The sequence below is a fragment of the Prauserella salsuginis genome, from assembly GCF_024648885.1.
Taxonomy (GTDB): domain Bacteria; phylum Actinomycetota; class Actinomycetes; order Mycobacteriales; family Pseudonocardiaceae; genus Prauserella; species Prauserella salsuginis.
In genome coordinates this window covers 344,616-402,286 of the sequence record NZ_JANBBF010000013.1, presented here as the reverse complement: position 1 = coordinate 402,286, position 57,671 = coordinate 344,616, and the positions used below count along the sequence as shown (strand labels likewise).

The 57,671-nt window shown below is 70.3% G+C and carries 51 protein-coding genes (2 of these 51 cut by a window edge); 17 read left to right on the top strand and 34 right to left on the bottom strand.

The window, feature by feature from the left end; genetic code table 11:
• The 6 genes from LY40_RS22245 to LY40_RS22220 all read right to left on the bottom strand — a co-directional run.
• Positions 1–1,640: the 5' portion of a cell division protein PerM gene (locus LY40_RS22245; protein ID WP_258938029.1), read on the bottom strand. The gene continues 238 nt to the left of window position 1, outside the view; the window shows 1,640 of its 1,878 coding nt (coding positions 1–1,640); the start codon lies at positions 1,638–1,640; its stop codon lies off the left edge, out of view.
• Positions 1,641–1,790: 150 nt separating this feature from the next.
• Complete coding sequence (locus tag LY40_RS22240; RefSeq protein WP_258938028.1) at positions 1,791–2,612, bottom strand: DUF5336 domain-containing protein; 822 nt, start codon at positions 2,610–2,612, stop codon at positions 1,791–1,793.
• A gap of 410 nt (positions 2,613–3,022) precedes the next feature.
• Complete coding sequence (sucD, locus tag LY40_RS22235; protein WP_183779483.1) at positions 3,023–3,910, bottom strand: succinate--CoA ligase subunit alpha; 888 nt, start codon at positions 3,908–3,910, stop codon at positions 3,023–3,025.
• 5 nt (positions 3,911–3,915) lie between these two features.
• Positions 3,916–5,082, bottom strand: a complete 1,167-nt coding sequence (sucC, locus tag LY40_RS22230; RefSeq protein ID WP_258938027.1) for an ADP-forming succinate--CoA ligase subunit beta — start codon at positions 5,080–5,082, stop codon at positions 3,916–3,918.
• A gap of 256 nt (positions 5,083–5,338) precedes the next feature.
• Positions 5,339–7,144 (bottom strand): hypothetical protein, encoded by a 1,806-nt coding sequence (locus LY40_RS22225; protein WP_258938026.1) that lies wholly within the window; start codon positions 7,142–7,144, stop codon positions 5,339–5,341.
• Positions 7,141–7,335: a hypothetical protein gene (locus LY40_RS22220; RefSeq protein WP_258938025.1), complete on the bottom strand. Its 195-nt coding sequence runs from the start codon at positions 7,333–7,335 to the stop codon at positions 7,141–7,143. Before LY40_RS22220 ends, LY40_RS22225 begins: the two co-directional genes overlap by 4 nt.
• Positions 7,336–8,453: 1,118 nt before the next feature.
• Between LY40_RS22220 and LY40_RS22215 the strand changes: the two genes are divergently transcribed.
• Positions 8,454–9,176 (top strand): M23 family metallopeptidase, encoded by a 723-nt coding sequence (locus LY40_RS22215; RefSeq protein ID WP_183784987.1) that lies wholly within the window; start codon positions 8,454–8,456, stop codon positions 9,174–9,176.
• Between the two features lie 924 nt (positions 9,177–10,100).
• On the opposite strand, the gene pcrA is transcribed toward LY40_RS22215, so the two are convergent.
• Entirely contained in the window at positions 10,101–12,527 is a 2,427-nt protein-coding gene (gene pcrA / locus LY40_RS22210; RefSeq protein WP_258938024.1) for a DNA helicase PcrA, read from the bottom strand.
• A 220-nt stretch (positions 12,528–12,747) separates the two neighbouring features.
• On the opposite strand from pcrA, the gene LY40_RS22205 reads away from it, so the two are divergent.
• The 6 genes from LY40_RS22205 (at position 12,748) to LY40_RS22180 (ending at position 18,818) form a co-directional block, all read left to right on the top strand.
• Positions 12,748–13,062 (top strand): chorismate mutase, encoded by a 315-nt coding sequence (locus LY40_RS22205; protein ID WP_183779494.1) that lies wholly within the window; start codon positions 12,748–12,750, stop codon positions 13,060–13,062.
• Positions 13,063–13,217: 155 nt separating this feature from the next.
• Positions 13,218–13,532: a hypothetical protein gene (locus tag LY40_RS22200; RefSeq protein ID WP_183779496.1), complete on the top strand. Its 315-nt coding sequence runs from the start codon at positions 13,218–13,220 to the stop codon at positions 13,530–13,532.
• A gap of 379 nt (positions 13,533–13,911) precedes the next feature.
• Positions 13,912–15,303 carry a hypothetical protein gene (locus LY40_RS22195; protein WP_258938023.1) on the top strand — a complete coding sequence of 464 codons (1,392 nt, stop codon included), beginning with the start codon at positions 13,912–13,914 and terminating at the stop codon, positions 15,301–15,303.
• A 239-nt stretch (positions 15,304–15,542) separates the two neighbouring features.
• Positions 15,543–15,926, top strand: a complete 384-nt coding sequence (locus tag LY40_RS22190; RefSeq protein ID WP_183779500.1) for a hypothetical protein — start codon at positions 15,543–15,545, stop codon at positions 15,924–15,926.
• A gap of 198 nt (positions 15,927–16,124) precedes the next feature.
• The gene (locus tag LY40_RS22185) at positions 16,125–17,822 is read left to right on the top strand and encodes a serine/threonine-protein kinase (protein ID WP_258938022.1); all 1,698 of its coding nucleotides are present in this window, start codon (positions 16,125–16,127) and stop codon (positions 17,820–17,822) included.
• An 18-nt stretch (positions 17,823–17,840) separates the two neighbouring features.
• On the top strand, positions 17,841–18,818 hold the full coding sequence (locus LY40_RS22180; RefSeq protein WP_258938021.1) for a serine/threonine-protein kinase: 978 nt from the start codon (positions 17,841–17,843) through the stop codon (positions 18,816–18,818).
• 148 nt (positions 18,819–18,966) lie between these two features.
• Here LY40_RS22180 and LY40_RS22175 read toward each other — a convergent pair whose 3' ends face one another.
• The 3 genes from LY40_RS22175 to LY40_RS22165 all read right to left on the bottom strand — a co-directional run bounded on the left by LY40_RS22175 (position 18,967) and on the right by LY40_RS22165 (position 22,422).
• Positions 18,967–19,905 carry a DMT family transporter gene (locus LY40_RS22175; protein ID WP_258938020.1) on the bottom strand — a complete coding sequence of 313 codons (939 nt, stop codon included), beginning with the start codon at positions 19,903–19,905 and terminating at the stop codon, positions 18,967–18,969.
• Positions 19,906–20,071: 166 nt separating this feature from the next.
• On the bottom strand, positions 20,072–20,809 hold the full coding sequence (locus LY40_RS22170; protein WP_372497712.1) for a response regulator: 738 nt from the start codon (positions 20,807–20,809) through the stop codon (positions 20,072–20,074).
• Positions 20,806–22,422 (bottom strand): ATP-binding protein, encoded by a 1,617-nt coding sequence (locus LY40_RS22165; protein WP_258938019.1) that lies wholly within the window; start codon positions 22,420–22,422, stop codon positions 20,806–20,808. The genes LY40_RS22170 and LY40_RS22165 overlap by 4 nt, the downstream gene beginning before the upstream one ends.
• Positions 22,423–22,604: 182 nt before the next feature.
• On the opposite strand from LY40_RS22165, the gene LY40_RS22160 reads away from it, so the two are divergent.
• Together LY40_RS22160 and LY40_RS22155 are read left to right on the top strand one after the other, a co-directional pair.
• Positions 22,605–23,876, top strand: coding sequence for a PspC domain-containing protein (locus LY40_RS22160; protein WP_258938018.1), 1,272 nt, complete (start codon positions 22,605–22,607; stop codon positions 23,874–23,876).
• Positions 23,869–24,108: a hypothetical protein gene (locus LY40_RS22155; RefSeq protein WP_183779511.1), complete on the top strand. Its 240-nt coding sequence runs from the start codon at positions 23,869–23,871 to the stop codon at positions 24,106–24,108. The genes LY40_RS22160 and LY40_RS22155 overlap by 8 nt, the downstream gene beginning before the upstream one ends.
• Before the next feature lie 40 nt (positions 24,109–24,148).
• Here LY40_RS22155 and LY40_RS22150 read toward each other — a convergent pair whose 3' ends face one another.
• From LY40_RS22150 to guaA, 3 genes are all read right to left on the bottom strand, one after another.
• Entirely contained in the window at positions 24,149–25,786 is a 1,638-nt protein-coding gene (locus LY40_RS22150; protein ID WP_258938017.1) for an FAD-dependent monooxygenase, read from the bottom strand.
• A 487-nt stretch (positions 25,787–26,273) separates the two neighbouring features.
• Positions 26,274–27,053: an E3 ubiquitin ligase family protein gene (locus LY40_RS22145; protein ID WP_258938016.1), complete on the bottom strand. Its 780-nt coding sequence runs from the start codon at positions 27,051–27,053 to the stop codon at positions 26,274–26,276.
• 28 nt (positions 27,054–27,081) lie between these two features.
• Entirely contained in the window at positions 27,082–28,662 is a 1,581-nt protein-coding gene (gene guaA, locus LY40_RS22140; RefSeq protein ID WP_258938015.1) for a glutamine-hydrolyzing GMP synthase, read from the bottom strand.
• A gap of 143 nt (positions 28,663–28,805) precedes the next feature.
• On the opposite strand from guaA, the gene LY40_RS22135 reads away from it, so the two are divergent.
• A complete protein-coding gene (locus tag LY40_RS22135; RefSeq protein ID WP_258938014.1) occupies positions 28,806–30,119 on the top strand; it encodes an aldehyde dehydrogenase family protein in 1,314 nt (437 codons plus the stop codon).
• Between the two features lie 150 nt (positions 30,120–30,269).
• On the opposite strand, the gene LY40_RS22130 is transcribed toward LY40_RS22135, so the two are convergent.
• From LY40_RS22130 to guaB, 3 genes are all read right to left on the bottom strand, one after another.
• On the bottom strand, positions 30,270–32,039 hold the full coding sequence (locus LY40_RS22130) for a GMC oxidoreductase (protein WP_183779520.1): 1,770 nt from the start codon (positions 32,037–32,039) through the stop codon (positions 30,270–30,272).
• 381 nt (positions 32,040–32,420) lie between these two features.
• Positions 32,421–33,578 (bottom strand): GuaB3 family IMP dehydrogenase-related protein, encoded by a 1,158-nt coding sequence (locus LY40_RS22125; protein WP_183779522.1) that lies wholly within the window; start codon positions 33,576–33,578, stop codon positions 32,421–32,423.
• A 105-nt stretch (positions 33,579–33,683) separates the two neighbouring features.
• On the bottom strand, positions 33,684–35,168 hold the full coding sequence (gene guaB, locus LY40_RS22120) for an IMP dehydrogenase (RefSeq protein WP_258938058.1): 1,485 nt from the start codon (positions 35,166–35,168) through the stop codon (positions 33,684–33,686).
• Between the two features lie 175 nt (positions 35,169–35,343).
• On the opposite strand from guaB, the gene LY40_RS22115 reads away from it, so the two are divergent.
• Positions 35,344–35,739 (top strand): DUF5319 domain-containing protein, encoded by a 396-nt coding sequence (locus LY40_RS22115; RefSeq protein WP_183779526.1) that lies wholly within the window; start codon positions 35,344–35,346, stop codon positions 35,737–35,739.
• Between the two features lie 450 nt (positions 35,740–36,189).
• On the opposite strand, the gene LY40_RS26440 is transcribed toward LY40_RS22115, so the two are convergent.
• From LY40_RS26440 to LY40_RS22095, 4 genes are all read right to left on the bottom strand, one after another.
• Positions 36,190–37,683: an anti-sigma-D factor RsdA gene (locus LY40_RS26440; RefSeq protein WP_258938013.1), complete on the bottom strand. Its 1,494-nt coding sequence runs from the start codon at positions 37,681–37,683 to the stop codon at positions 36,190–36,192.
• On the bottom strand, positions 37,684–38,256 hold the full coding sequence (locus LY40_RS22105) for a sigma-70 family RNA polymerase sigma factor (protein ID WP_183779528.1): 573 nt from the start codon (positions 38,254–38,256) through the stop codon (positions 37,684–37,686).
• Positions 38,257–38,649: 393 nt separating this feature from the next.
• Positions 38,650–39,246: a response regulator transcription factor gene (locus tag LY40_RS22100; RefSeq protein ID WP_030532824.1), complete on the bottom strand. Its 597-nt coding sequence runs from the start codon at positions 39,244–39,246 to the stop codon at positions 38,650–38,652.
• Positions 39,247–39,375: 129 nt separating this feature from the next.
• A complete protein-coding gene (locus LY40_RS22095; protein WP_258938012.1) occupies positions 39,376–40,464 on the bottom strand; it encodes a hypothetical protein in 1,089 nt (362 codons plus the stop codon).
• A gap of 249 nt (positions 40,465–40,713) precedes the next feature.
• Between LY40_RS22095 and LY40_RS22090 the strand changes: the two genes are divergently transcribed.
• The gene (locus tag LY40_RS22090) at positions 40,714–41,013 is read left to right on the top strand and encodes a WhiB family transcriptional regulator (RefSeq protein ID WP_183779530.1); all 300 of its coding nucleotides are present in this window, start codon (positions 40,714–40,716) and stop codon (positions 41,011–41,013) included.
• 92 nt (positions 41,014–41,105) lie between these two features.
• Here LY40_RS22090 and LY40_RS22085 read toward each other — a convergent pair whose 3' ends face one another.
• Positions 41,106–41,723 (bottom strand): TetR/AcrR family transcriptional regulator, encoded by a 618-nt coding sequence (locus LY40_RS22085; RefSeq protein WP_183779532.1) that lies wholly within the window; start codon positions 41,721–41,723, stop codon positions 41,106–41,108.
• A gap of 96 nt (positions 41,724–41,819) precedes the next feature.
• On the opposite strand from LY40_RS22085, the gene LY40_RS22080 reads away from it, so the two are divergent.
• Positions 41,820–42,557, top strand: a complete 738-nt coding sequence (locus tag LY40_RS22080; protein WP_183779534.1) for an SDR family NAD(P)-dependent oxidoreductase — start codon at positions 41,820–41,822, stop codon at positions 42,555–42,557.
• A 316-nt stretch (positions 42,558–42,873) separates the two neighbouring features.
• On the opposite strand, the gene groL is transcribed toward LY40_RS22080, so the two are convergent.
• Together groL and groES are read right to left on the bottom strand one after the other, a co-directional pair.
• Positions 42,874–44,493 (bottom strand): chaperonin GroEL, encoded by a 1,620-nt coding sequence (gene groL, locus LY40_RS22075; RefSeq protein WP_183779536.1) that lies wholly within the window; start codon positions 44,491–44,493, stop codon positions 42,874–42,876.
• Positions 44,494–44,574: 81 nt separating this feature from the next.
• On the bottom strand, positions 44,575–44,868 hold the full coding sequence (gene groES / locus LY40_RS22070; protein ID WP_030532828.1) for a co-chaperone GroES: 294 nt from the start codon (positions 44,866–44,868) through the stop codon (positions 44,575–44,577).
• Between the two features lie 564 nt (positions 44,869–45,432).
• On the opposite strand from groES, the gene LY40_RS26640 reads away from it, so the two are divergent.
• Together LY40_RS26640 and LY40_RS22060 are read left to right on the top strand one after the other, a co-directional pair.
• A complete protein-coding gene (locus LY40_RS26640) occupies positions 45,433–46,125 on the top strand; it encodes a hypothetical protein (protein ID WP_258938011.1) in 693 nt (230 codons plus the stop codon).
• A complete protein-coding gene (locus tag LY40_RS22060; RefSeq protein WP_258938010.1) occupies positions 46,101–47,396 on the top strand; it encodes an N-acetylmuramoyl-L-alanine amidase in 1,296 nt (431 codons plus the stop codon). The genes LY40_RS26640 and LY40_RS22060 overlap by 25 nt, the downstream gene beginning before the upstream one ends.
• A 108-nt stretch (positions 47,397–47,504) precedes the next feature.
• Here the strand turns inward: LY40_RS22060 and LY40_RS22055 are convergent, their stop codons facing one another.
• The 11 genes from LY40_RS22055 to LY40_RS22005 all read right to left on the bottom strand — a co-directional run bounded on the left by LY40_RS22055 (position 47,505) and on the right by LY40_RS22005 (position 55,313).
• On the bottom strand, positions 47,505–48,128 hold the full coding sequence (locus LY40_RS22055; RefSeq protein ID WP_258938009.1) for a LysE family translocator: 624 nt from the start codon (positions 48,126–48,128) through the stop codon (positions 47,505–47,507).
• A gap of 77 nt (positions 48,129–48,205) precedes the next feature.
• A complete protein-coding gene (locus LY40_RS22050; protein ID WP_183779542.1) occupies positions 48,206–48,994 on the bottom strand; it encodes a helix-turn-helix transcriptional regulator in 789 nt (262 codons plus the stop codon).
• Between the two features lie 136 nt (positions 48,995–49,130).
• Positions 49,131–49,775, bottom strand: coding sequence for a hypothetical protein (locus tag LY40_RS22045; protein ID WP_183779544.1), 645 nt, complete (start codon positions 49,773–49,775; stop codon positions 49,131–49,133).
• 3 nt (positions 49,776–49,778) lie between these two features.
• Positions 49,779–50,291: a DUF3558 family protein gene (locus tag LY40_RS22040; protein ID WP_183779546.1), complete on the bottom strand. Its 513-nt coding sequence runs from the start codon at positions 50,289–50,291 to the stop codon at positions 49,779–49,781.
• A 46-nt stretch (positions 50,292–50,337) separates the two neighbouring features.
• A complete protein-coding gene (locus LY40_RS22035; RefSeq protein WP_258938008.1) occupies positions 50,338–50,793 on the bottom strand; it encodes a hypothetical protein in 456 nt (151 codons plus the stop codon).
• Between the two features lie 17 nt (positions 50,794–50,810).
• Positions 50,811–51,701, bottom strand: a complete 891-nt coding sequence (locus LY40_RS22030) for a WXG100 family type VII secretion target (RefSeq protein WP_183779550.1) — start codon at positions 51,699–51,701, stop codon at positions 50,811–50,813.
• Positions 51,691–52,020 carry a hypothetical protein gene (locus LY40_RS22025; RefSeq protein ID WP_258938007.1) on the bottom strand — a complete coding sequence of 110 codons (330 nt, stop codon included), beginning with the start codon at positions 52,018–52,020 and terminating at the stop codon, positions 51,691–51,693. The genes LY40_RS22030 and LY40_RS22025 overlap by 11 nt, the downstream gene beginning before the upstream one ends.
• 148 nt (positions 52,021–52,168) lie before the next feature.
• Entirely contained in the window at positions 52,169–53,215 is a 1,047-nt protein-coding gene (gene tsaD, locus LY40_RS22020; protein ID WP_183779552.1) for a tRNA (adenosine(37)-N6)-threonylcarbamoyltransferase complex transferase subunit TsaD, read from the bottom strand.
• Positions 53,215–53,694, bottom strand: a complete 480-nt coding sequence (gene rimI, locus LY40_RS22015) for a ribosomal protein S18-alanine N-acetyltransferase (protein ID WP_183784995.1) — start codon at positions 53,692–53,694, stop codon at positions 53,215–53,217. Before rimI ends, tsaD begins: the two co-directional genes overlap by 1 nt.
• Positions 53,695–53,843: 149 nt before the next feature.
• A complete protein-coding gene (tsaB, locus tag LY40_RS22010; RefSeq protein WP_258938006.1) occupies positions 53,844–54,548 on the bottom strand; it encodes a tRNA (adenosine(37)-N6)-threonylcarbamoyltransferase complex dimerization subunit type 1 TsaB in 705 nt (234 codons plus the stop codon).
• A 27-nt stretch (positions 54,549–54,575) separates the two neighbouring features.
• Complete coding sequence (locus tag LY40_RS22005; protein WP_258938005.1) at positions 54,576–55,313, bottom strand: FadR/GntR family transcriptional regulator; 738 nt, start codon at positions 55,311–55,313, stop codon at positions 54,576–54,578.
• Between the two features lie 294 nt (positions 55,314–55,607).
• On the opposite strand from LY40_RS22005, the gene LY40_RS22000 reads away from it, so the two are divergent.
• Both LY40_RS22000 and LY40_RS21995 read left to right on the top strand, forming a co-directional pair.
• The gene (locus tag LY40_RS22000) at positions 55,608–56,978 is read left to right on the top strand and encodes an SLC13 family permease (protein WP_258938004.1); all 1,371 of its coding nucleotides are present in this window, start codon (positions 55,608–55,610) and stop codon (positions 56,976–56,978) included.
• Between the two features lie 94 nt (positions 56,979–57,072).
• Positions 57,073–57,671 carry the start of an acyl-CoA synthetase gene (locus tag LY40_RS21995; protein WP_183784998.1) on the top strand. It continues 832 nt past the right edge of the window, so 599 of the gene's 1,431 nt are visible here — the first part of the coding sequence; the start codon lies at positions 57,073–57,075; its stop codon lies beyond the right edge, outside the window.

Genomic DNA, 57,671 nt, shown 5'->3' with positions numbered 1-57,671 from the left:
CCGGAGTCGTCCAGATCAGCAGAGTCGTCCAGATCAGCGGAGTCGTCCAGATCACCGGGGTCGTCGGCACTGTCGGCGCTGTCGGCGCTGTCGAGGTCTCCGGTCTCGTCGTGATCGTCGTCCGGTTCCCCGGCGTCGTCGTCCGCAGTGTCGTCGTGGGCGGTGTCGTCGTCGGCGGTGTCGTCGTCTGCGGCGGTGTCGTCGTCTGCGGCGGTGTCGTCGTCTGCGCCGTCTTCCCCGGCGTCGGCGTCGTCCTTCTCGTCCCGTTCCTCGGCATCCTCGCCGTCGGGGTTCTCGGCCTCGTCGGCATCACCCGGCTCGGCGCCCTCGGCGTCTTCGTCATCGGCGGCATCGTCATCGGCGGCGTCGGCATCCGCGTCGTCGACGTTGTCGGCGTCAGCGTCGGCATCGTCATCGGTGTCCGCCTCATCCGCGTCGCCCTCGGCGTCATCGTCGGCGGCCACGGGGCGCGGACCCGCGAACCAGGCGACGAGGCCACCGGGGACGGCGATCCACAGGAACGCCGCGATCGACACGAACCCCAGCGGGATCCCCACCGGATCGAACGGCCCCGCCGCGAGACGACCGCCCGCGAGGAAACCCGCGACGACGGTGCCGAAACCGACCAGCGCACCAGCGACGCCGACGGTCCGCAACCGGGCCACCGGATCGTCGTGGCACTTACGCAGCCACCAACCGACGCCCGCACCGACCGCGGCGGGCAGCAGCATCAGCACCGGCCACCACAACGCCTGCTCGTCCGGCAAAGCGCCGAGCAGCGGGAACGGAGGCACCCCGCCCCCGCTGAACGACATCGGCCCGATCTCGACACTGCCGAGCTGCAGGCCGGGCCCGGTCACGAAGCCCATCGACATGATCACCGCGTTCGGCACGTAGCCGAGCGTCACCAGCCACAGCCCGGTCGCGCTGCCCGCACCCGGCGCCACCTCGGCGAACAGGTCCGCCACCGTCGACGCCGACAGCGCCGTGGCCAGCAGCAGCGTCACCGCACCCGCGGCGACGAGCCCTGCCAGGCCCAGCGCGCCCGCTCGCAGACCTGCCACGGCGAGCGGATCGAGGTAGCGGCACGCAGCGGTCGTCAGACCACACGGCTTCGCAACACCCACGGCCACCGCGAGCCCCGACACCAGCGCGGGCACGAACCCGGCCGTCAGCACGTCGACGGTGATGAAGGCGTCCCCGGCCAGGATGCCGACCACGGCGCCCACCACGGCGTGCGTACCGGCCACGACACCGATCAGCAGCGGCGCACGGTCCGGCGTCGAACAGCCCAGCCGCCCCGCCGCGCCGGACGCCGCGCGTGCGATCAGCACGCACACCAGCAGCGTCGGCAGCAGCGGCAGCACCCCGAGTGGCGACCCGTCGATCTCCAGCGGCACCTGGTACGCGGCGAGCCAGACCGGCCCTGTCGCCGACAGCACCGCGCCGGTGGAGAAATTCGACGACGTGGCGATCGCGAGGATCAGCGTCAGCAACGCGGCCGTCGCCAGCAGACCCGTCACGATCGGGGCCAACGCGGCCATCGCCAGCGCCCGTACCCAGGTGGAACGGGATACCGGCTCGCCGTCCGCATACGCGGAACGGAAGGTCGAGGCGAGCAGGCTCATGCCCTCGACCATCGCAAACGACCCTGGGCCGCAAGGAACGCCACGCCGCGCGAGGGGATCTGACGAGAATCACGTTCGCCCGACCGGGTCTCACCCAGAAGGCGAACGCCCACGGCCGATATCCGGCCGTGGGCGTTCGTCGTGGAAAGAAATGTCGTGGGGTCAGCTCCCCTGCTGCGGACCCTGCTGACCGGGCTGGCCCTGCTGGCCGCCCTGCGGCTGCTGGCCGCTCTCCTGCGGCTGGAAGAACTGGCCCTGCTGCGAGGCGTAAGCCGTCGGCTGCTGGTGCGGGTTCACCGGCTGCGGCGGCTGACTCGGCTGACCCGGCTGGCCCGGCTGGCCCGGCTGACCGGGCTGGCCCGGCTGCTGGAACGCACCGGACTGCGGGGCCTGCTGACCGAACCCGCCCTGGCCCTGCTGGCCGAACTGACCGGGCTGCCCCATGGGCTGCGGCGACGGCTGCGGCGGCTTGATGATGTTCTCGTCGAACAGGTACGCCGCGATCGCCACCAGCGTCTGGATGATGCCGAAGATCAGGATCATGATCGCGCCGGCACCGTACGAACCCTCGCTGGCGAAGGTGATGAACAGGAACGGAAGCAGCACACCCAACGAGAACAGCGCGGGCCACGGGCCGGGCTTGTGCTCACCCGGCAGGATCGTCAGCAGTGCGGCGAGACCGCTGAGGAAGAACATCATCGGCAGCCACGCCGCATGACTCTCGTAGAAGCCGACACCCGGGCCCGGGTCGTACCCCTCCGGAGCTCCTTCCGGGACCTCGGACACCTGGAAGTTCGCGAAGCCGAGGAACAGGTTCAGCAGGCCGAGGCCCGCCGTCGCGAGGAAGAGAATCTGCGGCAGGCTGATCTTCATGCCCCCACCGCCGGGCGGCGGTGCAGACGGACCCGGGAACTGTTGTTGCGGCTGCTGCGGGCCCTGGCCGGGGAATCCACCCGTGCCGGGGCCGCCGCTCGGGAAGCTCATCCGTTGTTCTCCTGTCGTGATTCTGCTCGCGAGCACGGCCGATCGGTCTCACCTGCCGTGCCTGACCCGGGATACGCGGCCGCGCCGTGCCGACGGCCACAGCACGGACGTTAGCGCACCGACCTGAGACGTTTGCCGTTAGACGGATGATTCGCCCGACCGGTTTCACGCCCAGGCCGGCTGATCGACTCGGCCGCATCGACAACGGCGTCGCCGCTCATGCTCCGCCCGACCGGACGCCGCGCGTCCGGTCCCCGACACACAACGAGGGACCGAGCACGAAAGTGCCCGGTCCCTCGTGGAGTCTCCGGAATACCCCGGCTCCGCACCGCCGTGTGGCCGGATCGGCCTCACGGCCTCACCGGCGCTCCGGCCGGCCGCGCAGCCGTGGAGTGCGGAGCCGCGTGCGCTCACAGAGCCTTGTACAGCTCCCGCGCCAGGTCGGCAGTCTCGGTCGGCGTCTTGCCGACCTTCACGCCTGCGGCCTCGAGCGCTTCCTTCTTGGCCTGCGCCGTGCCCGCGGAGCCCGACACGATGGCGCCGGCGTGGCCCATCGTCTTGCCCTCGGGCGCGGTGAAACCGGCGACGTAGCCGACGACCGGCTTCGTGACGTTGGCCTTGATGTAATCGGCCGCGCGCTCCTCGGCGTCGCCACCGATCTCACCGATCATCACGATGACGTCGGTCTCCGGGTCGGCCTGGAACGCCTCGAGCGCGTCGATGTGCGTGGTGCCGATGATCGGGTCACCGCCGATGCCGACGCAGGTGGAGAAGCCGATGTCACGCAGCTCGTACATCATCTGGTACGTCAGCGTGCCCGACTTCGACACCAGGCCGATCTTGCCGGGGCCGGTGATGTTCGCCGGGATGATGCCCGCGTTGGACTGCGACGGCGAGATGATGCCCGGGCAGTTCGGCCCGATGATGCGGGTCTTGTTGCCCTTCGACTTGGCGTGCGCCCAGAAGTAGGCCGCGTCGTGCACCGGGATGCCCTCGGTGATGACGACGGCCAGGCCGATCTCGGCGTCGATGGCCTCGATGACCGCGTCCTTGGCGAACTTCGGCGGCACGAAGATGACGCTGACGTCGGCGCCCGTCTCCTTCATGGCCTCGCCGACGGAGCCGAACACGGTCAGCTCCTGCTCGGCGATGGTGACGGTCTGACCGGCCTTGCGAGCGTTGACACCGCCGACGATGTTCGTGCCCGCGGCGATCATCTTGGTCGCGTGCTTGGTGCCCTCGGACCCGGTGATGCCCTGGACGATGACCTTGCTGCTGGAATCGAGGAAGATCGACATGTCTCTTACGCTCCTGCCGCCAGCTCGGCGGCCTTGTCCGCCGCGTTGTCCATGGTGTCCACCTGCGTGACCAGCGGGTGGTTGGCGTCGTTGAGGATGCGGCGGCCTTCCTCGACGTTGTTGCCGTCCAGGCGCACGACGAGAGGCTTGGTCGCGTCGTCGCCCAGGATCTTCAGCGCCTCGACGATGCCGCTGGCGACCGCGTCGCAGGCGGTGATGCCGCCGAAGACGTTGACGAACACGCTCTTGACGTCCGGGTCGCCGAGGATGACGTCCAGGCCGGCGGCCATGACCTCGGCCGACGCGCCGCCGCCGATGTCGAGGAAGTTCGCCGGCTTCACGTTGCCGTGGTTCTCGCCCGCGTAGGCGACGACGTCGAGGGTCGACATGACGAGACCGGCACCGTTACCGATGATGCCGACCTGACCGTCGAGCTTGACGTAGTTGAGGTCCTTCGCCTTGGCCTTCGCCTCGAGCGGGTCCTCGGCCTCCTTGTCGACGAGCTCCTCGTGGGCCGGGTGCCGGAAGTCGGCGTTCCCGTCGAGAGTCACCTTGCCGTCGAGGGCGACGATCTTGTCCTGCGGGTCGCGCACCAGCGGGTTGATCTCGACCAGCGTGGCGTCCTCGGCCACGAAGGTCTCCCACAGCTTGACGACGACGTCCGCGGCCTCGTCCTTGACCGCCTCGGGGAACTTGCCCTGCGTGAGGATGTCGAGGGCCTTCGCCTTGTCGACACCTTCGAGCGGGTCGATCGCCACTCGCGCGAGCGCGTCGGGACGCTCCACGGCGAGCTGTTCGATCTCCACGCCGCCTTCGGCCGAGGCCATCGCGAGGAAGGTGCGGTTCGCGCGGTCGAGCAGGAACGAGAAGTAGTACTCCTCGGAGATGTCCGACGCCTCGGTCACCAACACCCGCCGCGTGATGTGACCCTTGATGTCCAGACCGAGGATGGCCTCGGCCTTCTCCTTCGCCTCCGCGGAGTTCTCGGCCAGCTTGACGCCGCCCGCCTTACCGCGGCCGCCGGTCTTCACCTGCGACTTGACGACGACCTGCCCGCCGATCTTCTCGGCCGCGGCCTGTGCTTCTTCCGGGGTGCTCGCCACGGCGCCGGGCAGTACCGGCACGCCGTGGGCGGCGAAGAGATCCTTCGCCTGATATTCGTAGAGGTCCACTACTTCAGTCTCCTGACGACACACGCCACTCTGGTTTGCAAGACATGATGGTTTTACAAACCGTGCTGCCGGACGTGAACGACCCTATCGAGCCACCCGCGACACGCCGCGGCCACCTCCGGTGAACTCGGTCACCGGACCGCCTCTGAGCTGGGGAATGTGGCGCAGATCGCCTTCGGCTGAAACCATTCAGCGCACACGTCCGCGCGGTTACCGAAGAGTAGGTCGACGTGGTGCGTCCGGCGATGCCGCGGCATTATCGTTTCCGCCTTCCGCCCTGGGCGTCCGCGTCCTCTCGCACGGGCCGTACGAGCGCCGCCGCCATGGCGGCCACCAGCACCGCAATCACCGTCGCGAACGCGAACCAAAACCCCGGTCCCGCACTCACCCCCGCGATCTCCCCGCGGCTCAGCGGGAACGACGCCGCGTGCAGTGCGAGAACCGCGCCGACGCCGCACAGCAGGCCGACCGCCGGGGCCTGCCTGCTCCGGGCCGCCAGGACGAGCGCTCCGACCGTGACGGCCGCCCCGGCGAGCAGCCCCCACGACGGCGTGCCGAAACGAGCCCACAGGCCTGCCGGGACGTAGTCGGGCGCGGTGAACACGGGCATGCCGAACCCCACGACCGTCAGGACTCCGGCGACGGCCAGCGCAGCGAGCAGTACGGCCGACATCCGCCCACCCCCGGAACCGGCGCCGTCGTCGGCGCTGCCGTCGTCGGCATCATCGAGGCCGGCGTCATCGAGGTCGTCCCGTTCCACGGCACCTGCGACCACGGACGAACACGCAGCCACGGCAGCAGCGACCATCGCCACCCACGTCCAGACCACGCCGGGACCGGAGGATGCGACACCGCCGGCCGAGCCGGTCGCGATCACCGCGGTGTCCAGGACGGCGGTGCCGGCGACGAGCACGGCGACCCACGCCACGGACAACACGGGCCGGACGAGTACCGCGATCCGCGGCACGAACATCGCCGCACCCAGCACCCCGACGACGACGCCTGCCGCCAGCAGCGACCACCGGGCCGGACTCTCCGGCGCCGCGATCGGCCCCTGCGTCTCCAGCTGCGGGGTCACGGCGCCGATCACCGCGCACGCGCCCGCGGCGAGGGCGGCGGCACCCGCTCCCGCCCGCAGCCGCACGCTGCCCGGCAACCGCATCTCCGCCTCGCCGGTGTCGGGGACGTCGGCCGCGGGAATGCGCACTAGTGCTGCGACGACGAGCACCGCCAGCCCGACGAGCGCCACCACCGGCCCCGCGGCCAAGCCCACCGTGCCGATGCCGAGCGCCGCGACCACCGCGGGCACGGCCACCGCCGCTCCGCCCGCGGCCGCACCGAGGAGACCCCCGCGCATCAGGTCCGAGTCTCCCGACGACACCGCGATCGCCGCGGTCACCGGGAGCGCCGCGGCGACCAGCAGGTACCCGGCCATCGCGACGACCGGCCCTTCGAACGCGTTCTGCGCCAGCAGATACACCTCTGTCGATGTGAACGGCTGCATCACCAGGCCGATCCCGGCCACCACGGCCGCGGACACGGCGACGGCGAGCCGCCTTCCCGGATCGCCCGCGTCACCGGCGGCCACCTCGCCCGCGGCACCCGCACGGGACCGCAGGGCCAGCACGCCGGCCACCACGGTCAGCACGTGTCCCGCGACGAGCAGCCACAGCCCCGGCGCCGCGGAATGGGCGTACAGATCCGACGGCAAGTACAGCTCGGGACGTGAGGCCCGCGACGGGTCGGCGGCGAGTTGCAGGTCCAGCACCGCCCTGCCCGGAGCCAGCGCGGCAGCGCCGGCAAGCACCCCGGCGGCCGAGACCGTGCCGCCCCGCAGGGCGAACGCCGCGGCCAGCGCGAGCGGCAGCACCGCGAGCACCACCAGGACCACCGGACCGGTGGCCAGGCCGCGTTCGCCGCCGTCGACGACGGGCACCAGGGCGCCCGCGGTCAGCGACAGAAAGGCCAGCACCGACGCCGCCAACGCCGCGGGCAGGGCCGGCGCCGCACCGCTCGCACGAAGGTCCCGCAGAACGCCCTCGTCACGCGCTTCCGGGGTCACCGCCGTACCGCCCGCCGACGCGACACCCGCCGAGACATGGCCTCGCCGCACAGGGCCTTTCCGTACAGGTCCTCGCCGTACAGGTCCTCGCCGTACGGCACGCGCCGCCACGAGGCCGACGGCCACACAGCGAGGACGGCATCGCCGGCGGCCACGGCACCACCGGAGGTGACAGCATCACCAGAGGTCACATCCCCGGAGGCGACAGCACCGGTAGCCGCATCACCGGCTACCACCGGACCGCCGGGGACGGTGGCACCGCCTGAGGTCGTGGCACCACCGGGAACGGCATCACCGGGGACGGCCACGCCAGGGGCAGCGGCATCACTGAAGCAGCGACGCCGCGCGAAGAAGGACCGGGAAACCGTCATCGACGTCGACGCTAGCAACGGAGCGACCCGGCGGCCGATCCGACCGACGTCCCCGGCGCGCGTCCCCACTCCATCACCCTTCCGCTCGCCTTTCGTCCGCCCTCCTTGTGACGTCCTTACTACTGCGCCTCCTCGGTGGCGCAGTCCTCGGTAGTGCCCTACCTGGTGGCGCACCAGGAGGCGCCGTCCATCACGCCGCCGCAACGGCGGCCCGGAAGTGCGCCGGCCCCGAACAGGATCAGCCCAGAACGGCATCGACCCGGAAGGACGGACCCCGAAAGACACCGACCCGGAACAACACCGGATCCCACGTCCGCACTCGCCCCACAACACCGGGTCCACAAACACCGGGGCCGACAACACCGGGGCCGACAGCACCGGGGCCGACAGCACCGGGGCCGACAGCACCGGGGCGCAGCACCGGCCCGTGGCGTCCCGCGGCCACCCTGCGCGAGCGCCGTGGGCCCCGATGTCCAGACCACGGTTGCCCGGATGTAACCCAACTCACACGAGTAGACCAATTGCCGCCGTACCTTGCGTGATCGCACCCGGCGGACACCGCGCCGATCGTCCCCGTCCGGTCGATAGACACGGCGAGGCCTTGCCCCTTGCGGCGGCACTTCGTTACTGTCCCGCAGTCCCCATTACGGTCAGATCACGGACATTGCGTGGTGGTCCGCCTCCCCGAGAGGCCGGTACCGCTGCCAGGGCGATCACCCCCGAGGTCGTCCACCGGGTTCCCCCGCCCGGCGTTCGCGAACTGACTCCCCCGAGTAACGGAAGAGGCCCCTGCCTTGGCTCGACACCGCTCTCATAGCGGCCAAGCCACCTCGCCTGCGCTTGAAGACGCGCTGGACGGAATGGATGACGACTCGTTCGTCCGCACGCGTGGCGCCCACCGGCTGCCCGCGCCGTCCTCGGCGCTGCGCGGTCGTGTGATGGTCGCGGCCGTCGCCGCTGGCGCGTTCGCCGCTGCCGCGGCGGGTCAGACCCTCCAAAACACCTCCTCCAACGAAGCTCAGTCCGGTTCCGTGGACACCAGCACGGATGTGACGCCGCTGGCGAACTCCCATGACGCGAGTGCGGCCATGGGAATGGGTGGCGACGCCCCGGTCGCCACTCCCCAGCTGCTCCAGGTGCGGGACACGGCCGACAAGGCCGCCGCCACGACCGAGGCTCAGAAGCTGAACCGGAGCGCCAAGGTCACCGACAAGCGCCTGGCCGCCGAGGCCGAGGCCCGTCGACTCGCCGAGATCGAGGCTTCCCGCCCGAAGGTGGTCAAGCCCGCCGAGGGTGTTTTCACCTCCGGCTTCGGCGCCCGGTGGGGAACGACCCACTACGGCATCGACCTCGCCAACTCCATCGGCACCCCGATCGTCTCCGCCGTCGACGGCACGGTCATCGAGGCAGGTCCGGCCAGCGGTTTCGGCCAGTGGGTGAAGGTGCAGCGCGACGACGGCATCGTCACGGTCTACGGCCACGTCTCCAGCTTCTCGGTCCACGAGGGACAGCGGGTGAAGGCCGGCGACGAGATCGCCCTGATGGGCAACGAGGGCCAGTCGACCGGTCCGCACCTGCACTTCGAGGTCTGGAACTCCGACGACGGCGAGAAGATCGACCCGTCGACATGGCTCGCCGAGAACGGCATCCACGTCGGCTGACCGACTCCCCTCGCAACCGGCACACCCCGCCACACTCCCGAACCGGGTGACCGCGACACGCCCCGCCGCCGCGGCACACGGTGTCGCTGCAGCGCAGTCTGCCGATCCCGCACGTTCCACCGGTTCCGCACGCGCCGCCGATCCCACGGACTCGGCCGGTGCTACGTGTCCTGATGACCCCACGGGCGCTGCCGACATACCGCGCCGCCCCGACTCGGTGGCTGCTCTCGGTTCAACCCGCGCGGCGTCGCTCGACCGGCGACTCGTTCGGCAACCGGCGCAGAAAGTATCCGACGGCGACCTGCCAGACGGTGCAGAGCCTGCGGTCCTGACGGGGCCCGCACACGCGGCACCCGCCGTCCCCGGTGCGCTCGTGCAGCCGCAGGAGCAGCTGCCACGCGGCGACCAGTCGTTCGACCTCCGGAACCTGCCGGCCACACCGCGCGGACGCCCTGGCGGGTAATCCGCCGAGCACCTCGACGACCCCCGCGCGGACCGCCAGAAACCACCGCTCGGGCCCGATGTCGCCCCGCCGCGCCCGACGACCCCGATGCCGCGGGCGACCGCGGTCACGCAGTCTCCGCCGCGCGAACGCACCGCGGACATCCGCGCACACACGCGACCGAACACTTCTCGCCAGCGTCTCACCGTTCCTCGCGCGGTCCACACCTGTCATCCCCCATCGCCGACCTGCTACGAACTCCTGTTCGAGATAGAGGTTATCGCGAGGGGGCGACAGAATCGGAACTCGACGTCAGTCATCACCCGAACAGACGATCGAATGTCGCCTTCAACAGTGGACCAGCAACGGGAAGCGGCCCCCACGGGAACCACCGCGAACCACCCGGCACCCACCAGCACGTCGAACACCCCGGCCAGCGCGCCTCACCGGCCGTATTCCGGGCCACAGCCCCGAAATACGGCCTACAGCTTCACCATCGGCACGCTGCCGATCAGCATCAACCGCACCGTGCCCGCCGTGCCGAAATCGATCGTCGCCGTCGCGCGCGGGCCCGAACCGTCGGTCGACACGACCGTGCCGAGCCCGTACTTGTCGTGATTCACGCGGTCACCGGCATCGAGTTTCAGCGCGACCGTGTCCTTCCAGTCATTCCCCGCACCCTTGAACCCGGTCGTGCGCATACCGCCGGAGGCGATCCGCGACTGGGCCGAGTCCGAACCGGTTCCCGGCCTGCCGCCCCAGGTCGTCGCGGCTCGCGGCGAACCACCACCGCCCGACGAGGGGGCCTCACGGCGCCAGTCGATCAACTCGGCGGGAATCTCGTCGAGGAACCGCGACGCGGGATTGGCCGCGGGCTGACCCCACTGCGTCCGCACGAGCGCCCGCGAGACGTACAGCCGCTCACGCGCCCGCGTGATCGCGACGTACGCAAGCCTGCGTTCCTCGGCCAGTTCCTTCGGTTCGCCGAGCGCGCGCAGATGCGGGAAGACGCCGTCCTCCCAGCCGGTGCCGAACACGACCGGGTACTCGAGGCCTTTCGCGGTGTGCACCGTCATCAGCGTGACCACGCCCGCGTCGTCGGCCTCCTCGTCGTCGTCAGCGTCACCGCCGTCCGACTCGGGGATCGAATCCGCGTCGGCCACGAGCGACACCCGTTCGAGGAACGCGGGCAGCGAGCCCGGCTCCGGGACCCCCCCGTCGGGCTCCTCGTCGGCGTCCGGCTCCGGGGCGAGCGCGGCGGCCTCGGCGGCCGACTCGGTGAACTCGCGCGCGACCGTGACGAGCTCGTCGAGGTTCTCCAGCCGCGAGGCGTCCTGCGGATCGTCGGAGGCGTCCAGCTCGGCGCGGTATCCCGTGCGGTCGAGCACCGCCTCCAGGATGTCGGCGACCTCGACGCCGGAGTCGACCAGCTCGTACAGGCCGTCCAACAGCTCCACGAACGCCGTGATCGCCTTCCGCGAACGCGGGTTGAGCATCGGCACCTTGTCGGCGACCGCGTCCCGCAGCGCCGAGACGAACGAGATCCGCTCCCGCTCGGCGTGCGTGGCCACACACGCCTCGGCCCGGTCACCGATGCCGCGCTTGGGCACGTTCAGGATGCGCCGCAGGCTGACGGTGTCGTCCGGGTTCGCCAGCACCCGCAGGTACGCGAGCGCGTCGCGGACCTCCTTGCGCTCGTAGAACCGGACGCCGCCGACCACGCGGTACGGCAACCCGAGGCGGATGAAGATCTCCTCGAACACCCGAGACTGGTTGTTGGTGCGGTAGAACACGGCGACGTCGGAGTACTTCGCCACGCCCTGGTCGACCAGCTCGTCGATCTCACCCGCGACGAACGCCGCCTCGTCGTGTTCGTTGTCGGCGACGTAACCGACGACCTTCTCGCCGTCGCCCTCGGACGTCCACAGGCGCTTGTCCCTGCGGTTCGGGTTCCGCGAGATGACGGCGTTGGCCGCCGACAGGATCGTCTGCGTGGACCGGTAGTTCTGCTCGAGCAGGATGGTGCGGGCGTCCGGGAAGTCCCGTTCGAACTCCTCGATGTTGCGGATCGTCGCGCCGCGGAACGCGTAGATCGACTGGTCGGCGTCACCGACGACACACAGCTCCGCGGGTTCGACCCCGGACTCCGTCGGCTCCCTGCCGACCAGCTCACGCACCAACGTGTACTGCGCGTGGTTGGTGTCCTGGTACTCGTCGACCAGCACGTGCCGGAACCGGCGGCGGTAGTACTCGGCGACGTCGGGGAACACCTGGAACAGTTCGACCGTGCGCATGATCAGGTCGTCGAAGTCCATCGCGTTGGCCTGCGAGAGCCTGCGCTGGTACTCGACGTAGACCTCGGCGGCTCTGCGTTCGAAGTCGTTCGTCGCGTGCGAACCCGCCGACTCGGAGTCGATCAGCTCGTTCTTCAGGTTCGAGATGTGGGCGGCCAGCGCCCGCGGCTGGTACCGCTTCGAGTCGAGATCCAGGTCACGGGCCACGAGCGTGAGCAGCCTGCGCGCGTCGTCGGCGTCGTAGATGGAGAAGTTCGACGACATCTCGAGGGTCTTCGCCTCGCGCCGCAGCACCCGCACGCACATCGAGTGGAACGTCGACACCCACATCGCGCCGGACCGGCGGCCGACCAGTTCGCCGACCCGCTCCCGCATCTCGGCGGCGGCCTTGTTGGTGAACGTGATCGCCATGATCTGCCCGGGGTGCGCACTCCGGGCGGCCAGCAGGTACGCGATCCTGCGGGTGAGCACCCTGGTCTTGCCGGAGCCGGCACCGGCGACCACCAGCAAGGGCACGCCCGCGTGCTCGACGGCGGCGCGTTGCGCCGGGTTCAGGTCGCCGGTCAGATCGGCGTGGGAGCCCTGGTCCGGGGGAAGATCGAAGAGGGTGCTCATTGTGACTTCACGCTACCTCGCACCCCTGACACGGCCGGAATGTGCCATACTCGCGCCGTGGTCAACGCTACGTGCCGATTTTTCTACGGGACCCGGACTCCGGCTCCCGTGATCGCGTGCTGACCCAGCCATCACCTCAAGCCCCGGAGTCCTCGGACCCGGGGCTTTCGTCGGCTCGGGGTCCGGGTCCGGAGCCACGCCGACACGACCGGAGGGTCACATGAACGCCCAGACTCACAATGATTCGCAGGCCGCCGACGCGCAGTCGGCCGATGCGCCGGCCGCCGAGAGCGAGTCGACGATCGACGACCTGCGCCAGGAGATCGACTGGCTCGACGCCGAGATCCTGCGCCTGATCAAACGCCGTGCCGAGGTCTCCCGGACGATCGGGGCCGCGCGGATGGCCGCGGGCGGCCCGCGCATCGTCTACAACCGTGAGATGGACGTGCTCGCCCGCTATCGCGAGCTCGGCCCGGAGGGCAGGCAGCTCGCGCTCGCCCTGCTGAACCTCGGCCGCGGCAGGCTCGGGCACTGACACCGGGCCCGGCCGGGCGTCAACGCGCGGCCGGTGATCCGCCGGTGCGGTGCGGCCCGCCGACCGGCCACCCCGACCCGGTTCCGACCTACCCGCGGTAGAGGCCACACACTTCCGCCCACCGGCACGTCACCGCATTCGGGCACACTGGACACATGGAAACGATCATCAACCTGATCGCCGTCGTGGCCGCTCTCGCCAGCGTCCTCGCGGCGCTCGGTCACACGGGTTATCTGGCGCTGCTCAACAGTGCGGCGACCAAGCGAGCGGGCGGCGGGCCGATCGCCGACTACGTGCGCAGCCGCTGGCCGGTCGCGGGCGGCACGACGGTCGCGTCCCTGCTGGCGCTGCTGTTCACCGCGGGCGGCCCTTTCCTCGACGTGGTGGCGATCCTCGTCGCCGTGGGCAGCGGGGCCGTCGCGACGAAGGCGTTGCAGTCCACCCGGACCAAGTACCGCTCCGGCAACTGACGCAGTCGCTTACACAGTGAAACCAGGGTGCGCCCGGTGGAGTGATATCGGTGCACTAACGGTTCCAAGCTCCACGAACGGCGGCTGAAGCTCCTACCCTGGTTCGAGTGAGGGTTTCGAGGGGCACCGTGCGCGCTGCAAGTTGCCGCGCACGTGCATACGGCCGTGCAGTTGCGCGTGCCCCGAGCCCCGAATCCGGCGTGGCCACCCGCACCCCCGGCCGCCGCCGGCCTGTGCGCAGCGAAAACCGCGGCACGACCGGCCCGGATCACGACACGATAGACCCGGGCCGGCGCACAACCACCCCGGGCGCTGCTCCGTTCGGACGAAACGGGGCGTCCCCGGCGTCAGGAGGCACGCGGGAAGGGGTCCGCACCACATGACCGCCGGCTCGCGCGACGCATTCGACTTCTTCGACCCGACCCGGACCACAACCGATCACGCCTCGGGCGGAGGCCGTTCACGCGGTCGCCACGCCCGGAACGACGACCCCACCCCACCCGGCGACGACCGGGCCGAGGGGTCGATGTCGGGCACCCTGCCGTCGATCCCGGCGCAGGGAACTCCGCCCGCCGAGCCGGCCCACCCCACCGAGACCACCGCGCCGATCTCGGCCGTGCCGGCGCCGCAGGCGGGCACCGCCGAGAGCGCAGGCCCGCAAGCGGCCACGGCCGCGCACCGGTACGCACCACCGCCGAAGAGCAGCGGGTCGTACGCAGGGGCCGCGAGCGAAGGGACGCCGCACGTCGGCTCGCCCGCGCGCAGCGGGCACGCTGGCGGGCAGGTGCCCGTGCGCCGACAGCGTGTCGCGCTGTCGGAGACCCCGGCACAGGCCGCCTCCGGCACCGCATCCCGTCCCGAGCCATCCACACCCGCCACGCCCGGACCGAAACCCGGCGGGACCGACGTCAACGAAGCCGACGACGGCGCGAGCGTGCACCCCGTCGACGGGCTGGGCACGTTCGACCTGGGATCGGTGCCCGCCTCGGTCACCCCGCCGTCGACGTGGCGGAAGGCGGCGTGGTTCGCGAGCCTGTCCTCCGGTGCGGTCGTCGTGGCGCTGCTCGTGGCGGGCACGCTGCTGGTCGGCCCGGACGAGCAGTCCGCGGCGGTCGACGGCTGGCCCGACCGCAACGGCGCCGTCGCACCACTGCTGCCCGAGGAACGCGACGACCGCGGCGGCAGGCACGAACAGGGCCCGCCCGGGACGTCGTCCACCTCCGAGTCCTCGTCCACCTCGGCCGGCCCGTCCGACACCCGCCACGGCACGGAGTCGCCGGCTCCCGTGCGCGACGGCAGGCCCCAGGGCGGCGCTCCTCGACCCACGGAGTCCGCCCCGCCGGGGTCCAACCCGCCGGGGTCGAACCCGCCGAGCGGCCCACCGTCCGGGTCCGCCCCGCCGTCGGCGTCGCCGACGAAGCCGTCACCCACTCCTGCGTCCACGTCGACGTCCAACCGGGTGTACTTCGGCAGGGCGCACGACACCGAGGCCATGGCCCAGCGGTCGCAGGCGTTCTTCGATCGGGTGACCGAGGATCCGCGGGCCGCACACGAGTTGACCAGCGGTGAACTGCGCGAGCAGGGTGCCGAGGGGCTCGAGCGCACATACGCCGGCATCGCATACTTCGAGGTCGAGCACATCGCGATCGACCAGTACGAGGGCGTCTCGGACAACACCCTGCGGGTGACGTACGAGGACGGCAGCACGGCCCGGCAGACTCGCCGGCTGACGTTCGACGACTCCGAGAAGATTTCCGCCGACGGGACGTGATCACGGGAGATTCCCCACGTCGGGGCCACTTTCCTGCACATTCCGTCGCACATCCGGATGCACGTGCATGCGTTGAGCGGTCGCAAATTGCTCTAACCGAGTGATCTCGATGACCGCTCGTCGTACGGCCTCAACCCTCCACCGACACGGCCTGGTGATCGACGACGACAGCCGGTTACCTGGTTGGCAGGGGTCCGCACGAAACCGAACCACGAGACGGAGCAGACAGGGCCGAAACAGTGCACGAGCGCCGACACGCGAGCGAGGACTGCGTCGCAGTCGAGGACGTCATCGACCGGGAGATCCTGGACGACGACCTCGTCGACGACGCCTACCTTCGCGAGGCCCTCGCCGAGCCCGGCCGGTACCTGCCCCCGCCCAGCGTGCAGGCCAACCGCGAGCCCGAGCCGGTGACGGCGGACCCCGAACCGGAACACCCCGTCGCGCGCCGCGCGAAGCTGATCGCACTCATCGTGGCGACGCTGATGGTCGTCGCATCCATCATCGCCGCCGCAGTCGTCACCGGTGAGGATGACAACACCGCCGCAGGTGCCGCCGCATCGCTACCCAGAGCAGCCGCGACAGAGCCGGTATCATTCGTCTCGGTGGCACAACCTTTCTAAACGCCGCGCGTCCTTCTGGGCGGAGCGAACTACCGTGCGCGCCAGTGCCGCCTTCGTGTGCACAGCGTGAGCGGCCTAACCTGTGCTGAGTGGTCGAGACGCTCGACGGCTGCGTCTCCGGACCACACCCAGCCAGCTCGGTCGGATCGGTGTGCCTACGCTCCACCACCGGAGACACCAGCCCCCGAAGGAGGTCGCGTGAGCGACGAAGGTCGCCTGATCGCGGGCCGCTACCGTGTCTTGAGCCGGATCGGTTCCGGCGCCATGGGCGCCGTGTGGATGGCGCAGGACGAACTGCTGCACCGCACGGTCGCCATCAAGCAGCTCCTGCTCCAGTCCGGACTCGAAGAGCACGAGATCGACGACGCGCGCGCCCGCACGATGCGCGAGGCACGGATCGCGGCGCGACTCCACCACCCGAACGCCATCAGCGTCTTCGACGTCGTCACCGACGACAGCGGCCAGCCGTGCCTGGTGATGGAGTACCTCGAGTCGACGAGCCTCGCCCAGGAGCTCCAGGGCGGCCGGACCCTGGCGCCGACCGACGTCGCCCAGATCGGCGCCCAGGTGTCCGCGGCACTGAAGGCCGCGCACGCGGTCGGCATCGTCCACCGCGACATCAAGCCGGGCAACATCCTGCTCGCGCCGAACGGCATGGTGAAGCTCACCGACTTCGGCATCTCACGTGCCAAGGACGACGTCACGGTCACCAAGACCGGCATGATCGCCGGCACCCCCGCCTACCTGGCCCCCGAGGTGGCCATCGGCGGCGACCCCGGACCCGAGTCCGACATCTTCTCGCTCGGGTCGACGCTGTACGCCGCGACCGAGGGCCAGCCGCCGTTCGGCCTGTCCGAGAACACGCTCAGCCTGCTGCACGCCGTCGCGGCGGGGCAGATCAACCCGCCGCGCCAGTCCGGCCCGCTGACCAGCGTGCTCGCCGTCATGCTGCACCCCGAGACGCAGCACCGGCCCACCGCAGAGGAATGTGAGGAGCTGCTCGAAGCCGTCTCCCACGGTGAGACGCCTCTCGGCGGCCCTGCCGACGAGCAGGACGATGCCGACCGCACGTCGGTGCTCGGCACCGCAGGTGCCGCGGCCGCCGGTGGCGCGATCGGCGGCGCCCTGGGTGCCGGGGTCGCAGGTGCCGCGGGCGCCGGGGAGGACCTGCCCGCGGGGCACTCCGGCACACTCGGCTCCGGCGCGGGTGGTCACTACGACGACCACGGCGGTTACGACGACTACGCCGCGGCCGGCGGTTATCCCGTGCACGACTACCCCGAGCACGACTACGACGATCCGGCGTACCCGGCGACCGCCTACGACAGCTACGGCGACTACGACGAACGCACCCGCGTCGCGGCCGCTGCTGGCTACGGCGCTTACCCGGACGATCCGTACGACCACGATCCCTACGACGACCCGGACGGCACGCGCGTGGCAGCCGCCGGAGGCGGTGCCGGTGTCGCAGGCGCCGGGGCGGTCGACGAGGACGACGAGAAGCCCAAGTGGAAGGTGCCCGCCCTGGTCGGCGGTCTCGTCGTGGTCGGCCTGGCCGCGTTCGCGGTGTGGCTGTTCAGCGGCCCGAGCGGCGACGACCCGGAACCCGCGGGCAACCCCGCACCGGCCACGACGTCGACGTCGCAGCCCACGAGCTCGTCGGAACCGACGACGAGTTCGCCGGAGCCGACGACGGAGGAGCCGACGTACGTCGAGCCGGAGCCGACCTACGAGGAGCCGGAGCCGACGTACGAGGAACCGACGTCCAGCTACGTCGAGCCCGAACCGACGACGGAGCCGTCGCCGGAGCCGCCGCCCTCCTCCGAGGAACCGCCGCCGACGTCGTCGGACACGCCGGGACCGTCCGACACCAACACCACGACAATGGTTCCCTGACCAGGCCCGAGGCACTGTGTGAACTACGCGGAAGGCACTGTCGTCGGTAAGCGGTACCGGCTCGACCAGCCGATCGGACGCGGTCGGGCCGGCATCGTGTGGCTGGCGTTCGACACGATGCTGCACCGGACGGTTGCGGCGAAACAGCTCTACATCGACCCGTCGCTGACCGGCGAGGCGGCCGACCACGCCCGCCGGACGGCGCTGCACGAGGCGCGCCAGGCCACGCGGGTCGTGCACGCGGGAGCGGTCGCCGTGTACGACGCCGTGCGGTACGAGAGCGACGTGTGGGCGATCATGGAGTACGTGCCGTGCCGCAACATGGCCGACTTCCTCGCCGAACACGGGGAGCTGACCCCGCAACAGGCGGCGTACCTCGGTCACCGGCTGGGTGCGGCGCTGGCCACGGCCCACGCGATCGGCGTGACGCACCGGGCCGTCGAACCCGGGAACGTCCTGCTGTGCGACGACGGCGGAGTCAAACTCACCGACATCGGCCTGTCCCAGCCGCCCGCCGATCCGGCCTACCGCGCACCCGAACTGGCCAAGGGCGTCGAACCGTCACCCGCGTCGGACGGCTTCTCGCTCGGCGCGATGCTGTTCGCCGCGGTCGAGGGAGTGCCACCGTTCGGCGAGGACGGCACGGGAACACCGGTCGTGCCGCGCCGCTGCGGCGCACTGACCGGAGCGCTGTTGAAACTGCTGCGCGACGACCCCGAGCTGCGGCCCACGATGCAGGACACCGTGCAGGCGCTGCGCGCGATCACGAAGGGCCGCGAACAGGGTCTCGTACCGCCGACGGCTCCGGCGATGCCGACGGTGCCGGTGCTGCCGCAGGTCGTCAGCGTGCCGGCACCGCCTCCACCACCCGCACCCCAGCGCACGGGTTCGATGGGCGCAGGTTCGATGAGCGCAGGGGCGATGCGCACGTGGCTGCTCGTCGGCGCGGCCGCCGTGCTGTTGGTGATCGTCGTCGTCCTCGTGCTCGTCCTCTGAACGTCGGCGTCACACTCGTCCGCCGAGCCGGCCGGTCCAGTCCGCTGAGCCCGCAGGCCCACCCGTTGACGCCGGCCAGTCGTCGCGGAGGACCCCGCCGCCAGTACCGATCGCGCCGCGGCGAACAACACCTCCACCTGCGAGCCGGTCAGCGCGTGAGGGACGGCTCGGGTTCGAGCACCGGCTCGGGCCTGCGCAGCGCGGCGCGGATGTGCGGCACGATCGAGAAACCCGCACCGGTCAGGCACAGCGCCCCGCCGACGACGGCCAGCAACGGCGGCACCTCCGCCAGCGCGATCCACGACAGCAGGACCACGAGCGCAGGCACGACCAACGACGACGAGCTGAGTACGCCCGCCGGGATGTTCTTCAGCGCGTAACCCCAGAAGTTGAACGCCAGCGCGGTCGGGAACAGGCCCAGGTAGACGACGGCCAGCACCGACCCGGGCGGCGCGGCCGGCAGGTCGTCGGCGAGGTCCCCGGAGAACGGGGTGCACGCCACCATCGCGCCGACGATGCCGATCAGCGTGACCGCGTACGAATCGCCGCCGGTCAGTCGCCATTTCTGCAGCAGCACGCTCCCGGCGTACAGCACCGCGGCGATCAACGACAGCACCACGCCCGCCATCGTCAGCTGGCCGGTCGTGGTGGCGAGGGTGATGACGACGATGCCGGTCATCGACACACCGATGCCGACGAACAACCGCGCGGGCAACCCCTCGCCGAGCAGCACTCCCGACGCCAGCGCGACCAGCAGCGGCGCGACGTTGACGAGCATGGCCGTGGTTCCCGCATCGATGTGGTGTTCGGCGAGGTTGAGCACGACCGTGTACACGCCGAACCAGGACACGCCCCACAGCAGGATCCAACCCCACGCCGCGGCCGTACGGGGCCACCGTGGCCGGTAGATCACCGCACCGATCGCCAACGCGACCGACGCGACGACCAGCCGCAGCAGCGCCATCGAACCGGCCGAGAAGTGCACGCCGACGCCGCGAATGACCACGAACGACGACGCCCACAACACCATGACGGCCAGCGCGGCGACCCACGGCAGTACGGCAGCTTTCCGGGACCCGAGGTGCATACCTTCAAGCTTCGCCCACCACAACTAATGAGGACAAGCGAACAGTTCTGAACCCTGTTTAAGTTAAACTACATTTTCAGGGTCCCCGAGGGCACCTTCGGGCGCTCAACGCCCCAAAGCTGCCCTTGGGGACATTCAGACGAGGACAGTGGTCCGTGGGGGGCGTTCAGACGAGGCGGCGGTCCGTGGCCCAGCGGGAGAGTTCGTAGCGGTTCGACAGCTGCGTCTTCCGCAGCACGCTCGACACGTGGGTCTCGACCGTCTTCACCGAGATGAACAGCTCCGACGCGATCTCCTTGTACGCGTAGCCACGCGCAAGGAGCCGCAGCACGTCCCGTTCCCGGGGCGTGAGCTGGTCCAGCTCGGGATCACTGATCGGTTCGGCACCCGGCCGCTCGGCGAACGCATCCAGCACGAATCCGGCCAACCGCGGCGAGAAGACCGCGTCACCGCCGGACACTCGCACGATCGCCTTCACCAGTTCCGCCGACGAGATCGTCTTCGTGACGTATCCGCGCGCACCGGCCCGGATGACCGCGATGACGTCCTCGGCCGCGTCGGACACCGACAGGGCGAGGAACACCACGTCCGGCAGCTCGCCGCGCAGCCGCCGCAGCACCTCCGCACCGCCACCGTCGGGCATGTGCACGTCGAGCAGCACCACCTGCGGCCGCATCCGCGTGATACCGGCGACGGCCTCGCCGACCGAACCCGCCTCGCCCACGACGCGGATCTCGTCGCTGATCGACTGCAGCTCCGCCTTCGCACCGGCGCGGAACAGGGCGTGGTCGTCGACGAGGAACACCGTCACGGGCCCGGGCGACTGCTGGCCCGCCAGCTCCGTGTCGCCACCGGTCTCGGCGGGGCCGTCGGTGCTGGTGTGGCCCGTGTCGTCGGTCGTCATGAGGCTGCCCCCTGTGCTGCTCGGTCGGATGCGTGCGCGGCGTGGCGGTCGTGCGCGGCGGCGGTTCCCGTGTCGCCGCCCGCGCCGCCGCTGCCGGTGTCGGTGCTGCCCGCGCCGGACGCGCGCGGCATTTCGAGCTGAATCTCGGTGCCCTCGCCGGGACTCGTGCGCACCCGGCAGGTGCCGCCGCCACGTTCCATCCTGCCCCGGATCGAGTCGGAAAGCCCGTGGCGGTCGTCGGGCACGGCGTCGGGGTCGAACCCGGAGCCGCGGTCGCGGACGAACGCCGTCACCGACGTGGGTTCCACCTCGGCGTAGACACTGACCTCGTCGACCCCGGCGTGTTTGGCAGCGTTGACGATGGCCTCGCGCGCGGCCTGCACGAGAGCGGTGAGGCCGTCGTCGAGTTCGACGTCGCCGACGACGACCTGCTGCACCGAGATGGCGAACGTGTCCTCGATCTCGCCGCACGCCGCTGCGACGGCCTGCGCGAGCGTGGCCGGCGCCGACTCCGTATCGCCCACGGCGCCGTCGGCGGGCGCAGTGCCGTCGCGGTTCCCGGAGCCGTCGCGGTTCCCGGAGCCGTCGCGGTTCCCGGAGCTGTCGCGGGTCGGGGTGCCGTAGCCGTTCGGACCGTAGAGCCACGCGCGCAGCTGACGTTCCTGGCCACGGGCCAGCCGGGTGACCTCGCGCGGATGGTCGGAGCGCTTCTGAATGAGCGCAAGCGTTTGCAGCACGGAATCGTGCAGGTGGGCTGCGATCTCGGCACGCTCCTCGGTGCGGATGCGCGCGCGGCGTTCATCACCGAGGTCGCGCACCAGCCGCAGCCAGAACGGCACCGTCAGCAGGGCCACGCCGATGAGAGTCGCGAGCACGGAGACGAACGCGAACTGCACCTGGGCGAGGCCGCTTCCCCGCAGCATGATCATGCCGATGCCCGCGATGACCAGCACCACGCCCGCCAGCACGCGGATCGTCGCCGACACGCCCCCGCCGCCGAACACCACGCCGGCCACGCCGGACTTCGCGCCCTTGCGCCAGCGCCGCCGCTGCGTCTCGTCGGCCTCCCGCCACACGACGGCGACACCGACGAGCACCACCGCGACGGGCAGCCCCGCCCAACCGGTGAGCACGCCGCTGAGCACCCCGCCGACGACGGACAGCCCGACGCCGAGTGCGATCAGCCCGTAGGCCTGCTGGCGCTGGCGGCCGGTCAGCTCCTCGCGGGCGGTGTCGCGCCGTTCCTGCGGCACGAACGCCCACAACAGGCCGTAGGACATCAGCCCAAGGCCGCCGAGGCCCGCGAGCACGGCGAACGCGGCCCGCACCCACAGGACCTTGACGCCGAGGTGGTCGGCCAGGCCGCCCGCGACGCCGGCGAGCGCGCGCCCGCCACGCCTGCGGTACATCTTCGGGGGTGTCTGCCACGCGTCTCCGGCGCCGCCGTCGCCGCCGGTCACCGGGCCGGTGGGCAGTGCACCCGTGGCCTGCGCGCCCGTGGCCTGCGGGCCGTCGGCGGACACGCGGGTGCCGGCGTCCGGCGCGTCGGCCCCACCTGTCGGCCGTGACCTCGCCGGCCGCCCGTCCGCGGCTTGTTCCTGCACGTCATCCATGGTCGCTGTCCATCGTCACAGACTTCGGGGCCGGAATCATCAGGGAAACCCCTGAAGCGCTGCCCGGAGACGGGTACCGGTCCGCGCCGAGCACGCGGGGCCTGCGGCCGTGCCGACCTCGGGGACGGTTTCAGGGTGCTCCCCGATGTGCCGGAGCCGCCGCGAAGCGCATGCTCGTTGTCATGAACAGCACGAGCGGTGCGACCCGGCACCTCGACGGGTTCGAGGCGACGGTCAAGGACTTCTGGGCGAGCAGACCCCGCCGCCCCGCGCAGGGGCGCAAGATCGCGGGTGTCGCCGCGGGGATCGGACTGCGGTACGGCATCGACCCGATCGTCATCCGCGTGGCACTGGTGGTGCTGACGTTCTTCGGCGGCGTCGGGCCTGCGGTGTACCTGCTGGGCTGGCTGTTCCTGCCCGGCGCCGACGACGAGGTGTCGCCGTTCGAGGCGCTCCTCGGCCACGGCGGTAGCGCGACGTCGAAGGTCCTGACGTTGCTGTTGTGCGCGGCGTGCTTCCCGGCGTTCGGATTGGCGTTCGGCGGCACGTGGCTGGACGGCGGCGGCCTCATCGGCCTGGCACTCGTGGTCACGGCGCTGTACCTGATGCACCGCGGCCGCGGGCACCTCAACCGGCCCGTCGCGGCTCGTGCGGGGACGTTCGCCGACCCGACGGCCCCTGAACCCGGCACCCGCGTCGACACGGCCACGGCCGACTGGGACGCCCTGGGTGCGAACCCGATGGGCTGGCATCTCGCCGACCCGTCGACACCCGTTCCCTCACCGCCGCCCGAGGAACCGGAGCGCCCACCGCAGCAACGGCCGCGGCGCCGGCGCTGCGTCTCCAAGGTCACGCTCGTGACGCTGGCGCTGGCGGTGATCACCGCGGGTGTGACGGCGAACGTCCTCGACGCGGCGTGGGGCCCCGCCGAGGTGGCCGCGGCGACGCTGGCCGTGCTCGCAGGAGGGCTGCTGGTCGGCGCGTTCACCGGAGGCGCACGCGGGCTGATCTGGTTCGCCGTGCCGACGGCAGCCGTGGCCGTGCTGACGAGCGCGTGGCCCGCGGGCGGATATCCCGGCGGCGTGGGCGAGATCATCGAGACGCCACGGACCGCGGCGCAGCTCGATCACACTTACGAACGCACCGCGGGTGCGATCGACATCGACCTGACCGAACTCGAGATGGACGAGCGGGCCACTCCTTCCGGCACGGTCCCCGTCGAGGCGCGGGTCGGCACGGGTGACATCACGTTCACCGTGCCGCGCGACGCGGACGTGACCTACGACTGCACGGCCCACACCGGGTCGGCGATGTGTCTGGGAAAGTCGCAGAGCGGCGTGAGCAATCAGAGTCTGGTCGGACGCGACAACGGTGACGACGGTACCGGCGGACCACGGTTCCACCTGGTGCTCGAGACCGGTGTCGGCAACGTGGAGGTGCGGCGCCATGGCTGAGCAGAACCCGTTCGAGCACCCGACCGACTCGGCTGCCACCGGCACGTCCCCCAGGCGGCGGTTCGATCCGCTGTCCCTCGTCGCCGGATTGGCGGCACTCGGCGGCACGGGGTACGTGTTCCTCGACGGACCGGCGTGGATCGGGCACGTCGACCCGCGCTGGCTCATCGCCGGTATCGCGGTGCTCATCGGCGTGGGCATGCTGGCGGCATCACTGCGCAAGGACCGCTGACGCCTCCCGTCCGGCTGTCTCCCGTCCGGCGCGGAGCCGCTCACGCGGCGGCGCCGAACCAGCGCGTGAGCCGCTCCCGCAGGGCGGCGGGACTGCCGCCCGCCCACACGATGTGCCCGTCCGGGCGCAACAGCACCGCAGGCGGAACGCCACACGCATCGCCGTCGGCTGCTGCGTCGCCGTCGGCTGCTGTGTCGGCTGCGGCTCCGTCGGCTGCGGCATCTCGGAGCACGGCATCTCGGAGCACGGTGTCGCCTGCCCGATCGCGTCCGGCGGCGCCCACCCCGGCGGGCTCGGCTCCCCCTGGCTCGACTCCTGGCACACCCGCTCCTGCCGCCCCCGCTCCTGCCGCATCGACCGCGGCGAGCTCGGCGACGTGGTCGACCCGGTCGGCCCACCCTTCGATCGACAACTCTCTCCGCGGGTCGAGCAGCAGTCCCCGCCCCGCGCGGGTGCGCTCGTAGAGCCTGGCGCCGGCCAACGGCACGTCCCGCATCCGCAGGCCCAGCAGGTCGGCGCGTTCCCCGTCGCCCGCGTCGCCGACGTCGTAGCGCACCGCGGTGGCGACGATCTTCTCGGTCAACCGCCGGTTCACCTCGTCGATCTCAATCAACTCGGCGACGAGCCTGCGCACCGCCTGCGACCGCGCGTCGGTCGCCATCAACACCGTCTGGGCTCGCGTGTTGTCGAGCACGTCGGCTGCCACCGGGCGCCGCTCCGACTCGTAGCTGTCGAGCAACCCCTCCGGCGCCCACCCCGCCACCTCGGCGGCGAGTTTCCAGCCGAGGTTGAACGCGTCCTGGATGCCGAGGTTGAGCCCCTGCCCGCCGAGTGGCGGGTGGACGTGCGCCGCGTCGCCCGCCAGCAGGACACGGCCGACGCGGTAGCGCTCCGCGAGCCGCGTGGCGTCGCCGAACCGCGACAGCCACCGCGGTGAATGCACCCCGAAGTCGGTACCCGCGACGGCGACGAGGCGGCTGGCGAGCTCGTCGAGAGTCGGCGGTGTGCGACCGGCTGAGACACCGGCCGCGGGCACGGTGACGCGGTGGACGCCGTCGCCGATCGGGCCGATTCCGAACCGCAGCTGTGTCCTGCGCACCTCGGTCACCACGACCGCCAGCTCCTCGGGCGGGGCCGTCACTTCGACCTCCCCCAGCAGGTTCTCCGTCCGCGTCGGTTCACCGGGGAAGCCGACGCCGAGCAGTTTCCGCACGGTGCTGCGGCCCCCGTCGCAGCCGACGGCGTAGCGGCCGCGCTCGGTCGTCCCGTCGGCCAGCTCCACCGTCACGCCGCCCGCATCCTGCGCGAGGCCGGTCACCTCGTGGCCGCGGCGGATCTCCGCACCCGCCGCTGCGGCGTGCCGTTCGAGCAGCAGGTCGACGACGGGTTGCGGCACTCCGAGGATGTAGGGATGCGTCGTGTCGATGTCGGGCACCGGCCCGGGGATCGCCGCGAACTGACCACCCAGCGGACTCCGCCTGCCACGCTCGAGCAACGGCTCCAAGAGCCCGCGCTGATCCAGCACCTCGATGCTGCGCACATGGAGCCCGAGTGATCGCACCACCGGCGACGGCTCCGGGGCCCGTTCCAACACCAGCACCGACACCTCGTGCAGGCGCAGTTCGGCGGCCAGCATCGCCGCGGTCGGCCCACCGCCGACGACGATCACGTCGTACATGGAAGTCCCCCTGAACAATTGCCGGAAATCGGATTCCCGGCCGGATTCGACGAGACGCAAGTCTGCGCCGCACACCGGGGATTGCCGCAAGCCCAGGGATGCGCTATACCGTGAACATGGCGGGGAAACCCGCCTTTCTCGGCTCTCCCGCTTCCCGCCGCCGCCGGACGCCGGCCCTGCATGCCGCCGATTTCCGGCCACCATCGGGTTTCCAGCCGCACCGGCTCCAGCCACACCGGTTCCAGCCGCACCGGTTCCGGCGGCGTCGGTGCCGACTGCCCCGGTTCTCCGCGGCACCGATTCCGGCGGTCCTGGACCCGGCTACATCGATTCCGGCTACCCCGGTTCTCGACTACTACCCCGGTTCCCGGCTACACCGCCGCCGAACCACAGGACCCGAAGGGCCCGCCAACGCGAAAAACGCCGTGGCCGGCCGGAAACATCTCCGACCTGCCACGGCGTGAACGGATCGCCGACTCGGCGGTTCCTAGGTGACGATCTGCGCGACGATCAACCCGATGCCGATGACGACACCGGCGACCGTGCCGAGCGCCAGCAGCTTGTGCTGCGTCTCGCGGGACTTGCGCAGTTCGCCCTCGGATCGGGTCGAGACGATGAAGTGCCCGCCGTCGGACGGCTTGCCGATGACCAGCGGGCCGATCTTGTCGTGCACCTCACCGAGGACGTACAAGCGGCGCCCCGGGCGGACGATCCACTCCTTGTACTTGTAGCCGATCGTCCGGTTGCCGCCGCCGAAACTGGGCAACCGGATGCCGAACAGTTCGAAGCTGTCGCGGCCGCCTTCGGCCGGTTCGAACCGGTCGACGACCTGTTCGGGGCTGTCGGGGCGTTCGCCGCTCGGGTCGACACCGATGGTGCGGCCCGCCTCGTCGAGCACGGCGAAGCCCGCGTTGGACGAGTGGTCGGTCATCTTCTCGGTACGCCTGCGCGTGCGGCGGTCGCCGTCGCGGTATTCGACGTGCTCGTACTCGCGCTCGACGGTGTAGCGATACCAGACGCATTCCTGCTTCGACAGTTCCGCCGTCAGCACGCCCTCCGGCCGCGGATGCGCCGCACCGACGACCTCGGCGACCTTGCGGAACGACCCCTTCGCACCGAGCTCGTCGGAGACCTTGCGTTCCGCTTCGAGGTCCGGGATCGACAGCGTCTCCGTGCCGATCATCGCGTGCAGCTCGCGTTTGGTGTGCTGCATGAAGAAGAAGGCGGCGACACCCGCCACGATCAGAATCGCGCCTGCGATCCACACGTCCGCTACCCCCGGTTCGTTTCGCGCGTCATTCCCATTCGATCGTGCCCGGCGGCTTGCTCGTCACGTCCAGCACGACCCTGTTGACCTCGGCGACCTCGTTGGTGATGCGCGTCGAGATGCGCTCGAGCACGTCGTAGGGTAGCCGAGTCCAATCGGCTGTCATGGCGTCTTCGCTGGAAACGGGACGCAGCACGACGGGGTGGCCGTAGGTGCGGCCGTCGCCCTGTACGCCGACGCTGCGCACGTCGGCCAGCAGCACCACGGGGCACTGCCAGATGTCGCGGTCCAGTCCGGCGGCCGACAGTTCTTCGCGCGCGATGGCGTCGGCGGCACGCAGCGTGTCCAACCGGTCGCCGGTGACCTCGCCGATGATGCGGATCCCCAGTCCCGGCCCGGGGAACGGCTGGCGCTGCACGATCGTCTCCGGCAGGCCGAGCTCGAGGCCGACGCGGCGCACCTCGTCCTTGAACAGCAGCCGCAGCGGTTCGACGAGCGTGAACTGCAGGTCTTCGGGCAGGCCGCCGACGTTGTGGTGGCTCTTGATGTTCGACGCACCGGTGCCGCCGCCGGATTCGACGACGTCCGGATACAGCGTGCCCTGGACGAGGTACTCGGCGTCGCCCTTCTCCTTCAGGTCACGCGCGGCACGTTCGAAGACGCGGATGAACTCGCGCCCGATGATCTTGCGCTTCTCCTCCGGGTCGCTGACTCCGGCGAGCGCGGTGAGGAACTGGTCACGCGCGTCGACGGTCACGAGGTTGACGCCCGTCGCGGCGACGAAGTCGCGTTCCACCTGCGTGCGTTCGCCCGACCGCAGCAGGCCGTGGTCGACGAACACACACGTGAGCCGGTCCCCGATCGCGCGCTGCACCAGCGCGCCCGCGACGGCCGAGTCGACACCGCCGGACAGGGCGCAGATCGCGTGCCCGTCGTCACCGATCTCGGCCCGGATCCGCGCAACCTGGTCATCCACAATGGACGATGTGGTCCACTGTGGACGAATGCGGGCGATCTCGTGCAGGAACCGACGCAGCACCTCCTGGCCGTGCGGCGAATGCGCCACCTCCGGGTGGTACTGCACCCCCGCGAAGCCGCGGCCGACGTTCTCGAACCCGGCCACCGGCGCACCCTCGCTGCTGGCCGTAACCTCGAAGCCCTCGGGCGCCTTCGTCACACAGTCACCGTGACTCATCCACACCGGATGCCGCGCAGGCAGTTCCTCGTGCAGCCGCCCACCGGAGACGTCGACCTCGGTGCGGCCGAACTCGCGCGTGCCCGTGTGCTCGACCGTGCCGCCCAGCGCCTGCGCCATCACCTGGAAGCCGTAGCAGATGCCGAACACCGGCACGCCCGCGTCGAACAGCGCCGGATCGATACTCGGCGCATCGCCGGCGTACACGCTCGACGGGCCGCCGGACAGGATGATCGCCGACGGATTGCGGTCGAGCATCTCCGCCGCTGTCGCCGTGTGCGGCACGACCTCCGAGTACACCTGCGCCTCCCGCACCCGGCGTGCGATGAGCTGGGCGTACTGCGCCCCGTAGTCCACGACGAGGACCGGGCCCTCGGTGGCGGCGGCCGGACCGGCGGACGTGTTCTCGGGCACGAGCAGGACCTCCTCGCTGCGACATTCGGCTGGCTTCCATCGTCGCAGGTGAGCCGACGACCGTTGCCGCCAGGTGGGCAGCTTCGCCCGGGTGGCACGGCGGGCGTTCGGCGTGGGTGAGCGGGCACACATAGGGTGCGGCCATGAACACAGCAGGCTCGCCGGATTTCGACTTCGATCCCGATGCCGACGACCACGACGAGGCGTACACCCCTCGTCCGCGCGAGGCCTGGATCGCCGGGCGCGCGGAGCAAAGCCCGGACACGACACCCGTCACGCACCCCGCCGACGACACCGAGGTGGCCACCGTCGCCACGCCCTCGCCGGAGCAGATCGCACGCGCCGTCGCCGCGGCGGTGCAACTCGGCCGCATCGACGACGAGGAGCTGCGCACGGGTGCACTGCAGATCGCCGCGGGTGAACTCGAAGCCCGCCACGAAGAGCTGTCGGAACTGATCACCGCGGAGAGCGGCATTCCGCTGCGCTGGGCACAGCAGGAGGTGCACGACGCCGTCGCGGTGCTGCAGTACGCGGCGCGGCATCCATTGCCCCGCGACGGCAGGGTGAGCAGCAACGGCGGGGTGACGACATTGATCCGCGAGATTCCGCGCGGACCGGTGCTCGGCGTCGTGTCACCGGAGGCGCCGTTGCGCAGCGCGGCCCACGCCGTGGCGGCCGCGTTCGCGGTCGGCTCACCGGTGGTCGTCGCGGCGGGCACGGCGACGCCGCTGTCGGCATTGGCACTCGGCGAGGCGCTGGGCGAGGTCGGCATGCCGGAGGGGGCATTCTCGATCCTCCCCGGCGCCGAGCCGGCGGACGGCGACCTGGTCCGGTTGGAGACAGCCGCTCCGCCGCGGGGCGCGGCCGTGGTCGTGACCGACCTCGCCGGCACCGCCGACCATGCCGAGATCGCCGAGCGCATCGCCGTCGCCGCCACCCGACAGGGCGGGATGCGACCGGAGGCGGTGCGACGGGCCGTCGTGTCCTCGGCGGTCGCCGACGCACTGCTGCCTGCACTGACGTCGGCCGTCGAAGCCCAGCCCACCGGCAACGCCTACGACACGTCCGTCTCGGTGAGCCCGCTGCCCGCCGACGTGACCGAGCAGACCGCAGCATGGCTGACCGACACCGTGGCCGCAGGCGCGACCGTGCTGGCGGGCGGCACCTCGGGAGAACCGACGCTGGTCACCGGTACCGAGAACGAACCGGCGGGCGGGCCGGTGTTGGCCGTGACGGTCGCCGACGAGCCCGAGGAGGCACTCGCCGCGGTCTCCGCACCTGGAGCGGCCGCACCGGCGGTGGGACTGTTCACCGGCGACACCGCACTCGCGATGCGTGCGCAGGCCCAGCTGGACGCCGCACGCGTGGTCGTCGGCGACGTTCCCGACTACGACCCGGCCACGGTCCGCATCACCATGCACGCGATCACCACGCCCCAGCTGACGACCCTGACCTGACGCCACCCCGCGTGCCCGTGTTGCGGTCCCGGGACCCGTGTTGCGCTCCCCGGGGCCCCCGAGGGCGCTCCCCGGGGCCCCGAGGGCGCAACACGGCGTCACAGGTGCAGGACACGCGTGCCTGGGTGCAGGACACGCGGCCGGCGGGGGCTACGCCGGGGTGATCGGGAGGCGGAGGGCACCGGGGGCTTCGGCGGGAACGGCCGGGCGACGAGGAGCGACCGGGTCGATCCGCCGGTACGGCTCGCCCTGCGGCGGGCGCGGATCCGCCTCGCCGGCGTTCGGCCAGAACGAGAACGCCCGCTCCGCCTGTGCCGTGATCGTCAGCGACGGGTTCACGCCCAGGTTGGCCGTGATCGCCGAGCCGTCCACGACGTGCAGGTTCGGATAGCCGAAAACCCGGTGGTACGGGTCGATGACGCCTTCCTCGGCGTTCGTGCCGATCGGGGCACCGCCGATGAAGTGGGCGGTCAGCGGGATGTCGAAGATCTCGCCCCACGTGCCGCCCGCGACACCGTCGATGTGTTCCGCCGTGCGCTGCGTGGCCTCGTACCCGGCCGGGATGAACGTCGGGTTCGGCCGGCCGTGCCCCTGCTTCGAGGTGTACCTGCGCCGCCCGAACAGACCCCGCTTGGTGAACGTCGTGATCGAGTTGTCGAGGCTCTGCATGACGAGCAGGATCACCGTCCGCTCGCTCCACTTGTAGCCGTTGAGCATCTTCATGCTCTTGAGCGGGTGCTTGATCATGTACTTGGCCAGCTGCTTCCACCGCGGCTCGGCGAGGCTGCCGTCGGTGGCGATCGTCTGCAGCAGGCTCATCGCGTTGCTGCCCTTGCCGTAGCGCACCGGCTCGACGTGGGTGTCCTCGTCGGGGTGGATCGACGACGTGATCGCGACGCCCCGGCTGTAGTCCCGCTCCGGATCGACGTCGGTGCGTGCGGCGCCGAGGATCGCCTCGGAGTTGGTGCGCGTCAGCTCGCCGAACCGGTTCGACAGCCGCGGCAACGTGCCGTTGTCGCGCATCGCGTGCAGCAGCTTCTGCGTACCCCACGTGCCCGCAGCCATGACGACGTGGCCCGCCGTGACGGTCGTGGTGAACTTCTTCGACGTCGTGCCCGTCTTGCGCAGGTCGACCTCGAACGCCCCTCCCCCGCCGGCTACGCCCTCATTGGCGGGGGTGCCCCCATTTCCACGGGGCCGCACGGCCGTGACCGTCGTCATCGGCACGACATGCGCCCCGCCCTGTTCGGCCAGGTACAGGTAGTTCTTGACCAGCGTGTTCTTGGCGCCCACGCGGCAGCCGGTCATGCAGGACCCGCATTCGGTGCAGCCCGTGCGCGCCGGGCCGGCACCGCCGAAGTACGGGTCGGCGACGTCCTCGCCCGGTTCGCCGAAGTACACGCCCACCGGTGTCGCGTGATACGTATCGGAGACGCCCAGATCCGCGGCCACCTTCTGCATGACCTCGTCGGACGGGGTGACCGTCGGGTTGACGTTCACGCCGAGCATGCGGCTGGCCTGGTCGTAGAACGGCGCGAGCTCGGACTCCCAGTCGGTGATGTGCGACCACTGCGGATCCCGGTAGAACGGCGCGAGCGGCCGGTACAGGGTGTTCGCGTACACCAGCGACCCACCGCCGACCCCCGACCCGGCGAGGATCATGCAGTCGCGCAGCAGGTGAACCCGCTGGATGCCGTAACACCCGAGCTGCGGAGCCCACAGGTAGTTGCGCAGATCCCACGACGTCTTGGCGAAATCCTCGTCGGTGAACCGCTTACCCGCTTCGATGACGCCGACGCGGTAGCCCTTCTCGGTCAGCCGCAGCGCCGCGACGCTGCCGCCGAACCCGGAGCCGACGACCAGTACGTCGTAGTCGAGGTCAGTCCTGCCATCCCCAGCGATGGTGTTACGCGAAGTCACACAAAAACTGTAACCAGCCGGGCAACTTCTGACCAGAGGTAAGTTACCGCCGGGTCAATTCGCATCGTCACATCGCGTGACGTTCTGTGAACACGATGCCGCCGAGGCAGCGAGAGTGCGCATGCCCCAAGGGCACTGTGGTCGCGCGTATCGGGGACAGCCGTGCGGAGCGTGACCGATGAGGCGGCGACGAGAGGCGGGGCACCACGAATCTCCCTCCGTTCCGACGCGACAGCACCGAGTCGGCGGTCCGGTAACGAGGGGAACATTCGGGACTCCCGGCCGCCTCCCGTCTCCACCCAGACGGACGCGCTCCGCGCGGCAGTACTCGAGCTATGCCCCCAAGGTGCCCTTGGGGGCGCCGGCCGACCGGTGGCTCGCTCAGTGACGGACGGTCAGCCCGACGCGCTGGAACTCCTTGAGGTCGGAGTAGCCCGTCTTGGCCAGTGCCCGCCGGAGCGCGCCGAACAGGTTCACCGTGCCGCTCGGGTCCTGCGACGGCCCGTGCAGCAGCGTGCGCAGGTCCACCCCGGTGTGCTCGACGGAGCCGGCCGGGGCCACCCGCGACCGCGGCAGCGACGGGTGCGCCGCTGCCGACGTCCAGTACAGCCCGCGGCCCGGTGCCTCGCTCGCCGCGGCCAGTGGCGCACCGAGCATGACGGCGTCCGCTCCGCACGCGACGGCCTTGGCGATGTCGCCCGAGTGGCGGACCCCGCCGTCGGCGAGCACGTGGACGTAACGGCCGCCGGTCTCGTCCAGGTAGTCGCGGCGCGCGGCCGCGGCGTCGATCAACGCGGTGGCCATCGGGACGCCGATGCCGAGCACCTGGTCCGTGCTGGTGATGCCGGGCGCAGCGCCGTGGCCGACGATGACGCCCGCCGCGCCGGTGCGCATCAGGTGCATCGCCGTGCGGTAGTCGCTGACGCCACCGGCGACGACGGGCACGTCGAGGTCGGCGATGAAGTCCTTGAGGTTCAGCGGGTCGGTGTCGCTCTCCCCGTTGTCCTCCCCCACGTGCTCGGCCGACACGATCGTGCCCTGCACGATGAGGATCTCCACGCCCGCGGACAGCAGGTGCGGAGTGAGCTCGGCGGCGTGCTGGGGGCTCACCCGGGCAGCCACGGTGACGCCCGAGTCCCGCACGGTGCGCACCGCTTCGGTGATCAGGTCGTGCCGGACGGGGGCGGAGTGCAGTTCCTGCAGCCGCTGCACCACCTCGGACGGGGCCGCACCGTCCTTCGCGGCCTCGGCGACCCTGGCGAGCGCGCTGTCGGCGTCGGCGTGCCGCGCCCACAGGCCCTCGGCGTTCAGCGCGGCGAGTCCGCCGAGCCTGCCGATCTCGATGGCCGTGTGCGGCGAGACCACCGCATCCGTGGGGTGCGTCACGAGCGGCAGGTCGAACCGGTAGGCGTCGATCTGCCAGCCGGTCGACACCACCTTCGACGACCGCGTCCGCCGCGACGGCACGATGTCGATGTCGTCGAAGTCGTACGACCGCCGGGCGGTCCGTCCCATGCCGATCTCGACCAGATCCCGCACGTGTAGTCCTCTCTCGCTTCCCGGATTCCGCCGCATCTGCGACGTTCCCCGCTGTCGGGCGGGAACGTGCGGATGCGGCGGCTCAGCCGTGGTTTCGTCGGCGCGTCAGCGCGTCGTGTAGTTCGGCGATTCCACGGTCATCGTCACATCGTGCGGGTGGCTCTCCTTGAGCCCGGCCGCGGTGATCCGCACCAGCTGCGCCCGCTGCATCGCAGGGATCGTCTGCGCTCCCGCATAGCCCATGCCGGATCGCAGCCCGCCCACGAGCTGGTGGACGACGCCGGACAACGGCCCGCGGAACGGGATGCGCCCTTCGATGCCCTCGGGCACCAGCTTGTCCTCGGACAGCACGTCGTCCTGGGCGTAGCGGTCCTTCGAGTACGACCGCGCACCGCCGCGCGAGCTCATCGCGCCGAGCGAACCCATGCCGCGGTAGGTCTTGAACTGTTTGCCGCCGACGAGCACGACCTCACCGGGCGCCTCGGCGGTGCCCGCGAGCAGGCTGCCCAGCATCACGGCCGACGCCCCGGACGCGATGGCCTTCGAGATGTCACCCGAGTACTGGATGCCGCCGTCGCCGATCACCGGCACGCCCGCGGGCCGGCACGCCTTGTCGGCCTCGTGGATCGCCGAGATCTGCGGCATGCCCACGCCGGCGACGACCCGGGTGGTGCAGATCGAGCCGGGGCCGACGCCGACCTTCACGCCGTCCACGCCCGCGTCGACGAGCGCCTGCGCACCCGCGCGCGTGGCGACGTTGCCGCCGACCACGTCGACCGCGTCGCCGAGCTCCTTCTTCAACGTCGCCACCGTGTCGACCACGCCCCTCGAGTGGCCGTGCGCGGTGTCCACGACGAGCACGTCGACGCCCGCGTCGGCGAGCGCCATCGCGCGCTGGTGCCCGTCGGCACCGACGCCGACCGCGGCGCCGACGATCAGCCGCCCGTCGTCGTCCTTGCTGGCGTCCGGGTACTGCTCGGTCTTGACGAAGTCCTTCACCGTGATCAGCCCGCGCAGCTTGCCCGCGCCGTCGACGATCGGCAGCTTCTCGATCTTGTGCTTACGCAGCAGGCCGAGCGCCGCCTCCGCGGTGACGCCGACCTGGGCGGTCACCAGCGGTGCGGGCGTCATGACCTCGCGCACCTGCTTGGAGTGGTCCAGCTCGAACCGCATGTCGCGGTTGGTGATGATGCCCACGAGCTGGCCGGACGCGTCGGTGACGGGCACACCGGAGATGCGGAACCGGGCGCACAGCGCGTCGACCTCGGCGAGCGTGTCGTCGGGCGAGCACGTCACCGGATCGGTCACCATGCCCGCCTCGGAGCGCTTGACGATCTCGACGGCCTGCGCCTGCTCGTCGATCGGCAGGTTGCGCTGCAGCACGCCCATACCGCCCTGGCGTGCCATCGCGATGGCCATCCGCGCCTCGGTGACGGTGTCCATCGCCGCCGACAGCAGCGGGATGCGCAGCGACACGTTGCGGGACACGCGGGTCGACGTGTCGACGGAGCTCGGCACGATGTCCGACTCGGCGGGCAACAACAGCACGTCGTCGAAGGTCAGCCCGAGAAGCGCGAACTTGTCCGCCATCACGGCGGCGTCATCTGCACCACCGGGCACGGCGGCACTGGAGTCGGAGTCGGTGAACTCGCTCGGCATAGGGCGGCGGACCTTCCTCGATGCATGGGGGATGCGGGTGGCTGCACGGGGCGAAACGCCTCGTAATCGATGGTAGCTGGACGGATGGGGGTACCTTCCCGGTACCGTGCAGCCCGTGCCGCACGACGTGTTGCCCCCAGACCCATTCGCCGACGACCCCGACGACCCGGCAAAGGAGATCGCCGAACTCGACGAGCAGTCCGGTGAGCCGATCTCCGAGGAGGAGCGCACCGAACTCCTCTCGGACCTCGCCGACCTGGCCGTTTACCAGGCACTTCTCGAGCCGCGCGGGGTGCGCGGAATCGTGGTGGACTGCGGTGAGTGCGACCTGCCGCACTACCACGACTGGCATCTGCTCCGCGCCAGTCTCGAGCAGCTGCTCGCCGACGGCCGCATGCGTCCCCACGAGCCGGCGTTCGATCCGGACCCCGCCGACTATGTGACGTGGGACTACTGCCGCGGCTTCGCCGACGGCATCACCACGACGGAGAGCGCCTACTGAGCCGCCGCTCCCGCCTGCCGACCGTCCACTGACCTGCGACGGGACGGCCACCGGGTGCGGCGCGACTCCGCGGTACGCCGCGACGAAGCGAGCCAGACCGGCCCGAACCCGGGTGCGCCCGCGACGCTTCTCACACCTGTTCGCGTGTAGCGAACACGAGTGGACGATCCCGGACACGTGCGGTCGGCGACTCGTACCTCTCGCGGTCGGCGGTGGTCCGGGGCACCGCGACCACATCACCGCGGCCGGATGGCTGCGGCCACATCACCGCGACCGGGTGCTCACTACCGGCCTCGAGCGCGGATGACCGCGGGCGCGGGTGGAACAGGGCACCGGCCGGAACGGCCACGATCGGGACGAACACGGCCGGAACACGAAAACGCCCCCGAGGTCACGTTGTGGACCTCGGGGCGTTCCGGTGTCGCAGTCGTTTCAGTTGAAGCAGTCGTCTCAGTTGGAGCTGCCGGACAGGGCGGGCGACACGTATGACCCGCTGTCGCTGCCGCCCGACGAGCGATCCGGCTCGTCGCTCGTCTCCGTGGACGGAGGCGGAGTCTCCGAGCTCGGGGTGCTCGAGGTGGTGTCGTCCGGCTCACTGGTCGTCGAGTCGTCCGGGTCCGTCGGCGTGGTGTCGGTCGGGTCGTCCGGCCCGGGCTGCGGGTGGGACCCGGTCGGCGACGACGAGTCCGGCGACGAGGGGTCCCGCGAGGTCGAACTCGACGACGAACCGTCGGTCGACGATTCCGGCACAGGCCGTTCACCCTCGTCCGGGTGCCCCTGCAGCCGTTGCATCAGCTGCATGTGCCGCGCCTTGAGCTGCGCGGCCTCCTCGGTGGCGGTGACGTTCTTCAGGTCCTGCTCGGCCTGGGAAAGCGCGGAGCGGGCCTCGTCGTACCGGTCCGAAGCGAGCGCGAGCCGCGCATCGTCCATCGACGAGCGCACCGACGCGGCCGCCTCGACCGATCGGGCGTGGTCGGTGTAGAGCACCTTGCTCAGGCCCCACAGGGTGTCGCCGGGCTGGGCGTCACGTGCGGCGAGAGCCGTGCCCGTGAACCCGATGGCCAGCACCGCGGCGGCCGCCGCGACCGGTACCATGAACCGCCGCTTGTGGCCGCGGCCCGCGTGCCGCTTCGCCAGCGAGGCGGTCCTGATCTCCGTGGCGGCGGTGTCGGCGTCGATCAGCTCGGGGATGCGTTCACTGTCGATGTCCCTTCGCCACGCGAGCAGCAGTGCGCCCAGCTCGGCGTCGCCCATTTCGTCGGCGACCTTCGCGTCGGGCCCGCCGAGCGCGTCGAGCAGCGCGTCGTCGGCCTGCACAGCCGTCAGGTCCGCGGCGGCCGTGGCGAGTTCGGCACCGTCGGTGCCGTTCACCGGCTCCCCGGTCTCTGAGTCCCCTGCCTCGAAGTCCCCGGTGTCGGTGAGCTGGGTGTCGGCGGGCTCGGCCGCCCACGCGGGCGTGATGGTGACCACCCCGGCGAGGTCGTCACCGTCGGCGGCGTCGCTTGCCTCGGTGTCGCTTGCCTCGGTGTCGCCCGTCTCGGCGTCGCTTGCCTCGACGTCGGTCGTCTCGGTGTCGCCTGTCTCGGCGCCATCAGCCTCAGCGCCCTCGGCCTCGGCCGCATCGGCGCCGGCAGCGTCGGTTCCGGCTTCGTCGGTTCCGGCAGCGTCGGTTCCGGCTTCGGAGTCGTCTGCAGCGTCCTGGTCCGTCGCGGCCTCGTCCGTCGCCGGGTCGGACGCCGCGTCGTCCGCGCCACCGGCGGTGTCGCCGGCCGCAGCGGTGTCGCCGGCCGCAGCGGTGTCGCCGGCCGCAGCGGTGTCGCCGGCCGCGGCCGGGTCGGCAGCGGTGCCGGCGATGTTGGTCTCGGCGTACTCGACCGCTCCGGCGTCGGCGGCGTCGCGTTCCGGCTCGTCGGCCGAACCGGCAGGACCGGTGTGTTCCGTCACTCAGACCACCTCCTCAGCGGCCAGCACCTTGCGCAGCCGCGCGAGAGCACGGTGCTGAGCGACCCGGACCGCGCCGGGGGTCGAGCCCACGGCCTCCGCGGTCTCCTCCGCGGACAGTCCGACGACCACACGCAACACCACGATCTCGCGTTGTTTCTCCGGCAGGACCTGCAGCAGTTTCGTCATGCGCTCGTTCAGTTCACCCTGGATGGCGAACTGTTCGGGGCCGACGTCACGCTCCATCTCGTCCGGCACTTCGGCGACCGGCTCCGCCTTGTTGCGGTGGGCCGCGCGGTGTGCGTCGGCCACCTTGTGGGCGGCGATGCCGTAGACGAACGCCAGGAAGGGTCGTCCCTGGTCGCGGTAGGAGGGCAGAGCGGTAAGCACCGCGAGACACACCTCCTGAGCCACGTCGTCTGCCGAAGCGTACGAACGCTCCTGCCTGCCAACACGGGCGCGGCAGTACCGCACCACAAGGGGGCGGATCGAAGCGAGCAGTCGCTCGACCGCTTGTTGATCTCCCTCAACAGCGGCGGCGACCGACTCGTCCAGTCCATCCCCCACAGTGGCCATCGCAGACAACGATCCCGGTGTTACGTCTCGGTGTGCATGAAAAGCGGCGCGCGGGCTTAGCGGTCCCTCACGCCGGTGACGTGACCACAGTACCCGGCCACTCCTTGAGTTCCGCGTGAGTTCCCGGTGGTCGCTCGAGCAGGTGACATGGCCCACGAACGGGCTACCGCCGGGACGTTCCACGTCTCACGCGAACACACTGCGTCCGTCGTGACGGGCGGCCGTGTGGGCGATGCAGCAGCGCTCACAGCATCGCCGTCGGCCACGGTACCGGCTACACGCACACGACGGGGCGTGGCATGTCGCCATGCCACGCCCCGTCGGCGTCGTCCCCGGGCAGCGGGTTACTGCGGCAGCAAGTGCCTGTGGTGCAGAGTCGGATCAGGCCACGTGTCAGGCCACGAGGCCACGACGGAAGCCGTGCGCGACGGCCTGCGCCCGGTCGCGCACGCCGAGCTTGCGGAACAGCCGGCGCGCGTGTGTCTTCACGGTGTCCTCGGACAGGTACAGCTCACGGCCGATCTGGCCGTTGCTCTTGCCCTGGGCCATGCCGCGCAGCACCTGCAGCTCGCGTTCGGTGAGCTGCACGCCCGGGTCGGCGGGCTGCCGCTGAGCAGGCACGGACGTGCTGGCGAGCGTGTGCGCAAGGGCGGCGACGAGCTCGGGGCGCGAGGCGTCCCAGCGCAGGTAGCCGCGGGCGCCGCCCGCGATGGCCGCTGCAATGCTGCCCGCGTCGTCCGGGGCGCCGAAGACGATCACGTTCGCCTGCGGGTTCGCCGACACGAGACGACGCGTGGCCTCCACTCCGGTGGGCACGGCGCGCTGCGTGCCCACGAGCACGACATCGACCGGCTGCCGGGAGTACCGGGCCAGCAACTCGTCACCGTGCGCTACGCAGTCGATGCGGCTGACGCCAGGCACAGCGGACATCACGCGGGTGAGGCCTTCGCGGACACTGCGTCGGTCGTCGCAGATCAAGACCGTAGTCACGGGGGTTCCTTCCTGCAGCCGGGTGACGTACTACCCCCACTATCGGACGCTTTAGGCCGGACCTTGACACGATCTGGTGGCTTTTTTGAAATTTCTCTGACCCGGATGCCGGAACGGCAGGTCGCGGGCTCACGCCGGGACCCACGGCGACTCCACCGCGAGTCTGCGCAGTTCGGGATCGACCCTCGGTAACAGTGCGTGTACCTCACGCGTGGCACGGCGGCGATGCTCGTCGGCGCCCGCCGGATCGGTCTCGGCGGCGAGCAGCCGGGCCGGCCACGACAACGACACGAACCCGTGGGCGTCGATCACCGTGAGCGCCGAGGCCACCAGTTCCGCGGCCCGGGCCGGGTCGGACCCCGCCGCCAACAGTGCCGCGGCGAGCACGAGTTCCGTCTTGGCCCGATGCCGCACCGGTGTCGCGCGGGATCCGGAGCGGAGGAGGTGCAACGCGGCCTCGGCCGAGGCGACCGCCGTCGCCGGGTCGCCACCGGCGAGCGCCGCTTCGGCCCCGACCCACGCCGCGCGCACCCGTGAGCGCACGCTGCCGCCACCGTTCCCGAAGGCCGCGTCGAGTCCGGCCGTGACCTCTCCCACGAGACGGCGTGCCAGCGCGGGCCTGCCGAGCGCGAGCTGGTCGGCGGCCAGCCCGAGCAGGGCGTCGGCCCACGCGCCGGCGACGTCGACACCGTCCGCGTCGGCCGCGATCCCCACGGCGTCGGTCCCGGTCGCGGGGCCCTGTCCGGCCACGGCGTTCCGGCCCGCAGTCCGGCCCGCGGCCTTCCGGCCCGCTGCCTTCCGGCCCGCAGTATTCCGGCCCGTAGCGTCCCCGTCAGCGGCGTTCCGGTCCGCGGAGTCCGCGTCTACTCCCGCAACGGATTCCCCGGCCGCGGGCACGAGGGGCAGGCCCGCCACGGCGGCGAGTGCCGCACCGTCGGCGGGCAGGGCCGCGGCGTGCCCGCCGAGCTGACGGCGGTGCGAAGCGATCGTGCTCGCGGCGAGAGAGGCGATCACGACGTCCCGGCTGTGCCGCAGGCGGCGCAACAGCGTCGTCGCGGCGGCATACCGGCCGCGCGCGCCGAGCACGACAGCGGCCAGCCAGCACTCACGGTCGGTGCGAGCGCCGGAAGCCGTACCGGCGATCCGATGATCCGGTGTGGCGGTCGACTCACCCGGGTCGCCAAACGCGATCCGGCGAAGGTGGTTCTCGAGAGTCACCGCCTCATCCTGCCGCCGAACACGCTCCGTGCCACAGGCCGGCCACGGGCCGCCGGGCGAACGAGGAACCCCGACGAAAAACCAACACTGTGTCTGCTATCACACCTGCGGGGGATGCCTAACGAATGAATCCTCTTGTCAATCACTTGAACAACTTTTGCCACACTTCTAACGTGCACCTCGTTGCACCGAATGGAGTAGTCGTAGCTGATCCGGTTACGTGGAACCGGATTCGACGAGGGGACACCGATGGCGGATATCCGCAGGCTTCCCGGCCCGAATGCCGATATCTGGGACTGGCAGCTCGAAGGATCGTGCCGGGGCATGGACAGCGGCTCATTCTTCCACCCCGACGGGGAGCGGGGCCCGGCAAGGGCGCGACGGGAGGCCAGAGCAAAGGCGGTGTGCCGAGCGTGTCCGGTGCTGGAGCTGTGCCGGGAGCACGCCCTCGCGGTCCACGAACCCTACGGCGTGTGGGGCGGTCTGTCGGAAAGCGAACGGGAGCACATCATCCGTAACGAACAACGCTCGCTGACCGTCGTAATGTGAACCTCTTTTCGGAGGGGGATGAAGAAAGGGGCGCCCGGCCGGGCGCCCCTTTCTTTTCGCCGAACTGTCTTTCTCGCAAACTATTCGCCAAACTATCTTTCCCGCGAGCGATCTCGCCGATCGGGCCAGGCGTTCATCGCGATGTCGACAATCGATCGCAACTCGTCCGCCGAACGGCCATCCCGCGCCAGATTCGACAGCCCGTTCCGGACGGTCTCGCAGAAGCCCACGAGCGCGTCGAGGTCGACATCGGCAGGAAGTTCACCCTCCGTGACCGCCCGCCGGAGGCGCGCGGCGATCCGCTCCCGGGTCGCACGCCGCTGCCCCGCGAGGAACTCCCGCACGGCGTCGTTGCCGGGGGCACAGTTCGTCGCCGCGTCCACGATCATGCACCCGCGAGGCAGCGCCGGATCGGTGTAGAGCCCGACGTTCGCCAGGAGCATCGCCTCGACGGCGCGCCATACGGCCGGTTCCCGGTCGAGCTCGTTCACCGCCTGCCAGCCGTAGTGGCGCACGTAGTGCTCCACGGCCTCCCGGAACAACGCCTCCTTGCCACCGAAAGCGGCATACAGGCTGGGGGATCCGATCCCCATCGCCGCGGTGAGGTCGGACACCGACGTGGCCTCGTAGCCGTACTCCCAGAACACGCGCATCGCGGTGTCGAGCGCGGCGTCCCGGTCGAACGCCCTCGGGCGACCTCGGGGTGACATAGCCCTCTTTCTGTATGGATCGACACAAAAAAGCTTGACCCAGTCATCCTACGCGCCCTATTTGTATATCGATCGACACAGAAATGGAGCTCGTGCATGACACTGGCAGGCAAGGTCGCACTCGTCAGCGGCGGCAGCAGGGGTATCGGTGCGGCGATCGCCACCAGGCTCGCCGCCGACGGTGCCGACGTGGCGTTCACCTACACCTCGGCGGAGCAGCAGGCAGGCGAGGTCGCAGCGCGGATCGAGTCGCACGGCCGGAAGGCGCTGGCGATCCGCGCCGACAGCACCGACGCCGACGCGGTGGCGGACTCGGTCCACCGCACGGCCGAGACTCTCGGCGGCGTGGACATCCTCGTCAACAACGCGGGCGTCTTCCCGACCGCGACGATCGACGAGCTCACCGTGGCGGAGATCGACCGGACTCTGGCGATCCACGTCCGCGCCGTGCTGGTGGCCACCCAAGCCGCAGCCCGGCACCTCCCCGACGGCGGCCGGGTGATCAACATCGGCAGCGGCCTCGCAAGCCGCGTGCCCGGTCCCGGACTCAGCCTCTACTCGGCGAGCAAGTCGGCACTCGACGGGCTCACCCGCGGCCTCGCCCGCGACCTGGGCCCGCGCGGTATCTCGGCCGTCGCGGTGCACCCGGGTTCGACGGACACCGACATGAACCCGGCGGGCGGCCCGCGTGCCGAGGCCCAGAAGGCCGGACGGGCACTCGCCGAGTACGCGACGCCCGGCGACGTCGCCGCGACCGTGGCGCATCTGGCCGGTGAGGGCGGACGGTTCATCACCGGCAGCGGCATCCTGATCGACGGCGGCGCCAACGCCTGAGCACGCGGTACGCCCGTGCCCACGCCCCCCAGCGTCATCGAGGACAGCACCGGTTGCGGCCGGCACCATCACGGACAACGCCGCCGCGGACGGCGTCATGGTGCAGCCGGTGCCGTTCGCGGACACGACGCTGGTGGTCACCGCCGTCGTGGACACGGCACCCGCGGGCGTGGGCGCGCCGACCTGCGCTGGCACGGCGCTCGCCGAGGCCCGCACCCGCCGTGCGGACACCGCCGGAAACACAAGCGGGGCGGCACTCCGAGTTGGAGTGCCGCCCCGCCGGGGTGTGTCTACGCGAGACGTCGCCGAAGTGACGTCAGTGCGCGTGGCCGTGACCGTGGCCGGCGTCCTCGTCCTCGTCCTCCTCGGGCTTCTCGACCACGGAGCCCTCCGTGGTGAGCACGAGGCGGGTGATGGACGCGGCGTTGGCCACCGCGGAACGCGTCACCTTGACCGGGTCGACGACACCGGCCGCGAGCAGGTCCGTGAGCTCGCCGGTCGCGGCGTTGAGGCCCTGGCCCCACTCCTGCTCCTTGACCTTCGACACCAGCACCGCGGCCTCGTGGCCCGCGTTGCTGGCGATCCAGTACAGCGGAGCGGTGAGCGCCTCCCGGACGATCTTGACGCCCGTGGCCTCGTCGCCGGTGAGGCCGAGGTTGCCCTCGAGCTCCTTCGACGCGTGGGCCAGCGCGGAACCACCGCCGGGCACGATGCCCTCCTCGACGGCCGCCTTGGTGGAGGCCACGGCGTCCTCGATGCGGTGCTTGCGCTCGTTCAGCTCGGTCTCGGTGGCCGCACCGACCTTGATGACCGCGACGCCGCCGCCGAGCTTCGCGAGCCGCTCCTGGAGCTTCTCGCGGTCCCAGTCGGAGTCGGTCGCCTCGATCTCGCTGCGGATCTGGGAGACCCGGTCGGCGATGGCATCCTTGGAGCCGGCACCGTCGACGATGGTCGTCGCGTCCTTGGTGATCTCGATGCGACGGGCCTGGCCCAGCACGTCGATGCCCGACTCGGACAGCTTCATGCCGATCTCGCTCGAGATGACCGTGCCGCCGGTGACGACGGCCAGGTCGTCCAGGAACGCCTTGCGGCGGTCACCGAAGAACGGCGCCTTGACGGCCACGGCGCTGATCGTCTTGCGCAGCGAGTTGACGACGAGCGTGGACAGCGCCTCGCCCTCGACGTCCTCGGCGATGATCAGCAGCGGCTTCTTGGTCTCGGCGACCTTCTCCAGCAGCGGGAGCAGCTCGTTCAGCGACGAGATCTTCTCCCGGTGCAGCAGCACGTAGGCGTTCTCGAGGATCGCCCGCTGCTCCTCCGGGTTGGTCGCGAAGTGCGCCGACAGGAAGCCCTTGTCGAACTGCACGCCCTCGGTGATGTCGAGCTCGGTGGCCATCGTGGAGGACTCCTCCACGGTGATCACACCGTCCTCACCGATCTTCTCGACGGCCTCGCCGAGCAGGGCGCCGATGTTGGCGTCCCGCGACGTGACCGTGCCGACCTGGGCGATGTTGTCGCGGCCCTTGACCGGGGTGGCCTTGCTCTTCAGGAACTCGACCACGTGGTCCGCGGCCTTCTCCATCCCGGCGCCGAGCGCGGCCGGGTTCGCACCGGCGGCCACGTTGCGCAGGCCCACCTTGACCAGCGACTGTGCGAGCACGGTCGCCGTCGTGGTGCCGTCGCCCGCCACGTCGTTCGTCTTCGTGGCGACGCTCTTGGCCAGCTGGGCGCCGAGGTTCTCGAACGGTTCGTCGATCTCGATGTCACGGGCGACGGTCACGCCGTCGAGCGTGACCGTCGGGCCGCCGAACTGCTTGTCCAGGACGACGTGCCGGCCACGCGGGCCGAGCGTCACCTTGACGGCGTTGGCGAGCTTGTCGACCCCGCGCTCGAGCGCGCGACGAGAATCCTCGTCGAAATTGATCTGCTTAGGCATTGAGGAACCTCTCTCCGGGCACGCGAAACGCCCCGACCCCCGGCGTCAGCGGGGCCCGGGGCGTCAACGCATAGCGGGTCGTCAGTTGACGACGGCCAGCACGTCGCGGGCGGACAGGATCAAGTACTCCTCGCCGTTGTACGTGACTTCGGTGCCGCCGTACTTGGAGTAGATGACGACGTCGCCCTCGTTCACGTCCACCGGGACGCGGTTGCCCTTGTCGTCGACACGGCCCGGGCCGACGGCCAGAACCTTGCCCTCCTGGGGCTTCTCCTTGGCGGTGTCCGGGATGACGAGACCGGAAGCCGTCGTCTCCTCGGCCTCGCTCCTCTGGACAACGATCTTGTCCTCGAGCGGTTTGATGTTCACGCTCACCGGGTTGACCTCCACGGGTCTAAGAAAGCGTTGGCAGGTACCTATTGGGTACGGCGCCTACCACCCCGCCGTCGCGGGTGCCGGGGCGTGTGTGGTGCCGTTTCGATTAGCACTCTAGCCATGGGAGTGCTAGCCGCGCAAGCAGGGTCCACAACCGGCCCGATCGGCGCCTTCGCCGCGCGCGCACTCCCCGTGATGGCACGTCGTCACTCGTCGCGCGGTGCCCTGCGCCCCGCGGGCCCGCCTACCGTTGACGGCCTCCCGGTGGACGACACGGACAAGGGACGGTGATCCGAATGGGTGGCTGCAACTGCTGCAGTGCGTGTACCGGCCACGGATGCGGGTGCTGCGCCAGCTGCTGCTGACGGCCCCGCGTATCGACGGCCCCCGACCACACGTCGGGGGCCGTTCGCCGTCCGGGCCCCGGTTTGCGGGCGCCCCGGTTGCCCCAAGGGCACCGCCGTGTCATGCGGACGGGCGATACGTCCCGGAGGAAAGTTCGTTCCACGATGCACGGACTGTCGGTACCTTCCTCACACCACATCGCCGGTGAGGAGTGAACGCATGGACACCTTCCCTCGACGTACCGCGCTGCGCGCCGCCGGAACCGCCGGCCTCGCCGCAACGACCGCGGGACTGTCCGCCATGCCCGCCGCGGCAGACGTCGCGGGGAGGAACGCTCGCCAGCGTGCGTTCACCGCGGCCGCTGCCGAGTTCGGAGTACCGGAACGGGTACTGCTGGCCGTGTCGTACCTCGAGTCACGCTGGGACGACCACGGCGGCCGCCCGAGCAGCGGCGCCGGGTACGGCCCGATGCACCTCACCGACCTGCGCACGGCCGCGGCGGGCGGCAGCCACCACGACAGCCACGGCAGCGCGGCCACGGGCGGCGACACCGCCGTCGAGGATCCGCGCGGCGACACCGCACGGACCGCGCTGCGGCCCACCTCGCCCGCCGACGGGCAGCCGGCCGCACGGTTGCAGACCATCGACCTCGCCGCCGAACTCACCGGTGTCGACAAAACGACACTGCGCACCGACCCTGCGGAGAACATCCGCGGCGGCGCCGCGATCCTCGCCGACTACCACCGCCGCACCGGGGCCGCGGCTCCGAACCCGGCGACTTCTACGGCGCGGTCGCCCGCTACAGCGGCGCCGACGACGAGGCGACGGCGGCCTTCTTCGCCGACGAGGTGTTCACCGTCCTTGCCGAAGGTGCCGAGCGCGTCACCGTGGACGGCGAAACGGTGCGGCTGACCGGGTCCGCCGCGCGCCCCGACCGCACCCAGCTGCGCTCCCTCGGCCTGCGCACCGCCCCCGCCGCGCCACCGGAGGGCCCCGACGACCTGCCCGTCGAGTGGATCCCCGCGCCGTACGAGCAGCTCTCCGACGACCCCGGCCACTACGGCAACCACGACCAGGCGCGCCGTCCCGGCAGCCAGCGCATCACGCACATCGTCATCCACGACACCGAATGCGAGTACGACGTCGCACTCGGCCTGGTGCAGGACCCGGAGTACGTGTCGTGGCACTACACGATCCGCTCCTCCGACGGCCACGTCGCACAGCACGTGCGCACCGAGGACGTCGGGTGGCACGCGGGCAACTGGTACCTCAACGCCAAGTCGATCGGCATCGAGCACGAGGGGTTCGCCGCCGAGCCCGCCTGGTACACGGAGGCGATGTATCGCGCGTCGGCGAAGCTCGTGCGGCATCTGGCGCGCCGGTTCCGCATCCCGCTGGACCGCCAGCACATCATCGGGCACGACAACGTGCCGGGCACCACCCCGGACAACGTCGCCGGCATGCACTGGGATCCGGGCCCGTACTGGGACTGGGCGCACTACTTCGAGCTGCTCGGAGCCGAGCTGCCGACGTGGCGCGCCGACACCGGGCTCGTGGTGATCCTGCCGGACTTCGACACGAACCACGTACCGTTCCACGGCTGCGACGCCGACGATCCGTCCGCCGCCTGCCCCGTCACCGGCTCGGCGATGGTCATGCTGCGGACCGAACCCCGCGACGATGCGCCGCTGCTGAGCGACCCGGCGCTGAACCCCGACGGCTCCCCGCAATCGATGCACCTGTCCGACTGGGGCAGCCGCGTCGTGACCGGCCAGGTGTACGCGGTCGCCGGGTCGGACGGCGACTGGACGGCGATCTGGTTCAACGGCACGAAGGCGTGGCTGAAGAACCCTGCTTCGGCGCGCGTCGCACGGCCGGCGCTCGGCGTGGTGGCCGCGCCGAAGGCCGGTTCGGGGCGGATCCCCGTCTACGGGCGGGCGTATCCGGAGGAGAGTGCCTACCCCGACGACGTGCCGCCGCAGGAGCTCGCACCGCTGCAGTATTCGATCCCCGAGGGCCAGCGCTACGCCGTCGGCCCGGTCCTGGACTCGGAGTACTACCACGCGAAGACCTACGACGAGTCCCAGCACGTCGTCGTCCGCGGGGAGAAGTACGCCCAGGTGCAGCTCGGCCACCGCGTCGCCTACGTCAGGCTCGCCGACGTCGACACCTGGCACGTCTAGGGCTAGCCTCCGGGCCTCCTGCACTCAACACCGCGTGTCCTGCACTCAACACCGCGTGTCCTGCGTTCAGCACCGCGTGTCCTGCGCTCAGCACCGCGTGTTCTGCGTTCAGAACGACGACAAGCCCCGCACCGCAAGGCTGCCGATCATGCCGCCCCCGAATACGACGAGGAAGCCGCCGGCTGCCTTCGTCAGCCACGGCAGGACACGTTCCATGCGCGCGAGCGCCCGCCGGGAACCAAGCACGACAGCGACGAAGACGTCCCAGCCGAGAACGATCGTCACCATCCACGCGCCGTAAAGCACGAGGGCCGGTGGCCGAGCTGCGGCGACCGCGGCGGCGAGGCTGACGTAGAACAGCGCGTTCTTCGGATTCAGCAGGCCGGAGGTGATTCCGAGTCCGGCGCCGCGCAACCACGTCACCGATGCCATACGCGGACCCTGTTGCATGTCGATCCGGACCGGCGACCTGACGAACGCGACCCCGACGACGAGAAGGAACGCCCCGCCCGCCACCTGGATCCCGTCGAGGAGCACGGGATGCGAGAGCAGGGCGACGCCGGAGAACGCCGCCGCGATGAGGATCCCGTTGGCGACGGCGATGCCCAGGCAGACACCGGTGGCGTTCCGCCACCCGCTTCTCATCGCGGTGCGGGCGATGAGGAAGAAATCGACCCCGGGAATCAGCAGGGCGAGGAAATGCGCGGTGGCGACGGCGGCGAACTGCTCCATGTCCCCTCACAGGTCTCGGCGACGAACGCACCGAGCATGGGCAGCAGCGGGGACGGGGGTCTTGTACGTTCTTGCGCTCAGCCGCGGTAGACGCCCGGAGATGCGGCGACGTGTGCACGAAAAACGCGGTGGAAGTGGCTCTGATCGGTGAATCCGAGCGCCTGCGCGGTGTCGGCGATCGGCAGCCCGGAGCGGAGCAGGTGCCGGGCTCGCACGATGCGGGCGTTCTGCCGCCACGCCAACGGCGCGAGACCGGTCGCACGCCGCATCGCCCGCACCAACTCGTACCTGGTCATGCCGACCAGCTGCGCCAGCTCGTCGAGCTGCGGGTTCGCCTCGTCACGGCGAAGGCGGTCCATGACCGGCCGTAGGCGCGTGCGCAGGGTGGCATCCGTGCCGCTGGGAACCAGGTGCTCGGGTGTCGCGGCAGCCAGGTCGCCGAGCGCGGCAGCGAACTCGGCTTCGATGTGGGCGGACGGCTGATCGGCGAAGACGACCTGCATCGCCGCGGCGATTCGGTCGTGCAGGTCGTCGCGGCGCAGCACGCCGACCCCGGACAGCAGCCGGTGCGCCGCACACCGAGGCACGAGGGACACCGCCCACTCCTGGTCCATGTGCGCCATCCGGTACAGCCACGGGCCCTCCCCGGGGTTGCAGGCGTGGACCTGCCCTGCCGGGATGACGACGACGTCACCCGGCTGCAGGCGGATCGTGCCGGCGGACGACCCGGTGAAGACGGAGGAGCCGTTGTCGATCAATCCGATCGAGAACGTGTCGTGGAAGTGCGGGCGATAGCACGTGTTTTCCCGGCACGAACGGCGCACCTCCAGATGCGGCACCGCCGTGCTACGCCGGAACTCACCCATGCTCTCGACCGGGCCGCTCAGACCAGCACCGTGTCCACGGGCAGGCCGGGGTTGGCGGACAGGTCGAGGGAACTGGGCTTGTGGCCGCAAGTCGCACGGACGTCGAAGTTGGCAGCGACGTGGGTTGCGCCGGGTGTCACTCCAGACCCGCGCGGTCCAGGACGTCGTTGAGAAAGTCGACCCAAGGCTCCATGTCGTCAGGATACAGCGGGCCTTGCCGCCAGGTGACGATGTCGGTGCCGTGGAGCAGGAGATTCGCGTCATCCTTGCGTCGCCGCAACATTGACCGCACGTCGTCATTCAGCAGTGTCGCCGCGAAATCCTTGTCCGCGGTCTTCACGCCGTAACGGCGGTCGAAATAGTCGTCACCGGTGCTCTGCCCCAGGCCGGCGCGCTGCGCGAGGCGGCCGAGCGTCCCGCGCGGGCCGACTTCCAGCGTCGACACGTCGTCGGCCAGGCCCACGACGACGACCTGCCAGTGCTGCCGTTTGGACCGGCCTTCGGTGTACTCGAAATCCGCACTGTACTGGAAGACGACCAGCCGGCGGCCACGATGCGAGCCGTGGAAGACGTGGTCCGCCCGCGGGCGTTTCCCGTCGTCGAACGGGGAGTACTTGCGGTAACGGGAGTTGTAGTCGGTGCTGTACTTCTCGTAATGCCAGCCCAGCCCCGACGCCAACTGCGCGTACTCGCTGTGGGTCTTCTGCTTTTCCTTCCATGCGATGTAGAAGTAGATCCCGACGACGACGGCTGCGCCGACGTACCAGAGCCAGTGCGGCATACCTCAGTCCTTCAAGCTGGCCAGGGCCTTCTCGGCGATGGCCGTGGCGATCTCACAGGGCCTGTCCGCCGGGTCGACTTCCGAGATGGCCGTGTTCAGCATTTCCACCGGTGCATCCGAACCCAAGGGCACATCGACCAGGCACTGGTCACCTTCCGGCGGCTGCCCCTGGACGGCTTCGGCGCCGCTGATCGTGATCTTCTTCGTGTCGAGGTGGTCCGCCACGGTGTCCAGACCGGTACTTACGCTCGCGGTCGAGGCGTAGTCCGCTGTAGCGAAATCGCAGACCGGACCTCGCTTCTGCCCCTCGTTGAACGAGATGCCCGTCGCCTCCTTCAGCTCCGCCGCCGTCACCAACTCACACGGAGAGATCGGCGAGACCTGGGGTGTGGACGGCGTGCTCGACTGATCGCCCGCGGCACCGGACGTTTCCTGTCCGCAGGACGCCAGGGCGACCCCGCCTGCCACCACGCCGGAAACAACCGAAATCTTCCGCAAGAGCGATCCGCTCTCCATCCACACCACCTTCTCATTTCCTCCGAGACACATTACTACCGCAGCCCTACCGAAACAATGACGAACTATCAAAGTATTCATCATCGTCCATCGGTGCTAATTTTTGATCGGAATAGTTAGCATTAATCCCCTTTTCCGTGCCTTCTTCACAAAACCCGGAAGCCTGATCTGTAATGGCATCTAGTTGCTCCGGAGTGGAAACACGAGGATTCGACCTGAACGCTTCGACAACTCCTGAATCGTGCGCAAGCGACCCGTTCGCGACGGACCTCCACGTCATTTCCCCGCTTTCGACCCTAGCTACCACTGCGTCCCATTCAGGGGTGTTTCCGGGCCCTGTCACATAGGACACAAAGAGATCGATATCCTCGTCAGTTCGCTCTACCCCTTCGTTATCAACCTGTAAAAGAAGCTCCTCCGACGCCCTGATATCCGATGCAACATCATCGAGCACTGCGTCAAGGGAACGCCGAGCTTCCATCATATCCGGCGAAAACTGCACACCAGGTCGCTCAATTCTCATTTCACCGACCCGCCCTTCTCCACCGAATCAGGCCCAGGGTTAAGTGTGTCGTCAATCCTAGACTTTCGCTCCTCTAACTTCCCCTTACTTTCCCGGTACTCCCTAGATTGTTTTTCCATGTCGGTCGTTCCATCACGAATGTCCTTAATCACAGCAAAACCATCTTGGGTTGAATTTATATCCGGAATCGCCTTGAAGGCATCGAATACCTGGACAAAGGACGTTATGTACTTCTTCACAACATCGGTCAACTTCTTAATCGTCTTATGGATACCTAGGACCTGGTTTATGATCGCGCTAATCTCCCGAACGTCTTCCCAATAGGGGAACTTCTCAAAACCAGTGGCCACCCACTCGACCGTCTTGGCAATAACACCACCCAGGCTGCTGATGGCACGGGCCGCGAGGTCTTTGATCTTGTTGACAATCTTTTTCAGGAGCTTTACGACAGTCTCGGCCAGATTCACGAGGCCTTCCGACAGGCTGACGAACCCCGCGCCCATGAAATCCGACATCTCTTCGGCCACAAAAAGAGCAGGGCTCCAAATGTTCTCGACGAGAGATTGAAAAGCCTCGGATGCTTGACCCTGACTCCAAGAGTCCCGCAGAACAACATGCGCGTTATCAGTAAGATTCGCGGATATTCCACGGAAGTTGTCGGCTACATGCTTCCATGCTTCACCGTTCTCCGCAATTCGGTTGAAGTCGCCGGCAATGGGTTCAACTAGCGTCGCATAGAGACCTTTGTTCTCGTCGCTGAAAAAGTTGCGCCAAAACCAGTCGACTTCATCCAAGAGGAAGTAATCTTCCTCGAATTGCTCGGCGAGCGGCTTTTTGGAAACCGTCGGAAAGAATCCCTTGATCTCTACAGTGTCCTTAAACTGCACTAAAACCTCCCCCTTCCGCCGGTCGCTCGATTCGCTCTTGCGCCTCAGCCTCTGCGAGGCCATACTGCTCAGCAGCAGAGAGCAAGCTGTCAGCCATCTGATTCATCTTCGTAGTGGCCATCTCAGCAAGCGGACCTAGTGTTTCTTGCCCGAACGCGGAAAACGAATCACCAATCGGCGCGAGCAAGCCAGTAAACCCCTTGACACTCAGCCCTTCATGCTGCGCATCAATACGGATAACCTCAAAACTCGTCGCCAAATTAGAGATATACTTGGCAAGGTCGCGCAGAACAAGCGGGTCGACTTCGTGGCCCCCCATAGCAGACATAATCCCCTCCGTAGTCGAACTACGGTCGCAGGCTACTGCCCACGGTCGCCGTGTCAACTCCGCCATGCCCGAAATTAGTGAACGGCGTTTCCTACGACAACGCGCATCCACACCACCCTGAACGTCCCAAGTGCGCCGCTCAGACCAGCACCGTGTCCACGGGCAGGCCGGGGTTGGCGGACAGGTCGAGGGAACTGGGCTTGTGGCCGGCGGCGGCGACGTGGGCACCGAGGGCGGCGATCATCGCGCCGTTGTCGGTGCACAGCCGGGGCCGCGGGATGCGCAGCTCGATACCGGCCTCGGCGCAGCGCTCCCGCGCCAACGCCGACAGTCGCGAATTCGCCGCCACCCCACCGGAAACGACCAGTGTGCCGATGCCGGCCTCGGTCGCGGCACGCACCGCCTTCGCGGTGAGCACGTCGGCGACGGCCTCCTGGAACGAGGCTGCGACGTCGGCGACCGGGACCTGCTCGCCACGTCCCTGTGCACTCTCGACCCACCTGGCGACCGCGGTCTTCAGGCCGGAGAACGAGAAGTCGAACGGTGCGTCCCGCGGGCCCGTCATTCCGCGGGGGAACGCGATGGCGTGCGGGTCGCCGTCGCGGGCGGCCTTGTCGATCGGCGGGCCGCCGGGGTACGGCAGGTCGAGCAGCCGCGCGACCTTGTCGTACGCCTCCCCCGCTGCATCGTCCACAGTGGAGCCGATTTCGGTGATCGCGCCCGCGATGTCGTCGACCCGCAGCAGTTGCGTGTGCCCACCGGAGACGAGCAGCGCCAGGCACGGCGTCGGCAAGGGTCCGTGCTGCAGCGCGTCGACGGCGATGTGGCCCGCGAGGTGGTTGACGCCGTACAGCGGCACGTCGAGCGCCGCGGCGTAGGCCTTCGCCGCGGACACGCCCACCAGCAGCGCGCCTGCCAGGCCGGGACCGGCGGTCACGGCGACCGCGTCCACATCGGACATCGAAAGGCCCGCGGCGTCGAAGGCGCGGCGGGTCGTCGGCACCATCGCCTCGAGGTGCGCGCGGCTGGCGATCTCGGGCACGACGCCGCCGAACCGCGCGTGCTGCTCCACGCTGGAGGCGACCTCGTCGGCCAGCAGCTCAACGGTGCCGTCGTCGTGGGCGGCGACCAGCCCGACACCGGTCTCGTCGCACGAGCTCTCGATGCCCATGATGATCCTTGCCATCAGTGGCCGTCCTCCCGTCGCTCACCGGTGATCGCGTCCCGGCGCATCGTGTAGGCGTCGGCGCCCGAGGGCTGGTAGTAGCCCTTGCGCACGCCGAGTCGTTGGAATCCGTGCTGCTCGTACAGCCCGATCGCGCTGTCGTTGTCGGTGCGCACCTCGAGCAGCACCGGCGCGGCCAGCTCGTCGGCCTTCGCCAGGACCGCACGCAGCAGCGCCTTGCCGAGGCCGGTTCCCTGGTGCTCGGGCCGCACCGCGATGGTGTGCAGGCTCGTCTCGTAGTCGCCGCGCTTGCCCATGATGGCAAGGCCCGCGTATCCGAGCACATGCTCGTCGCCGTCGCGAACGGACCCGTCCACCGCGACGAGGTAGTGCCCGCCGAGGTCGAGTTCGCTGTGGAACGCGGCGGGCGGCCACGGACTGTCCCGGGCGAACAGCACCTGCTCCAGCTCCGCGCACGCGCGCACGTGCCGCCTGCGCATCGGCTCCAGCCGGGCGGAGACGTCGCCGTGGGGCGCAACAGCGTCGGATGCGGCGCCGTCGGATGCGGCGCCGTCGGATGCGGCGCCGTGGGGTGCTGTGGCGTCGGGATTCCTGCCGTCGTGGCTCGCGGCGGCGCTGTCGCCGGGGGTCACGCCGTCACCCGCTTCCTGGCGGCCGGTTCGGCGGCGTGGGGCCTGCGCAGGTACAGCGGTGTCAGCGGCCCGGGCTCGCGGGCCGCGAGGACGTCGGCCGCGACCGCGCGCACGATGCCCACCGGGCTCGGCTGTTCGTGATCGGCGAGGCGGCCCGCCGGCTCGGGCACGTCGGCGCGCGACCCGACGTGCGGACCGTCGGTGCGCGTCCCCTCCGCGTCGTAGGTCGCCCAGTACACCTCGCGGCGCCGGGCGTCGGTGACGACCAGCGCAGGGCCGCCGGGACCGGCGGCGATCGCGTCCAGTGTGCACACCGGGTACGCCGGAACGCCGAGGCTGTGCGCCAGCGCCGCGCCGGTGACCAGGCCCGCACGCAGCCCGGTGTACGGCCCTGGACCGACACCGACGGCGACGGCGCCGAGGTCGGCCAGCGTGATCCCGGCGTCGGCGACGGCGTCGAGCACGTGCGGGGTGAGCAGCTCACCGTGCGCCCGAGGGTCGACGGTCACGCGCGCGGCCACCTGCTCGACGACAGGAACCGCACCGCCGGCGACGGCCGTGGTGCCGGCGCTCGTGGTGTCGCTGCTCACGGTGCCGGCGCTCGCGGTGTCGGTGCTCGCGGCGGTGCCCGCGGGACCCGTCAGCCGGACGATCCCGGCGGTGACCGCGGGCGTGGCGGTGTCAAGGGCGAGAATCAGCACCCTTCGAGCGTACGACGTCGCAGCCGATCACTCGCGCGCGTCTCCGCCTGCGGCTCCCTCGTCCCCCTCTTCGGGGTTCCATGACAGCAGCCGCACCTTGGCGACGGTGCGCAGGTGTCTGCGCATCGCGGAGGCCGCTCGCCTGCCGTCGCCGAGGCTGATGGCGTCGAGGATGGCGACGTGCTGGTTCAGCGAGCGCGACGGCCTACCCGGCTGGCGCAGCGATTCGGTGCGGCTCTCGGTGATCTGCTCGGCCATGGAGTTCATGAACTCCGCGAGGATGGCGCTGTGCGCCGCCTCGGTGACGGCCGCGTGGAATCTGCGGTCGCCGTCGACGCCGTGGGCCCCCTCCGCGATCTCCGCGCGCATGTGGTCGACGGCGGCGGAGATGGCGTCGAGATCGGCCTTCGTCCTGCGCTGCGCCGCCAGCTCGGCGAGTTTCGTCTCGACGGCCTCGCGCGCATCGAGCACGTCCGGCAGTCGTTTCCTGCGCTCGACCAGCTGCTCGACGGGTTCGGCGTCGAGCGTGTCGCCGACCAGATACGTGCCGCCGCCGTGCCGTGCCTCGACGAGCCCCTGCACCTGCAGCACGACGATCGCCTGCTTCACCGACGTCCTGCTCACGCCGAGCCGCTGCGCGAGTTCACGTTCGGCGGGCAGTTTGTCGCCGGCGCCGAGGCGTTCCTCCGCGACGTACTTCCGCAGCCGGTCGATCACCTGCTCGTACAGCCGCGGCCGGGACATCGGCCGCAGAGCGTCGGACACGTTGGGGCCTTTCGATAGCTTCGATAGCGCTGACCTGCGATGCTCGCCGTCAGGCTAGCAGCCACCGGCCTCCCGGCAGGCCGACAGCCGCAGGCCGTGCAGGCCGGCCGAGTGGACTACCCACTGAGCCATTTCCTTCTTGACACGGTCAGGCATCGCGCCGCAAAGTGGTCCAGCCACTGGTCCTCTGGTCCACAGCCGAGCACGACGGCAGCACTCGGGGACCACCACGGCGACGGCCCGACGCACCCGGCGGACGGCCGACGACAGCGAGCCCAACGACGGGAGATCCGCATGTCCGCCGAACTCGTCTCGATCCTCGTGCTGGTCGTGGTATTCGTGATCGCCACGACGCGGTCCATCAACATGGGTGCGCTGGCGTTCGCCGCGGCCTTCGGGGTGGGCACACTCGCCGCCGGCATGGACGCCGACGGAATCTTCGCCGGCTTCCCCGGCGACCTGTTCGTGGTGCTCGTCGGAGTCACCTACCTGTTCTCCATCGCGCGGGCGAACGGCACGACGGACTGGCTGGTCCACGCCTCGATCCGGCTGGTCGGCGGCAGACTCGTGCTGATCCCGTGGGTGATGTTCGCGATCAGCGGCACGCTCACCGCGATCGGTGCCGTGAGCCCGGCCGCGGTCGCGATCGTCGCGCCGATCGCGCTCAACTTCGCCTCCCAGTACCGGATCAGTCCGCTGCTGATGGGCGCGATGGTCGTCCACGGCGCTCAGGCCGGCGGCTTCTCCCCGATCAGCATCTACGGCACGATCGTCAACGGCATCGTCGCGCGGGAAGGCCTCCCCAGCACCGAGCTCGTCCTGTTCCTCGCCAGCATCGCGATGAACCTCGTGATCGCGGTCCTCGTGTTCGTGGTCTGCGGCGGCCTCAAACTGGCCCGCACCGCCCAGCGCATGGACCGGCCCGCGATGGCGACCGCCGCCGCGGCCCCTGGCGGCGGATCCGCGACCGCTGGCGGATCCGGCGGCTCGGGCCCCGACTCCGGCTTCGAAGACTCGGGCTCCGACGGCTCCGATTCCGACGGCGGCGGTTCCGCATCACTGCGCCTCACCCCGGCCCGGATCGCGACGCTGGCCGGCCTGGCGGCACTGGTCACCGGGGCGTTGGTGTTCGACCTCGACGTCGGCCTGTCGGCGATCACGCTCGCGGTCCTGCTCTCGATCGTGTGGCCGGACACCAGCAGGCAGGCGATCAACCACATCACGTGGCCCACGGTGCTGCTGATCTGCGGCATGTTGACGTACGTCGGCGTACTGCAGGAGATGGGCACGATCGACTACGCGGGCGAGGCCGTGTCGGACGTGGGTATTCCGCTGCTCGCCGCCCTGCTGCTCTGCTATATCGGCGCGATCGTGTCCGCGTTCGCCTCGTCCGTCGGCATCATGGGCGCGCTGATCCCGCTGGCCGTGCCGTTCCTGGCCGAGGGCACGATCGGGCCGATCGGCATGGTGTGCGCACTCGCCGTCGCGTCGACCGTCGTGGACGTCAGCCCGTTCTCCACCAACGGTGCGCTGGTGCTCGCCAACGTCGACGACGACGTGGACAGCGGCAGGTTCTTCCGGCAGCTGATGATCTACGGCGGGCTCGTCGTGGCCGTGGCGCCGGCCGTCGCGTGGCTGATACTCGTCGTGCCGGGCTTCGGATGACCGGCACCGACCGCCCGCTGCCCGGAGTCGTCGAGCCTCGACGACTCCGGGGACAGGATTCGAGACAAGACCCGACCGAGGAGATCGTGTGAGCGTGCCGCCGTTGTTCCCGTCCCTGCCAGCCCCGCCAGCGAAGACCGCGGTGCGGTTCGGCGAGCGGACCCTCAGCTACGACCAGCTGGCCGGGGCCGCGGGCGCGCTCGCGGGCAGGCTGACCGGCGTGGGCCGGGTGGCGGTGTGGGCGACGCCGAGCCTGGAGACCGCGGTCGCCGTGGTGGGTGCGCTGCTGGCGGGCGTGCCCGCCGTGCCGTTGAACCCGAAGATCGGCGAGCGCGAACTGGCGCACATCGTGTCCGACAGCGAACCCGGCCTGGTGCTCGCCGCCACCGGGGACGAGCTCCCACACGGCCTGGCCGACGTGCCACGCATGGACGTCGACGTCCGTGCCGCCGCGGCCGAGCTGCCGGCCGAACCGGACGCCGAGGCGCCCGCGCTGATCGTCTACACCTCCGGCACGACCGGCGCCCCGAAAGGCGTCGTGCTGCCCCGCCGCGCCATCGCCTCCACTCTGGACGCACTTGAGGACGCGTGGCTGTGGACGTCGGACGACACCGTGGTGCACGGGCTGCCGCTGTTCCACGTGCACGGGCTGATCCTCGGCGTGCTCGGTCCGTTGCGCCGCGGCGGCACGGT

Coding starts and splice junctions, on each gene's coding strand:
- guaB (WP_258938058.1), bottom strand. CDS start 35,168: ATGGCGGACAAGTTCGCGCTTCTCGGGCTGACCTTCGACGACGTGCTG.
- LY40_RS22205 (WP_183779494.1), top strand. CDS start 12,748: ATGAACGCCCAGACTCACAATGATTCGCAGGCCGCCGACGCGCAGTCG.
- LY40_RS22195 (WP_258938023.1), top strand. CDS start 13,912: ATGACCGCCGGCTCGCGCGACGCATTCGACTTCTTCGACCCGACCCGG.
- LY40_RS22085 (WP_183779532.1), bottom strand. CDS start 41,723: ATGTCACCCCGAGGTCGCCCGAGGGCGTTCGACCGGGACGCCGCGCTC.
- LY40_RS22025 (WP_258938007.1), bottom strand. CDS start 52,020: ATGGGGGGCCACGAAGTCGACCCGCTTGTTCTGCGCGACCTTGCCAAG.
- sucD (WP_183779483.1), bottom strand. CDS start 3,910: ATGTCGATCTTCCTCGATTCCAGCAGCAAGGTCATCGTCCAGGGCATC.
- LY40_RS22200 (WP_183779496.1), top strand. CDS start 13,218: ATGGAAACGATCATCAACCTGATCGCCGTCGTGGCCGCTCTCGCCAGC.
- tsaD (WP_183779552.1), bottom strand. CDS start 53,215: ATGGCAAGGATCATCATGGGCATCGAGAGCTCGTGCGACGAGACCGGT.
- LY40_RS22080 (WP_183779534.1), top strand. CDS start 41,820: ATGACACTGGCAGGCAAGGTCGCACTCGTCAGCGGCGGCAGCAGGGGT.
- LY40_RS22045 (WP_183779544.1), bottom strand. CDS start 49,775: ATGCCGCACTGGCTCTGGTACGTCGGCGCAGCCGTCGTCGTCGGGATC.
- LY40_RS22000 (WP_258938004.1), top strand. CDS start 55,608: ATGTCCGCCGAACTCGTCTCGATCCTCGTGCTGGTCGTGGTATTCGTG.
- LY40_RS22175 (WP_258938020.1), bottom strand. CDS start 19,905: ATGCACCTCGGGTCCCGGAAAGCTGCCGTACTGCCGTGGGTCGCCGCG.
- LY40_RS22105 (WP_183779528.1), bottom strand. CDS start 38,256: ATGGCCACTGTGGGGGATGGACTGGACGAGTCGGTCGCCGCCGCTGTT.
- LY40_RS22135 (WP_258938014.1), top strand. CDS start 28,806: ATGAACACAGCAGGCTCGCCGGATTTCGACTTCGATCCCGATGCCGAC.
- LY40_RS22215 (WP_183784987.1), top strand. CDS start 8,454: ATGGTCGCGGCCGTCGCCGCTGGCGCGTTCGCCGCTGCCGCGGCGGGT.
- groL (WP_183779536.1), bottom strand. CDS start 44,493: ATGCCTAAGCAGATCAATTTCGACGAGGATTCTCGTCGCGCGCTCGAG.
- LY40_RS26640 (WP_258938011.1), top strand. CDS start 45,433: ATGGACACCTTCCCTCGACGTACCGCGCTGCGCGCCGCCGGAACCGCC.
- LY40_RS22055 (WP_258938009.1), bottom strand. CDS start 48,128: ATGGAGCAGTTCGCCGCCGTCGCCACCGCGCATTTCCTCGCCCTGCTG.
- LY40_RS22090 (WP_183779530.1), top strand. CDS start 40,714: ATGGCGGATATCCGCAGGCTTCCCGGCCCGAATGCCGATATCTGGGAC.
- LY40_RS22160 (WP_258938018.1), top strand. CDS start 22,605: ATGAACAGCACGAGCGGTGCGACCCGGCACCTCGACGGGTTCGAGGCG.
- LY40_RS22170 (WP_372497712.1), bottom strand. CDS start 20,809: ATGACGACCGACGACACGGGCCACACCAGCACCGACGGCCCCGCCGAG.
- rimI (WP_183784995.1), bottom strand. CDS start 53,694: ATGCGCAGGCGGCACGTGCGCGCGTGCGCGGAGCTGGAGCAGGTGCTG.
- LY40_RS22165 (WP_258938019.1), bottom strand. CDS start 22,422: ATGGATGACGTGCAGGAACAAGCCGCGGACGGGCGGCCGGCGAGGTCA.
- LY40_RS22155 (WP_183779511.1), top strand. CDS start 23,869: ATGGCTGAGCAGAACCCGTTCGAGCACCCGACCGACTCGGCTGCCACC.
- pcrA (WP_258938024.1), bottom strand. CDS start 12,527: ATGAGCACCCTCTTCGATCTTCCCCCGGACCAGGGCTCCCACGCCGAT.
- LY40_RS22040 (WP_183779546.1), bottom strand. CDS start 50,291: ATGGAGAGCGGATCGCTCTTGCGGAAGATTTCGGTTGTTTCCGGCGTG.
- LY40_RS22150 (WP_258938017.1), bottom strand. CDS start 25,786: ATGTACGACGTGATCGTCGTCGGCGGTGGGCCGACCGCGGCGATGCTG.
- LY40_RS22050 (WP_183779542.1), bottom strand. CDS start 48,994: ATGGGTGAGTTCCGGCGTAGCACGGCGGTGCCGCATCTGGAGGTGCGC.
- LY40_RS22240 (WP_258938028.1), bottom strand. CDS start 2,612: ATGAGCTTCCCGAGCGGCGGCCCCGGCACGGGTGGATTCCCCGGCCAG.